A 48,351-nucleotide genomic window follows, 5' to 3' on the forward strand; every position below is an offset into this window, starting at 1 on the left:
TCTTTCCCGTAATTTTGGTTTCGGACTGAATGGGGATGCCTTTGAGACGTGGGCAAACTTGATACCTTTCCGTGCCGTCGACAAGCACCGTGATGATTTAATGCAGATAGAGGCTTTTTTCTTTGGGTTGGCAGGGCTGTTGGAGGGAGATGCTATCGATGATTATCAGATACGGATACAGAATGAATTTCGTTATTTACAATACAAATTCGAATTGCCTGCTGCAATGGATGTCACTTTGTGGCGTTTCCTGCGTATTCGTCCGGATAATTTTCCATATGTCCGTTTGGCACAGTTAGCATCGCTTTATCATAAAGAGCATTTTCTGTTTTCCCGCATTATGGAAGCGGAAACGTTGAAAGCAGTCCGGCAAATTCTGGTTGCCCGTACTTCTCCTTATTGGGAGGAGCATTTTGTTTTTGGCAAGCCGTCTGCCAAAAAGGAAAAGCCGATCGGTATAAATGCGCAGAATCTATTGATTATAAATACGGTGATTCCTTTTCTTTATGCTTATGGGTTGCATAAAGCGGATGAACGTCTTTGTGATCGTGCCGGCCGTTTTCTGGAAGAACTGAAAGCGGAAAACAATTATGTCACCCGCATGTGGAATGGTGCAGGCTTGTCTGTACATTCGGCTGCCGACAGCCAGGCTTTATTACAGCTTCAGAAAGAATATTGTGATAAAAAGAAGTGCCTGTACTGCCGTTTCGGATATGAATATTTACGGCGGAAATGATTGTTTAAGGATTTCCTACATAATATCCCTGTTCGGATTCTTTTCCATCCACCATCTCTTTCACGATTCCGTTTTTGACATTAAAGTCTTGGAACAGTTCTTCGTAATCGCGGGTGTAATCTGCATCCGGCACAACATTGACGTCGAATTTGATTTCTGCTTTTCCCGCAGGGAGAATATTTCCGTAGATCCGGATACAGTGAGTAACCAAACCGATGTTTTTTATGCTGTTATATGTTGCCCGGAACTGTTTGGTTCCGTGCTCCGGAATAATGACATGCGAACTTTTATCAATGATGATACATCCGCAAGAGGGCTGTATGTCGGTGATAAGCAGGGGAGTATTGCCCGTATTTGTTATTGTGAACATGATATCGAGCTGCTGCCCTTGTTTGATGGGGTAATAATGCCTGTCGGGGTCTTTTATCTCTATGCTGGTAGGACGCACTTCTTTTCGGCACGATGATAGTAAGAGTGCCGGTATCAGCCATAAAAAAATATAGAATACATATTTGCTCATTGTTACTGCTTTTTATTTTTGAGGTATAAATGATACCTCGTCTATTGCGATCTGGGCTTTTTTCTTATCGGCCCGTTTAATTCTCAGCGTCAGTTGTTGATTGCTTTTTAGTTCCACCGGGAGGCATGACTCTGTAATTTCTCCCTTTTCACCGGTATTGCCTGGAAGTCTTGGAAACTTTTTGTAAAATTCCCCGTCTTTTAGCAATTCAATGGATTGCGGTGTATAAATTCGATGTCTCGGCAGATTCAAAAAACGAATGCAGAGTTTTCCGGTTCTATCGGCCACTTTTTTCGGTAAATTTAATATTAAATCGCCGGATGAAGAAATAAACCAGCCGAAATGATAGCTTCCCGGTAAACCGCGTGTACCGTCGGTGAGTACGGAAAGGTCGGTGTAGTTCTCATCCAGCTTGGAACCTGCGGTTAGTTTTTCTCCTAACAGCAGGTTGGGAGAACTCATTGGTTGGGCTATATATTGTTCCCATTCTTCACAATAATTGTCGATTCCGTCGGAAGCTTCATTGTAATATCTCATTTCCGGGAATGCCTCATGTTCGTTCAGGCGGTTTAGCCAATCTCCGGTTTCCGGTATAGTCTCGATTTTTTCTCCTTTCCGGCATGCATATCCATACGGTGTGAAATTATGGATACGCCCCAGCTCCAACCGGGTGAACGAAAGGGCGGTTCTGAGCATATGGAGCTTTTTCCGTTCATCGCCTTTCGCTTCATCCGTAAGTGTGCTTAACTCATTGTAGAACTTTACAAATTCTGCTGCCGGCAAAAAAGCCTTCTCGGCTTCTTGTACTCCGGCATACATATGAAGCCTTTTACCCGGTTGAATCCGGTTTTCCAGGTTACAGTAGTAAGAGGTTAGCAGTTTTTTGGACCGAGGGTATGCTTGAGCCGTATATTTCCCGATCAACTCTTCGACTGACAGTTCCGGGTTGATGAGCAATGCTGAAAGTGCAAAGGTCTTTATATCGTCGAAACTGGAGTAGTCGTATCCGCTTCCATTGAAAAAAACACCGCTTACACCGTTCTCCCGGAAGAAAGCCAGTCTGTCACGGGCTATTCTCAATATAGGAAAGGGGGTCAGGTAATCATCGAAATTATTGATGTAGTCCCATACATAGATTTGCTTTGTTACATTTTTCCACTGCTTTAATGATTGTATGAATTGCTTCTCTTGTGTGTGTTTTTTGTTGACAAGGCGGAGAGGTAATTCGATGGCACTTATGAGGACACCGACGTTGGATGGTAATTCCATTGCCGGGACTTGCCGGGTACTCAAATAAGAAGTGGTGAAAAAAAGATGGTGGGGAAAGCGTTTGGCCAAACGGGTAATTAGTTGTGTTACAGCCGGCGTAGCGTTTCCGGAAGTGTTGCCTAATGCTTTACAGGCCGGACACATACAGGCTGAAGGGTCATCGTTCGGAGCAATGACGAAACGCGTTGTTTTCTTTTCTCCATAGTTGTCTATGATGTAATTCTCTATACGTCTGTATATGACATCGGAAGAAAAGCAAAGCTGCTCTTCGTATTTTTTCTTGTCTATTGTGGCATAGAATTCATCGAGGTCTTTTCCCAGTACTTTTCCGAGGTTGTGTCCCCAGATTCCCCAACTTTCATCGAAGTTATCCAGTCCCGTTATTCCTGGATAGTCGGGATGTAGTCCGGTCGGTGAATAAATGCTTTGGTATTTGAAGGCAAAAGAACCGCAAGTGTCATTTAGGTTGACCAAAGCTGGGGGGAGATCAGAAGACTCTATGCGTTTATCCATATCGCCGATTTTTTTCATGATCTGGTATTGGAGCCATAGCATTTTCTTGGGTCCGGAGGTTATGAGCTTTATACCGTTGGCATGGGTTTCTACCTTGAAATCATTTTTGAGTGCCGGGTCGATTTGTACGATAATGCGGAACATGTCTTTTTCCGAAACGCCGAATGCGATCATATCCTCGTCTTCTGCACGTTTTTTAAGATGATCATACAGGTATTTGGCCCAACGCGTATCCTCTTCCGTTGCGTAGTCGGATATCGAGACGAGATAGCCTTCCTTGGACAATAGTGTAGGCTCGGTATGGCCCTGTGTGCCGCAGCCTATCAGAAAATAGCATAAAATTACGATCTCTATAATAAAAGATACTTTGTTAGAATGAAATATAAACCTGTGCATAAATATTGTATAAATTCTTGTATCGCGTCGATACTTTGTCTATATAATTGTTCTGCCCTCCCGTTCTTGTATTGGTCTGATTATAATAAGTATTCCATGTGCCCATTACACCGATTGTAATATTCGGGGTTATCAGATATTGCCCTCCAAGTCCTACCATTGTATTGGTGTGTGAGAAAGAACCGGGAAGTGCATAATCCAATACGGCTGTTTCGGGAGCCGATCCCATACTTGCCGTTGCCATGATGTTTGTTTTACCATCATCCGCCGGGAAATATTTAGCCCCTATCTGAGCATTGTAGTAGATGTCCGAATTCAAGAGATACAGATCCAGTTTGGTATTTAACCAGACCTTATCAATGGTTTTGGCTACTCCCGCGCCGGCAGAGAACAGATTGGTTCGTGACTTCTCCCACGAATCGAATTCCCATATTCCATTGTGCCCTGTTTCTTCATTTAGAGCGTTTTCATTGAATCTGAAAGACTTCTTGAAAGCTGTAGTGCGCCTGTATCCGGCATGAATGTCCAGTTCCCAGTCATTTTTGAAATATTTGGTTACCGCAATATTGGCAGCTATCTGCGGGAAATATTGTGTGGCGTAGGCAACATTTGCCATGCCGGAGACTGTCGATGAGAATCGGTGCGTCCACTCACCCTGTATCTGTATGCCGACTCCTCCCGGAGTCTGTTCTTCTGCAGTCATGTCTTTATTGGCCGATCCGCTTCGTCCGGCATAATTGATCCTTCCGGTATAGGTGTTTTTACGGGCTTTCCGGGTATATTCCAAGCTGGCAACCGAGGTTATGATGTCTTCTTCTCCATAGCGTGCGCGCAGATATATCAAAGCAATCTCATTCTTGAGCATTTGGCTTTTCAAACCGTTCAGATGACGTTGGAAAGACTTGTACTCCATGAGGGACGGTTCATAATACTTCTGGTAGTAATAAGCCGAATCTGCCTGTTTATTGTTTTCGTATACCAATCCTTTGGTATATTTAAGTGATTTGTTTTGGCTGTCGAATTGGATCGCTGTATCGAGTACGGCGATGGCTTCTACGGCCTTTCTTGATTTTGATAACTGTAAAGCGCGGTATTCGCTGCTTTGTGAAAAGGCCCCTATTACCTCTTTGTTGTCCGGATACTTCTGTACGATCGGGTGCAGGAGTCCGATGGATAGATCGTACTGTTTGTCCCGGTCATAGATAGTAGCCAGTTTTGTTTGGTAAAACGGCTCATTCGGGTAATATTGAAGTCCTTGTTCCGTGTATTGCTGGAACTTATCATACTGCTTTAATAATGCCGACGTGTTGATGGCATACCGTAAACCGAGGTCGCTCGACGGGTTGAGTTGCACGAGTTTGCATGCCGTGTCATGTGCCCGTTGTGTATTTCCTGCCTCCATGCACTTTTTGATATAAGGAATTGCAAGCTCTTCGTAGCCGATAACGTAGAACATGCGCATGTCTTCGTCACTGTGCTCGATGGCTGAAAGATAGATGTCCAACGCTTCTGCGGTCTTATCCATCTTGTCGAGTATGAAGGCTCTCTTCCAGATGCCGTTTTCATATTCGGGATAGCGGGTGGTGAGCGTGTCCAGCGCTGCCAATGCCTCATTATATTTTTTCATGCTGATATAACATCCTAAGGCTCTTTCCCAGGCTATTCCGGTGATTTCACTGTCTACCTGTTTCTGAATAATAAACTGGGTGTGAGGGAGTGCTTCCGCGTGCAATCCCAATTCTATAAGCCTTTCGGCTTTTTCCATATGTTGTTCGCATATGGCCAGCAGAATGTCATAATCGTCCGGATATAACTCGTATAATTTGTTTAAAGTAGAAAAGGCACGGTCTTTTTCGTTCATCTTACGGTAAAGTAGGTACTCTTTGTAGAGAATGCCTTTGTCCGTATCGCCGTATTTCTTTTTTGCTTCCCGTAAATAGTAGAAAGCATCATCGCTATATCCCCTGGTGACAGAAGTGTTTAGCAGGTAATCCAATGCTTCTTTGTTGTTTTTTCCATTGTCGTACACAATGCCGTACAGGACGTACGGATCACGCTGCCTTTCTGCCTGTGCCGCTTCTAAAAGGATATGGTTGTATAATTGCCGTAAAGCCGCACTGTTGTTTTTTCTCATCTGATCGCGCATGAAAACCAACGCTTCCGGATAACGGGCCAGTTCGCCCAGAATTCCCACTTTTTTGCTTATTAAAGAATAACTGCCGGGTATTTCGGACAAACCGTTGGAAGCCCATCCTAAAGCTGCTTCCTGATTTCCCTCTTGCAATTGCAGATTGATAATATCCAGATAGTATTGTTCGTTTCCCGGTGCCGCCTTGATCAGTTCAGTCAAGGTGTTGATAGCCTCTTTCCGGTTACCGCCTTTTTTCATGTGCTGATATCCCAGTTCCATGCTGTAGATATAGTCTTTTCTTAAAATGGTGTCGTTGGGATAAATCTGATTGATGCGCTTTAAAAGGCGGTCGGCTTCTACATCGTTGCCCTGTTTGCGGTAAAGATCAATTTTTCGGCGCCATAAACCCCGCCAATACGGGTTTACTTCCAATAGTTCGTTTACATAGCAGATGGCGCTGGAATAATTTTGAGTGTTCTCTTCTACGTCTACCAGCAATTGTTTGGCGTTTACATTATTGTAATTATCTTCTATTGCTTTTATCAAATGATAGCGTGCCTGGTCATAGTCTTTTTTATGATGCCAGTATTTTCCCATCAACCATTGCAGATCGGAAACCTTCGGATATCTTCCGAGTCCTTCTTCCAGAAGGGTTTTTCCTTCTTCCCACTCTTCATTTGCAAAATGTTCCTGTACTATTTTTGCATAATCTTCGGGCAATAGGGGATCGTTGTTCGTACCGATTGATGAAGTTATCAAAAGGAACAAACAGCCGAGCATGATAATTTTATGATAGAGTTCTTTGTTCATAGGTTCGTAATAGCTAAGTGGCGGGACTTTGTACTGTAGAAAGTTCACTTTCCCGGACTACTTTTTTCTTCTGTTTAAATCCTTTTCGTTCCATATTCTTCCATTTGAAATTTCGCTGTGTCAGGTAGCTGAAATAACCTCTCAATGAAAAGAATGTGATGATGGGATGGTAAATAATCGGTTCCAATATGGAAGCCAGGATAATCCATAGATATTCATATCCTCTCTTATATAACATGCCCACATAGTAATCGTACGTGATTACCACAATGGATAAGAATTGGCAGAATATGTATATTGTCAGATATATCATCCAGGCTGTATTCCAGTTGACGGCTCCCGTAAAGGCCAGATACAGGAATACGGTGAATCCGACGACTTCGATAATCGGTGCTAAGAATTCGAATACAAACATATAGGGCAACGTAAGCAACCCCATCTGCTTATAGGTTTTTTTGAAGATCATTTTGTGGTGAATACTTAGTGTCTGGAAGAGTCCTCGCGCCCAACGGGTACGCTGTCTGTAAAGCATTGCCAAATTGGATGGTCCCTCTGTCCAGCAACAGGTATCGGGAATCTGCACGATCTTGTACGGCCGTGAGAAGTCACACATATATCCCACCATACGCGTAATCAAATCCATGTCTTCTGCAAAAGAAGTACCGTCATATCCTCCGGCAGCGATTGCTACAGAACGATCGAAAAGCCCGAATCCGCCGGACACGTTCGGCATACCGTTAATGGCCGACCAGCCCATTTTGCCTATCAGATAAGAACGCATATATTCTAAGTTCTGGAAGAGGGGAATGGGAGTATGGGGCGATCTTACATCTACTATCTGTCCTTCGCTGACAACGCACCCATTTGCCATGAGCATTGTACCACTGACGGCAATTACCTGTTTTTCAGAAGAAATAACCGGCAGTATGCAGCGGTGAAGTGCATATTTTTCGAGGATGCAATCCACATCGGTACAGATGAAATAGGGGTACGAAGCAACATTGATTCCCGCATTGGATGCATCGGCTTTCGTCCCTCCGTTTTCCTTATCTACCAGAATCAGCCTTTTATATTCGGGATTTGTGGATTTGAATAATCGGCGGAACGGTTTGGTTTTAATACGTTCTATATAGGCGAATGGTACTTCTACCAAATCGAAATGCTTGACCATTTTTTCTAAAGTCTTATCCGTACTACCGTCATTCACGATGATTACTTCAAAAACAGGATATTCCAGGGCGAGCATGGAACTGACATTGTCTATGATCGTTTTCTCCTCGTTGTATGCGGGGGCAATAACGGAAACCCCCGGTGTATAGGGAGATTCCTTAATCGTTTTCCGGATATAACTCTCTACGTAGTAGCTTTTTCTTCGTTTTAAGGATATAAAAGACAAGAAAGCAAACAAGATAAAACAAGTTGCGAGAGTGCTTGTATAGAAAAATACGAAATAGTTGAAAAAGTCTAATATAAATCCTCTCATATTTTGCTTAGCTTATTTGGTTAATTAATAAGTCCTTAGTATGGGCAAATAAAATAGCTGTGTGAGCATTTGCCTGGGTCTCCAGTACATCAAACATTTGTCTGCCGGCTTCATTGTATCCATAAAGGGCTTTGAGAATAGATCGCTTGGTACTCCAGTTATCTGCTTCTTCATATGCGTTCTTAAGAAAATCTACCGCATTGCCCGTTCCTAATTCTAAAACAGCAGCAATGATGTTTTGTTTTACATCTTCCGGCTGCGTGTTATACATTTCGAATAGCTTAGGTTCGATTTCTTTATATTTCAAAGTCCCTAAAGCCCGTATTATTTCACTTCGTATTTCCGGTGAACGGGCATTTATCTGTTTTGCCAGTATAGGGGCGCTCTCTATCTCGTTATAAAATCGGATTTCGTTGATAAAGAATTTCTTTACATCTTCTTCTGCCGAAGTATTTACCCATTTAATGAAACTGGGCGTTGCATATCCTGCTTTTTTGCGATGTTCCAAAATGGCATGGAGTTCCATCATGTCCCACTTTCGTAATTTCATGCCGATGTCTTCGTCGAAAAAGCGGAAAGGATTGCCTTGACTTAACCACATATAGGCATACCGGGCAGAGTTTCTTAACTCTAATTCACGATGATATAGAAACCGTACTAATACTGCTTCAGAAGCGTATCCGTTGATGGATTGGATTAGTTTCAGGGTTTGGATTTTGCTTCTTTGCGGCCCAAACTGAAGTTCCCGCTCAAAATAGCGGGTAATTTGAAATACGTTTTGTATGCCTTGGAAATTGAGTTCATTGATTTGATCTTCAAACTCTGTTTTTATCTCAGCCAATAATTGCGTGATAATGCGGATCTCGTTTGATTTTATTCTTTTTTTCTCGTTATATTCTACTATGTTTGCTATCTCTTCATCTGTTAAATGGTTTGTATTTAAAGATATCTCTTTAAGCTTTTCGTAATACCGTTTATGAATCTTGGCATACTTGCGTTTTTCTCTTTTTCTTTTGAATATACCATAAATGATATTGATGAGAAGGCAAAAGTACGCAAAGATACACAGCATTACTACAGCGGTACATATTCGTATGATCAGCGGATATCCCATGAACTTGTAATATATCCAATAGAAGTAGTATTCCAAGTAATCTATGCCGTATAAGACTTCATTCATAAGTTGTATATTCTAAAATCGAAGTTGTATATTCTGATGAAAAGTTGTATATTTGATACAAATATAACCGATTATTCATTATTCTGTTCGGGGAACATATTTGGATTAAAATGGTTCTATTACAGTGCGTACCGTTGGAATGGATAGAAATAGTCAATTCGAGTGGCTTTTTATAAGAGAAATATTAAATTAATTTAATTCTTATTAACTGTGTGCGATTCGAGAATGCTTTATGGATGGATGATTGTTCGGTGCTTTTATTTATTGCTTTATTTTCATTTTTATATGGGAAGCATTCGGATTGAAAGGTTATTTAAGAAAATATAAGTTATATTTTATTAAATAATGTTTTTTTATAAAAGGCGTTTGGTTTAATGGTAAACGATTGAAATATAGTAATTTTAAAATATGCAATGATGAAAACAAACAATTTAATGTATGTTCTTGTAGGAGCTTTTATGATCTCTTCATGTTCCGATAATGTCGAGGGAGTAAATGGCAGTAATGAGAACCAAACGGGTTCAACTGAATATACTGCATCGGCAGGGTTCGATTGGGCAACCAGTCGTAATGTTTCAGTGTCGGTCTCATCGCCGAAAACTACAGTAGTTTCTATCTATTCGGACAAGGACTGCAGTGAGGCTACTTTGCTTGTAGGTGACTTGCTTGTCTCTTCTACAACAACTTCTCTTGAATTGAATATTCCGATTCATTGCGAAACGTTGTATCTGAAGTATAACTCCGTATCGGGTAAAAAGACGATGCCAATAGCTTTGAACACCAACACAAGAAGCGAGGTTGTTGCGGCCATAGTGCCGGAAGATTGTGTGCAGCCTACAAGTGAAGAGGATGCAGGTTTCCGCTTTTATCATAATACGGGAGTGGCAATGTTTGAAGACACTTGGCCGAATGAATCGGGAAATGACAATGACATGAATGATGTGGTGTTTGAATATGATTTGAAGGTTACGGAGTGTCAGAAAGAGGACTTATTGCCGGCTCAGGGATATAAAGAAGGATTACTGATGACGTTGGATGTACGTGCAAAGGGAGGCAGATATCCTACTAAACTGGGTGTTGTATTGGGTGGTTTGGATAAAAAGTATATAAAGGAAACCACTGTCCGTATAGTGTTGAAAGGCGGACAGGGTACGGAGCAGGAATTGGCTACTGGTACGGATATGGCGGAAGTAAGAGAGGTGAATGGGCAGGCACAATATTGTAAAGTGACAATAGATACTAAGGGGGACTCTCCGGTCGTTATTTTGGACGGTTTGTCTGATCTGGGTGATAATACAAATTTCTTCCAGGTAACTCCCGGTTATGTAGAGGAAGGACGTCCGATGTTGAGAGCGGAAGTTAAATTGACGGGAGTAAATCGTTCAGATGCAGGGGTAACAAAGGCCGAAAGCGATGCGCAACTTGCTGCTTATCGTGAACTGATCACAGATACGAAGAAACAGAACTTCTTTATTGTTACTCATGATAATAAGGAAATCCATATGAAAGGTTATAAACCGACTTATTCATATACAAATTATGATACCGATTCAAAGGGATTGATGATGGATAATGTACCTTATTGTAATAAGAATGGTTTTGTCTGGGGGATCAAAGTTCCTGTAGGTATAGCACACGCTTCTGAAAAAGTTTTATTTTCGACAGCATACCCGAAATTTAAAGAATGGGTGGAAAGTGATGGTGCCAAGAATAAAGATTGGTATTTGCATCCGGCTGCCGGTAAGGTGATCCGTTATTGGTAAGTGTATTCCGAACGGGTAAATAGATTCGTTCCAACGATATGCTCCGGTGAAGTAAAGACTTGGTCTTTACTTCACCGGAGTTTTTTATTGGAGAAAATGAAAGGGCAATATATATTTTCTTGTTCTTTTTTGCTGGATCGGGATTTTCTTGATAACTTGCATTACTTTTTAGAAGTGAGAGAAAGAGAGTTGAATATTCAAACATTAGACAGTTTTTTATGAGAATCAAGAAATTTGTATCCGGATTATTTGCTTGCATTGTGTTTGCAGGCATACTATTGATCTCCTGTGCCAATCATTCGAAAGCGAAAGGGGAAAACGTAGGAACGGAAATTGAGGATTTTGAGTCTTTTCTGGAGAAGTTTACTTCCAGTGCGGCTTTTCAGTATACAAGAATAAAATTTCCGATGAAAACTCCCATTACATTGATGACCGATGATGGAAATAGTGAGAAAACATTTCCTTTTACTAAAGATAAATGGCCTCTGCTGGATAGTGAGACTTTGAAAGAGGAACGCATCACTCAGGAAGAAGGAGGGATTTATGTTTCAAAGTTTACGCTAAATGAGCCTGGTCATAAAGTTTTTGAAGCCGGTTATGAAGAATCGGAGGTAGATCTTCGCGTAGAATTCGAATGTATTGACGGTAAATGGTACGTGACCGATTGCTATACAGGATGGTATGGGTTTGATTTGCCTATAAGCGAGTTGAAAGAGACTATACTGCAGATTCAGGAGGACAATAAGGCTTTCAAGGAAATACATCCTTGATGTGAGGTGCTGTTCTGAATTATACACGATGGGATATTTTGAATAATTATTGTAATATTCTGTACGATTTGAACCCTGCTTTTTTCAAAAAGTGGGGTTTCTTTGTAACCGGTAGTGATCTTTAAAACTAATACATATATTCATGAGACGAACTTTGATCCGATATTCAGTTTTATTAATTGGGAGTTGCCTGTTGGTTGCTTGCTTTTCTTCTAATAAAAAAAGTAATCCGATTCTTGAAAAATGGGTTGCGGAAGATGAGTCTGCGGCAATGCAACTGTCATTGATATCCGATACGATGGAACTCGTTGTACCCGCTGGGCTGACTTTGTGGTATAATGAATTTTTGACGGGCGATTATGAGATTAGTTATCAGGTTGCCATGCTGATGGAAGGCGGTGAATTCGATCGTTTGAGCGATCTTAACTGCTTCTGGGCAGCTAATGATCCGTTGTATCCTGATCATATTTTTGCCCGTAGCGAATGGCGGAACGGAGTTTTTAAGAATTATAATACATTGAATCTTTTCTATGTGGGTTATGGCGGAAATGAAAATACCACCACTCGTTTTCGTCGCTATTATGCCGAATACAATGGTGTGGATGACGCTCGCGTAAAGCCATTGATAGCGGAATATACGGATCCGGAGCACCTGTTGGTACCGGGTAAATGGTATCATATTGTGATTCGTGTAGAGAAAGAATATACTACTTATTCTGTGAATGGCGAGGAATTATTCCGTGCTTCATTGAAACCCGGAGAAGGTGACGGTTATTTTGGCCTGCGCTTGCTTCAGAATCATGTATTGGTGACGGGTTTTGAAGTACAATCGATTTAATAACTGACATTTAATACTTTGAATAATGAAGCTGCTTTTTATCAGATTGGAAATAGTACTTTTTCTCTCTTTCGGAGGTTCTTTTTCTTTATTTGCCCAGTTCGTCCGGAATGATCGTATGTTCTCTTTTGAGGAGTCGGAAGTACCGGCATGCATGAGTAGTGAAAACTCAAAATTATCCATTTCAACGGAGCATTATAAGGATGGAAAACATTCTTTGGCATGGTCGTTTGAATCGGGCGGAATACTTTCTTTAAAGAAAGACCTGAAGTTTGAAAAGAAAGATCCCACCGGAAAAGATTTATTTCTTTCCGCGTTTATCGTATGGGTATATAACGAACAGCCGCAGGATAAAAAAATAGAATTTCAGTTCTTGAAGGACGGAAAAATATGTACCTCTTTTCCGTTCGGTATCAATTTCAAGGGTTGGCGTGCCGCATGGGTTTGTTATGAACGGGATATGCAAGGTGTTCCCGAAGAGGGGATGAATGAACTGCGCATGGTTGCGCCGGATGTAAAAGGAGAACTTTTTATTGATCATTTGATTACCGCAACAAAGGTCGATGCCCGCCAGCAGACAGCTGATCTGCAGGTTCCTTTTGTGAATGCGGCTACGACAAATCACTGGCTTGTGGTTTATAAACATTCGTTGCTGAAACCTGATATCGAGCTGACTCCTGTAAGTGAAAGGCAAAGACAGGAAATGCAATTGATAGAGAGTCGTTTCCGGGATATGGTGTATACTCCTTCTGCGTTGACACAGAAAGAGATTGAGACGATTCGTAAAAAGTATGAGTTTTATGATATTTCTTATAAAGACGGTCAGGTATCCGGAGTACCTGTTTTTATGGTACGTGCTTCAGAAGCTTATGAACGGATGATACCCGATTGGGATAAGGATATGCTGACTAAGTTGGGAGTCGAGATGAAAGCTTATTTTGATTTGATGAAACGGATAGCTGTTGCCTATAACAATGCTGAAGATGCTGTTGTCAAGGCAGAAATGAAAGATAAATTCCTCGCGATGTACGATCATATTACCGATCAGGGAGTTGCTTATGGCAGTTGTTGGGGAAATATTCATCATTACGGTTATAGTGTCCGGGGACTTTATCTGGCCTATTTTCTGATGAAAGACGTACTCCGTGAAGCCGGCAAACTGAATGAAGCGGAGGCTACTCTGCGTTGGTATGCCATTACGAATGAGGTTTATCCGAAACCGGAGGTGGATGGTATCGATATGGACTCTTTTAATACTCAGACTACGGGGCGTATTGCAAGTATATTGATGATGGAAGATACACCGGAAAAACTTCAATATTTGAAGTCTTTCTCCCGGTGGATTGATTATGGTTGCCGCCCGGCTTTGGGACTTGCCGGTTCGTTCAAGAAAGACGGAGGTGCTTTTCATCATCGTAATAATTATCCGGCCTATGCAGTTGGCGGACTGGAAGGGGCTACGAATATGATCTATCTGTTGAATCACACAGGATTTGCTATTTCTGAGTTGGCTCATCAAACTGTAAAGACGGTTCTGCTTACCATGCGTTTTTATTGTAATAAACTCCACTTTCCGCTCTCTATGTCCGGCCGGCATCCGGATGGAAAAGGAAAGCTGGTTCCTATGCAGTATGCCATGATGGCTATTGCCGGTACTCCCGATGGAAAGGAGGATTTTGATCCTGATATGGCTGCCGCTTACCTTCGGTTGGTTTCTGCTTCAACAGTTACTTCGGGCGAGGAACCGGAATATGTACCTCAATTTACCAATGCAGAGGAACAGCAGATGGCAACTTTTCTTTCTAATAAAGGATTCCGTCCTGAGGCTGATCCGCAGGGAAATCTTGCTTTGGGATACGGATGTATTTCTGTACAGCGTCGTGGCAGTTGGGCGGCAATCGTACGCGGGCATTCCCGTTATTTCTGGGCTGCCGAGCATTATCTGGGTGCTAATCTTTATGGACGTTATCTGGCACACGGAAGTATGCAGTTGCTTACTGCTGCTCCGGGGGGTACAGTGACACCTGCCACAAGCGGATGGCAAGAGGAGGGGTTCGACTGGAATCGTATTCCGGGAGTTACCTCTATTCATTTGCCTTTTGACGATTTACAGGCAAAAATCTATAATGTCGATACTTACTCCGGTATGGAGGAGATGCTTTATTCGGACGAAGCCTTTGCCGGTGGTTTATCTCAGCAGCATATGAATGGAAATTTTGGAATGAAACTTCATGAGCATGACAAATACAATGGTTCCCATCGCGCCCGTAAATCATTCCATTTCTTCGACGAAACAATCGTATGCCTCGGTTCGGATATCGAGAATACAAACAGTGAGTATCCTACGGAAACCACCATTTTCCAGCTTGCCATAAGGGACAATACCGACCGCAACTTCTGGAAGGATTATAAAGAAAATGGGAAGTATTGGGTGGACCCTGTCGGAACAGGCTATTACACTCCCGTAACAACTAAATTCGAGAAGAATTTTCCACAGTATTCGCGTGCTCAAAAAGCGAACAAGGAGACAAAAGGAGATTGGGTCTCTTTGATTATTGATCACGGAAAAGCACCTGAGGGGGCTGCATATGAATATGCCGTACTTCCACAAACGACTGTTGCTGCCATGAAAACTTTTGCAAGGAAACCAACTTACAAGGTGTTGCAAAAAGACCGTAATGCCCATATTGTAAAATCATTGCCGGATCATACCACTTCGTATGTTCTGTTTGAAACGCCTTCTACCGTTCTGCCCCAAGGATTATTAGCGAAAGCGGATACTTCTTGCCTGGTGATGATACGTGAGGAAAAAGAGAAGGCGTTGCTGACTGTTGCTCAGCCGGATCTCGCGCTGTATCGGGGCCCTTCAGACGATATATACGATGAAAAGGGAAAACGTATCGAGCGTAGTATCTATTCTCGTCCTTGGATTGATAATGATAGTGGCGAAATTCCTGTAACAATTACTTTGAGAGGACGTTGGGCTATTAGAGAGACGCCTGCTTGCCAGGTTGTATCATCGGATAAGAAGTATACGGTTCTTCGTTTTATTTGTAAGGATGGCAAAAGTCAAGATGTGGAAATATTCCCTTATTGATACCCCGTTTTTTTTGTATTGTAAGAAAAAAAGGATGGGTTATGTTGTTTTTAATTTTTGGAAGTATGGATTTTGATGTTGAAAATATTATACAATTGTCTGCTTTGTTAATTGCTTGGTTATCAGCATTCTGCTTTTGCTATTTTTTTCTCTACGAGGAACGACTTGAAACTCTACGAGGAATGATCGTTTCTTCGTAGAGAAACTGGGTATATCTCGTAGAGAAATTCATTGAAGTTTTATAAGATGTGACATTTTGAGTGCGCTATGAAAAATTGCACTATAATATATTGTAAATAAAAATGAGGTGTATTTATCATATAAGTCCTATTGCCACATTGTATTTTGTCAGATTTGTGCTTTTATGAATTGCTTTCCAAGCTTTGTGTCCGATTTGTGGCTCAAGATATTCCCAAAAGGTTTTCATTTTATTGAGCAACTGATCTTCTCCTCCTTGCAAACGTTTTTCATAACCGGACAATACGATTTTGTGTGCTGCAAACAGCTTCTCTTTCATATCTTCAGCAGAGAGGTGTTTCTTCTCTTTATATTCTATCGCCAGAGCGGGGTTGGCCAATAATCCTCTTCCTATCATAATTCCGGCTAAAGAAGGAAATCGGGAATGGATGCGTTCTATGTCTTCTGCGTTTTTTATATCTCCATTATAGATCAGTGGATGCCGGCATGCCTTTGCGAAAGCTGCAAATCCCTCCATATCGGCGTTTCCTTTATATTGCTGCTTCCCTAATCGCGGATGCATTGTGATGTGTTTGAGTGGGAGTGCATTCATTATCGGAAGTAGATTCAGGCATTCTTTTGTGTTTTCCCATCCCAGACGCATTTTAACTGAGAAGTTTATTTCCGGATATTTATGTATTATTTCTAATAATTTCTCCACTTCTTCCGGAAAGGGTAATATACCGGAACCATTATGCCGTTTGGCCAACATCGGAAACGGGCATCCCATATTGATATCCACTTCTTTATATCCTTTCTCGATGAAAAGGGATAAAATTGCTTCCGCTTTATTGGTATCTGCTCCGATAAGTTGTGGGATCAGATGGGAGACGGTATTATTGCCCGGTTCGATATCCCGGATATCCCTGCTGCGGAATGTTTCCTTTTCAAGCCGTACGAAAGGAGTATAATATGTCTCTACTCCGCCAAAAACGGTAGCATGTGCATTTCGGTAAATAGCTTCGGTGTAGCCTTGTAAAGGAGCGAAGTGGATAGGAAGCGTTTCAACAAGCATAAGCATTTCTTTTTTGCATGCAAAAGTAGAGGGAATATTCTTTATTGCCAATAATAAAATGAAAAAAGCCTCATTCTTTATTGGGGGGAAGAACGAGGCTTGGAGATATTCAAATTGATTAAGGTAGAAGTAGCGTGTTTATTTGAAGACTTGCTTCATCGGCCGGCCAATCCATACTTGAGGTTGTTGTAATTTAAAGATATATGCAATTGTGGAAGCCACATCAAATTGCATCATACTTTCCGTAAAGTTATATCCTTTTTTGATACCTTTTCCCGAAATGATGAACGGAGTCTGCATTTCTTGCATTGTTTTGCCTCCATGTCCTTTATTGATGCCACCGTGATCTGCTGTTAATATAAAGATTGTGTCGTCCCACATGCCGGCCTCCTTTACAGCATTTACTATTTCAGCAATGTATCCGTCTAATTCTTCTAATTTTTGATAATAGGCTTCTGTGTCGTGTCCGATTTGGTGTCCTAAATGGTCGGGTTCATCGAAAAATATACCGATAAGGTCAGGTCTTTTTTCTTTAATATAAGCGCAAGAGTGAGTCGCTACCGCTCTATCGGCTTTTCCGGAAGGATCGTCTTCGGCTTTTACATGCATCTCCTTGCTCATAGCCTTCATCTCTGCCAGATATTCCAGTCCGTTCCATTGACAGAAAAAACCGATTTCTGCTTGCGGATTGGCGTCTCTGAATAATCCCCAGATGCTTGGAAAGATACCATAATGGCTAAGTACTCGCGAGGGGAGTTCCGGTGTTTTTGAACCCCATTCGGTGTATCCGTGTAGTTCCGGACCTGCCCCCATGAACATAGAAGCCCAGTTTACGGCACTTGAGGAAGGTAATACCGATCGTTTCTCCAAGGTGTATGAACCGTCTTTCATTAATTGTTTTACAGTAGGCATATTTGCTTTTTCCATGCTATAGGCACCCCATCCGTCTAATCCGATAAATACCACATGTTTAGCTCTCCATTTAGCCCCGAATGAAGGAGTACACAATAATAATAAAGTAAAGCAAATGATAAGCTTAAAAATTTTGTTGTTCATGATTGTTAAAAATTAGATTAAGTATTGTTCAGTTCACAAAGATACCCTCTCCTCATTATAGCTCTCTACCTATAACGGAGCTATTTATTACAATATAGTACATGATACGGCCTGTTTTTGGCTCTTGAAATATTAAAAAAAGGTTTGTACAATTTTGGAGCATTGATGAACAAAAATGTGTATTGAATATAGTCTTTATTCATACTTTTGTTGCAGAAAAACAAGCCTAATAGTAACTTTAATACAATAAAAACTATCGCTTATGAAAAATGTGATTATTACTTCAGTCTTAGCTCTAATGCTTGCGACGGGTGCGAATGCGAAAAACATCTATGTTAGCCCGGATGGCTCTACCTCTAATAATGGTAATTCTTGGGATTCTCCAATCAGTGATCTTGGAACAGCTTATTCAAAAGCATCCAAAGGGGATGTAATTCTCATGGCAGCCGGCACTTATACGGTTACTGCTACTATTAATATGATAGAAGGAGTACATGTCTATGGTGGATTTGCCAAAGGAGAGACTTCTATTGAGAATCGTGTACGCCCGAATGCTGCTACAGAACCTTGGAAATTTACAAATGAAACGATAATTACCAGTGGAAATCAGACTTTCCGTTTGGTAGACCGTGTTGATAAAGATACATTTTGGGAAAATACTATTATAGATGGTATTACTTTTAAAAACAATGTTTCAACAGACAGTCGGGTTCTCTACTTAAGAAATTCTGTAACTCTTCAAAATTGCCAGATTCTAAATAATGCGTGTAAGGGTACAGTTGTTTATGGTGAAGAAAACATGATAGTCCGTAATTGTTATTTCTCAGGTAATAATACTTCTGACGCTACTTACGAAGCTACAGTGACTCTTCAGTTGAGAGGTTGTCATTCTGAATATTTTCCAGGTAATCAGTTGTATGACTGCGTATTTGAAGGTAATAAAGTCCCTAGTTTATCCATTTATAATACGGAAGAACAGTTGAGTGACCAAGATGGTACATCTGTGACGAATTGTATTTTCAGAAATAATGAATCTTCTTGTATTCAGATAAATAATCAATGGGCTAAACGTTATTTGAAAATAACTCATTGCTTGTTTGAAGGGAATGTATCTAGTAATATAGGTACTGTACTTTCTGGTAATTCGGAAGTGTATTATGATTTTGCGTTTAACATAATCCGTAATAATACAAATACGAGTGTAGCTGGTGGTGACTCTTGGAGAAACTCGATAATAGCAACAAAGAAAAATGCACAAATAGAGAATTGTTTGATAGTTAATAACTCTTCAGATAATTTGTTAATAGATTTGCAAGGCAGTACCATATTTAATAATACAATTGCAAATAATAAGGGAACTATTTATGTCGGTGAGAACTATTCGCAAGTAGTGAATTCAATTATGGTAAATAATCAACCTACTCATAATGATAAAGCTGTTTTTACTACTGAAAATTCAGCAGTTCAATACAGTGCTTCTGATATAGAAATTACAGATAATTCTTCTACAAACTCAGTAACTCTTCTGAATAATATTGTAGAAGCTAATCCTTTTGTTCAGACAACTACTTTTGTCGGTTCTACTACGGATGAGACTGATATTCAGGCATTACAAAATGCGGATTTCTCCTTGACCAGCACTTCGCTCTGTAATAATGCCGGTTCTGTAGAATTTATAGATGAATTTTTTATGACAGAAGAATGGATGGATGAATTTATGAGTAAAGATATTGCAGATAATGATCGAATAGTAGATGGCAAAATAAATATGGGTGCTTACCAAGGTGGAAAAGGTACTGGTCTCAATAGTGAAAAAGAAACAGTGAATTGCGATGTGATTGTTGAAGACGGTATCATTTATGTTTTGTCGGAAAAAGATGGTTATGCTACTCTTTATAATATAAATGGTGCGATGCTTGAGTCTAAAGAAATTAGAGCAGGTAGTAACTCCTCTATGATTGTATCTGAAAAAGGACTGTATCTGGTTAGAGTAGTGGCTGGTAATCAAGTTAAGGCATTTAAAGTTATTATCAAATAATAACCTTCTATCTATAACAAAGAACGGTAATGATGCAATACCGTTCTTTGTATTTCCTTTTAATAATTTAAAATTATAACACTATGAAGAAAGTTATTTTATTGTCGATGCAGTTTGTCTGTTTTTTTGTTGTCAGTTTTCTATTGACACAAACTACGTTGGCACAAGGGAACTCTACTGTGACAGGTAAGGTTCTTGATAGTCTCGGAGAAAGTGTAATCGGGGCGTCCGTTTTGGTAAAAGGGACTACAAGTGGTACGATTACGGATATTGATGGAAATTTCAAGTTGGATAATGTACCTTCTAATGCTACATTGGTAATTTCTTATATTGGTTTTAAAACTCAGGAAGTGAATGTTGCAGGTAAGAAGAGTTTTACCATACAATTGGTTGACGATACACAAGCTTTAGAGGAAGTTGTGGTTGTCGGATATGGTGTACAACGTAAATCAGACTTAACTGGTGCTGTTGCATCTGTAAAAGGTAGCGAGGTTCTGAAAAATGCTCCTGCTGCTGATATAACTTCTTCATTGCAGGGGCGTTTGGCGGGTGTAAGTATTGTTTCTTCTTCTGGACAACCGGGATCTTCTTCTACTATTCGTGTACGTGGTATGAATTCCGTGCAGGCAGATAGCGGTCCGTTAGTAGTAATCGATGGTTTTATTGGAGGTTCATTAAGTTCATTGAATCCTTCGGATATTGCTTCTATTGAGGTTTTGAAGGATGCTTCTGCTACAGCTATATATGGTTCTCGGGGTGCTAACGGTGTAATATTGGTAACAACCCGTAATCCGGAAGCAGGAAAAGTAAGAGTAGAGTACAGTGGTTATGTGAATTTTAAGACCCCTTATAGTCTTCCTGATGTTATGGCTCCCGGTGATTTTGCAAGAGTGGCAAATGAATATGGAGCGGCACTTTATCCGGCTACTGATACAGGGGAGCCGTATCGCTTTTATTCTGATGAGCAAATTGCCGCTTTTGATAGAGGTGAAAATGTATATGATTACGTAGGGAATGTTTTCCGTGATGTTGCTATTGAGAATAACCATGAACTCTCCATCTCTGGCGGTAGTGAAAAAACTAAATTTTTATTTTCTGGAAGTTATAATAACAATCAAGGTACTGCTAAAAGTTCAAGTGCAGATACCTATAATTATCGTTTAAAGGTTGATACTGAGATTAAATCATGGCTAAAGTTTGGTGCTAATCTTTGGGGTAATTATTCAAAAAGCCAAGGTCCTCGTTTCAGTCAGTATCGTGGAGTATTGATAGAATCTTTAATATTCCCCAATACTATTTTGCCTAAAGATGAAGATGGAAATTATAATAATGCAAATTTGACGGGTCCCCAATATAATCCAATGGGACATATTTGGGAAATAGATACTGATGGTTATAAATATACTTCTCGTATACAAGGTTATGTTGATGTAACCCTTTTGAAAGGTTTGACTTTCAGAATGACGCAAGGTTTTACTTTTGGAGATAATGTATCTCGGTCAACTTATGGAAGAGATAGTTATACTACTGTGATGGCAAATGGAGATAAAACAAGTGCTACTGCTACTAGTACACATAATTATAGTTGGACCAATCAGAATATTTTATCTTATGTGAAAGAATTTAATAGAAATCATAGAATTAATGCTACGGCTGTGTTTGAGCAAATGTATTCTGATGACTTTATTCATAAAACTGAAGCTAAAGGCGGGTTAGTATCAACGATAATAGGTGCTAATAATACAGCTTTAGGTGATGTGATGTATGCTTCCGGTGAAAGAACGAAAACAGCAATGATGTCTTGGATGGGGCGTGTGAACTATGTACTTATGGACCGATATATGTTGACGGCTTCTTGGCGTTATGATGGTTCTTCTCGTTTGGATAAAGATAATAGATGGGAACAATTCCCTTCTGTTGCTTTGGCGTGGAATGTAAAACAAGAAAGATTCTTGCGTGATGTCAATTTTTTGAGTCAGTTGAAACTTCGTGTTGGCTATGGTGAAACTGGTAATCAGGCAGTAGAACCATATTCGGCATATACAGAATTAGAAGCTACTAGAGATGCTCAGAATCATTTAGCTTTATCTACTAAACGCATCGGAACTCCTAATCTGAGATGGGAAAGAACGCAACAATGGAATGGAGGTATTGATTTCGGTGCATTTAATAATCGTTTGACTGTATCATTGGACGTATATCATAAGTTGAGTAAGGATGTACTTTTAGAGGTAGATGCTCCACATTATACAGGTTTTTCCAGTAGATTGGAGAATGCTGCCCATATCCTGAATAAAGGTTTTGAAATAACGATTGGAGCTGATCCTATTGTATCTAAAGATTTTAATTGGAATACAAATATTACTTTGTCTCATAATGAAGGCACTATTGAGGAACTTTATAGTGATAAATCTTATATGGTTATTAGTGGAAATTATGAAAATAAATATTTCCGTAATGTAAAAGGGAAAAAACTGGCTACAATGTGGGGATATGTAAGTGATGGTGTATGGAAATCTTGGGAATTGGCGGATGCTCCTGCCGGAACAGAAGCCGGATCGTATAAGTTTAAAGATATTGATGGGGTTGAAGGTATTACAGAAGATGATCAAACAGCTATTGGTAATGGCCAGCCGTCTTTCCAATGGGGATGGAATAATACATTGACTTATAAAAATTTTGATCTGGGTATATTTATTATGGGAGTACACGGGTTTGATATTTATAATTATACACGGGAAGCTCGTTTTGCTACTAATGGACTTATTAATTTAGGTCCTAATCCGGAATGGGCTAATCGTTGGACTCCTGAGAATGAAAATACGGATATTGTAGGGTTTGTGAAGGGAATTAATGCTTTGACTCCTTCCTCTCAGTTTGTGGAAAAAGGTGATTTTGTAAAGGTGAAAAGTATAACATTGGGATATTCTTTGTCGAATGCAAACCTAAGTAAGGCAGGCATTAGTAAACTTAGAATTTATGCATCTATCCAGAATCCATTCTTGTTTACGGGATATTCTGGAATTGATCCGGAGGTAACATTGAAAAGTCCACTGACTTCTGGTATCGATTGGGGATATTATCCTAATGGACGCAACTATTTGATAGGGCTTAATTTCGCATTCTAAAATTAAAATTACAAAGTATGAAAAAACTAATTATAACATTTGGGATTAGTGGTATATTGCTTACCGGATGTGTTGATTTGCTTCAGGAGCCTTTAAGTTTTCCTACACCTGAGAATATTGAATATACAGAAGAAAATGTGACAAGTTTGGCAAATGGTTTATATACTTCTCTTTGGGGAGGTAACTATGCATACAATTGTCGTACGATATTAATGGGGTTGGGAGCTGATGATGTTTCTTGTGGTTCTTATACTAAACGTGGTGTTCATTGGGATCAACTGCATGTCGATATGGCGAGTATGGAAAATGACTTCATGACAATGTGGGACAATATGTATAAGTTGATACAAGGAAGTAATCAGTTGATTGAGGGTCTGACGGCAACATCTTCAATGACAGAGGAAGAAAAGAAACAATATTTGGGTGAGGCTTACTTCATGAGAGCATTTGCTCATTTTAATTTAGTTCGTTGGTTTGGTGACGTACCAGCGTTTACCGATTCACAATGTGCTACAGATTTTTTGGGTAATTCAACAATTACTCGAAATAGTGTAGAAGATATTTATAAGAAATTGATTGTTCCTGATTTACAATTAGCAGAAACGTTGTTGCCTAACCGAGGTCGTGTTTCTGATGCTCCTAATTCTACGGTATCTAAATGGGCGGCTAAAGCTTGTCTGGCAGAAGTTTATTTGACAATGGCGGGTTGGCCGTTGAAACAAACTCAGTATTATGCAGATGCAAGAGATAAAGCTTTTGAAATAATAGAAGATGGTGGTTATGATCTTGTTGATCACTATGAGGATTTATGGAAAGAAGCTACTAAAAGTGATGATAAAGAACATATCTTTGCATTGAATCATTCTACGGACATGTACAGTAATTATGGTAAATCTTATTATATTACAGAAGAATCTACGTCGGCTTGGTCTGATTATGTAGCTGATTCCTGTTTCTATGAAAGATATCCGGAGGACGAGCGTAAAGAGTTTAACTTTATAGATGAATTTATTATTAATAGAAGGAAAGTTAGCTTTAAAAATACGACAATGAGATCTCCTGCTATTAATAAATATCGTGATTATGGAGGCGTTAATTCTGCTCAGTCGTTGGGTATAACACCTATTTATCGTTATGCTGATGTTTTGTTAATGTACGCCGAGGCTCAGAACAAGGCGGATCATGGACCCAATACATTTGCTTATGAGCAGATCAATAAAGTTCGTAAACGTGCTATGGGTGGTATTGATAATCCCTTAACTCCGAATTTGGATGAAGAAGAGTTTGATAAAGCGGTATTTGACGAAAGAGGTTGGGAATTCTTTTGTGAATTTAAACGTTGGTTCCAACTCGTCAGAACGGAAAAGGTTTGGGATGCCAATCAGTTCACTCCAAGAATAAAGGAAGGGATTGATAGCTATGGTGTGACTAAAGATAATAGAAATGTTTATTTGATGCCTCTTCCTTCTGAGGAAGTACAATCTTGTGGATTTACCCAAAATCCTCGTTAACGATTCTTACGTTTTTTAGAAAATAATTCGAAGAAGTTATCCTTTAATGAAGGGTAACTTCTTCACAAAATCAATAAAATTTATGAAAAACATTTTCTTAACACTGTCCTTTTTGGGCTGTGCCGGATTAGCCTCGGCATGGTTTGCTCCTAATGCGGTAATGTGGTATGAAGAGATGGTACAGACCTCACAAACTTCAACTACAACTGTAAATCTGATAAAGGATTCTGGCTTTGATAATGCTGATTTTACGAAAGTATTCGATGCGGAACCTTATTTATATGGTGAATGGTTAACTTATAAAGATGCCAAAGAAACGAATGTTACTTCTTATGATATAGTAGATGATCAGGAGAGAGGTAAAGTTGGATCTTTTACAGGCAAACCTTATTCTTGGTATACTTCATTTTTTGCGCAGAGGATTGAAACCGTTGCTAAAAAAGGAATCTATAAACTCTCTTTTTGGGGAAAATCGACAGATGGAGGTAAAGCTAAAGTTTTTATTCGTTTGACTGACGCAAATGGGAAAGATGTGCAGAAATTCTTTATTAAAGAAACCGGTAAACCGGCTGATCCTTCATCTAAATGGTATGGTTCTTACTACAATACTTCACTTACTTCTACATGGGCAGAATATTCTGTAGAATTTGATTTTACCAAGACGATAGGTAGTATGTACAGCGTGCCGTTGAGTGATGCTGTTGATGCGGATGAGACTGATCTGACTAATTTTAGTATTTGTTTTCAAGGTGATGTTGCTGATAAAACGATTTTGATTGATGATGTACAATTGGAATTAGTGGAGGATTTATCAGAACCGGATCCGGAGACTCCAACTGAGTTGATTAAAGATTCTGATTTTGAAAATGCAGATTTTACTAAGACATTTGATGCGACCCCAGTTGTTTTCGGCGAATGGGTAACGTATACAGATGCTAAAAATGAGAAAAATAATATCAGTTATATTGTTGCTGATGATGCAGTTAGGGGTAAAGTCGGTTCTTATACAGGCAAACCTTATTCTTGGTATACCTCATTTTTTGCACAAAGAATTGAAACTACTGCTAAAAAGGGAATTTATAAACTTTCTTTCTGGGGTAAATCAACAGATGGAGGTAAGGCCAAGGTTTATATTCGTACCACGGATGCCGGTGGTAAAGATGTACAAAAATTCTTTATTAAGGAAACTGGAAAACCTTCTGATCCTTCATCAAAATGGTATGGTTCTTTTTATAGTACAGCTTTGACTGCGGAATGGGTTGAATATTCTGTTGAATTTGACTTTACAAAAACGATTAATAGTATGTACAGTGCACCTTTGAGTGACGCTATTGATGCCGATGATATTGACTTGACTGATTTTAGTATTTGTTTTCAAGGTGATATCGCAGATAAGACAATATTAATTGATGGTGTTTCGCTTACTCTTGTCAAAGATATGTCTGATCCGGAAGACCCTGACCAACCAGGTGAAAACTTGGTAAAGGATGCAGATTTTGAATCTAATCCAGATTTAACTTTACAGTTGGAAGAACCTACTGTTTGTGGACAATGGGTTGCTTATAAAGATCAATATGAAACAAATGTTGTAACTATTGGTGTGAGTGACGATACAACACAAGGTAAGGTGGCTGCTATTACTGGAAAAACTTCTTCTTGGTATACGACAGTTTTATCTCAGCGTATTGATGGTACTGTTCCCCTTGGGATTTACCGCTTTTCATTTTTGGGACGTTCGGATGACGGTGGCCAATTAAGAGTTTATACACGTGCTACGGATGAAAATAATAGTAATGTAAATAAGTTCTTTATCAAGGAAACTGGGAAACCGAGTGATCCAACTCAAAGTTGGTACGGATGCTGGCAAAGTTTTACTTTAACAGATACATGGAAAGAATACTATGTGGACTTTAACTTGTCAAAGACTGCTAATAGTATGTACCAGTGGACATTTGATCAAGGGATTGTGAAGAATGCAACAGATATTGATTTGACTAATTTGAATATTTGTTTTTTAGGTAATAAGGAAAATGCCACAGTTTATATTGATAATGTAAGTTTTGCGAAAATTGCTGATATTGATGATGAAGATCAGAAGTTGATTATTCAATATGACTTTGAGGAAACGGTAGTTCCTACGGAATGGAAAGCTGTAGGAAGTGAACTTAGTCTAACTAAAGAGCATTTTAAGAAAGGAGTGCAGTCTTTATGTTGGGACGCTGCTGATAAAGCAACAGTGGAGATTGGGTTTAGTGATAATTTGACCGTTAGTGATCAAAATGCAGCATTCTTTAATATCTATAGTATGAATGCTAATAATGATACTATTTATACAGAGTTTCTGGATGCTGACGATGAAGTTGTGAAGAGAGCTACGATTCTCGTAAACTTTAAGGGATGGCGTGAATTTAGTCGCCCATATAATGAATATGAGAATAAAGCTAATGGAAAAGTGAAAAAAGTAAGATTTACTTATGCTGCAAAAGAGGGCGATGGGCAAAAGATATTTTTTGACAATGTAGATTTTAATGCTGTAGTGGATAGTAAACGTCAATATCCGGACATGATGGTATTGGATGCAGCCTATCTCAGTGAAGATAATTCACGTTTGTTGAAGGTGTATGCTTTTGGCGCAGATATAATCCCGGAAAAGGCAACTGATATGGAAATAAGTGATTTCAATACATTGAAATTGGGCTTTGGTAGAACCCCAACTGGTAATACCGGTAAGATCAGGGAGTTGCTTAGTAAAGTTTCTGCAATGAATATTGTGAGAAATAGTGATGGTACTGTGTCTGGTGATGTGATGCCTACTCCTAAAGAGTTGACTTTGGATTATTTAAATGAGTTATCTTCTGATGTTGAAATTTTAGCTGCATCTATTAGTAACCAACAGGTAAAAACTGCATTTAATAATCTGGTTGATCATATAATAGATCAAGGACTCTTATATAATTTCAGTGGACTTACTTATAGTGATTATACAAATGTAAAAGCAATTCCTGCAGGTTTCCTTAATGCGATGAATGCTTATACGGAAGCACAGAAAGTTGAAATTATCAAAGCAGTGAAGTGGATTGTGGAATTTAATTTGGCTTATGCACCATTAGAATACACGCTCCCTAACCAGAGTTCAGATTATATTTATAATTTCTTGCCACATTTGTATGGATGTGCTGCCAATTATCCGGATCAAGATGTAGCAATTGAAAATATGAAAGCATTAACGAGATTGTTAGAAAATGCTAGTGAATACTCTCCGGGGTCGAATGATATTTTGAAGCCGGATGGAACGGGATTCCATCACAACACCCATTATAATAATTATATGTATGCATATAGAAGTTGGGTAGAATATATAGGAAAACTTAAAGGTACTTGCTTCAGAATCAACCAGGATGCATATGAACGTATTAAAAAAGCGGTAGTATCAATGTATATCATGTCTACAAAATCTGAAGATGGCAAGATACAACTTTCTGCCAATAGTTTGGCTGGACGCCATCCATTGGTAGGTGGTACAGAAATGACTTTTACAAAAGACTTGTTCAAGACACTGGTAGAAGTTGGTGGCGATATTATGGGTACTGGTATTGATTCAGAGTTAGCTTCTCAATACAATTATTTCTTTATGGAAGATTTCTATTCTGGAGTCAACAAGGCAGATATGGATGGTTTCTATCAATTTAATTATAGTCCGGCCGGTATTTACCGTCAGGATAATTGGGTGGCTACCATGCGTTGTCCGACTACAAAATTCTGGGGAGGTGAGATTTATAGTAAAACGAATCGTTTTGGTCGTTATCAGGCTCATGGAACTCTTGAGATAATGTATGACGGGGCTATGGAGAATTCCGGTTTCCCGAAAAAAGACAATGATAACAGTACAACTAAAGAAACTGGTGGATGGGATTGGAATGTAGAAGCCGGTTCAACTACCGTACATTATACTTCGTGGAAAGAAATGATGCCGAATAAGAATGTAACCGATCGTTTCGACCAATATTCCAAAACGACGAACTTTGCCGGTGCATTGGCTTGGAAAGATTGTGGTATGTTCGGAGCAGAATTTGATCAGGATGATTCTTGGGGAAGCCAGCGTTTCACTCCGACTAATCTGACCTTTAAAAAGTCTGTATATGCATTTGATGGAATGTTGATCAGCTTAGGTAGCAATATCTCTGCATCCGGTTCGTATAGTGATGATATGATTACTGCAACTAACTTATTCCAGGGTATTGATTCTGATGTTAGTGGTGATCTGATAATAAATGGTGAGACAATGCCGGCCGGTGCGGAAGCTAAAACAAATGATTCGTCTGCTGATTTATGGATGGTAACACCTCAAGGTACCGGTTATTTCGTGCCGAAAGGAAACGATCCGATCGTTATTAAGCATGGTGAACAAGAGTCTCCGAACGAGACAGGTGACAATGTGGATAGTCCTGTTACTGTAACTGCTGCTAAAGCTTATATTGATCATGGTGTAAAGACTTCCGATAAAAAATATGTATTTGTGGCTGTTCCGGCAACGAATACTACGGATATGACTCAATTGGCTGCTAAGATGGCTAATAATGGCGGGGAAATTTTTGAGATAAAAGCTCAAAATGAGAAATTGCATGCTCTGACTTACAAGCCTGCTAATGTTACAGCTTATTCTATCTTTACTGCTATGAGTGATTTGAATTTCGGTTGTGTGAAATCTACCGGTTCAGAGATGCTGTTGATGGAAAAACTGGATACTGAAAAGAAAACGCTTTCATTAGCAGTGGCGAATCCTAATTTACGTCCGAAGGATGATGAAACTTATGGTTGGGTAGCTACTCCTACAGAGACAAATATCGTTGTCGATGGAGAATGGGTATTGAGTCAGGATGTCGATGGAATTGTAGTTACTCCTCAGAGTGATAATACGACAATGATAACCTTGACCCTTGCCGAAGGTGAACCGGTGTACATTGAACTGATTGATAAAGACGCCGTGGGTATAGGAAATGTAGAGCAATCTGTACAGACCAAAGTTTATACGGCAGGAAACGATGTTTTCGTTGTGAATGCTGTAGGAACGGCAGTTGTGTATGATGTTGCCGGACAAGCCGTTAAAACGGTTGATGTAGATGGTACGGCACGTTTCACTCTTGAACAACAGGGATGCTATATCGTGAAAATCAATGATAAAACGGAAAAGGTTATGATTCGATAACCTTTCGATTTCGTAATTCTTCTAACCTATGATTGAAACCGGCCCGAGGGTCGGTTTTTGTTTTTATATAACCTTGTTATTGTTATTACAGATATGTTTTTAATTTGATATTGGATACGTGTTTTTATCATATTTCTCTTTCTAAATATCCCCGATGAGAATGAAATGGTTAGTTGTTAGGTGTCAAATTTTACAATTGGATACAATGATAGATGAATATAAGATGAAATTTATTTGTTTTTCATCTATATTTTATAATATGTTATTGTTTTAACTATCTTTGTAAAAAGATATTGGATTTGAATGTTTGTAGTGTTTTTATATAATAATAAAATGTATAAAAACAATGATGCTGATTTAATTTTTTGAAACATTTTACAATGAAGAAGGTTTTCATTACATATGGTGATCAGAAGTATAAAGATTCCTTGCAACGGATAAAAAAAGAAGCGGAGGCATTGGAGATTTTTGATGAAATTCATCTTTACAACGATAAATTACTTCCGGATTTGTTTCAAGAATATGTAAGACAATACGAAAGGGGAGGCGGGTATTGGTTATGGAAACCGTATGTTCTTTTTGATGCTTTGAGCAAGGTTGATGAGGGGGATATCATTGTGTATGCTGATGCCGGATGTACTTTGTTGAGGCATACGGATTGGAAAGACTATTTTCGAATACTTAAAAGAAAAGAGGCCATTTTCTTTATAACGAAGGGCAAGAACAAGAAATGGTGTAAAAAGGAAGTATTTACTTTTTTCAATCCGAATAATAGTCTGTGGAGAAATGCCTATCAGATACAAGCTACTTTTTTCATGATAAAAAAGACAAAAAGTAATGAAGTGATAAAGCGATGGTATCAATTGGCAACAACCCATCCTCACCTGTTTATTGATATTCATCAAGACGAGCGCTTTAAGGAAAATCCTTCTGTTAAAGAACATAGGCACGACCAGGCAGTGTTGACCGGTTGTATTTGCATGTCGAAAGATTTGCGACGATATTATCTGATACCGGAAAGGATGGAAAAAAGACTTTCGGGTGGGCAGGCAGTATTGGCATCCCGAATTTCAGCAGAAGGTATCCGTGGGGCAGACATGAGCAGCCCTGTGGAGAACCCATTTGTAACTTATATCAATAAACTGACGGAAAATCCATTGCGGAAATTCAGAACATTGCTGTTTTTCTATTTAAGCCGTATTTCCGTATAGACGGCTTCTTGTCACGGAATTAAAGCCGGCTAAGTTTTTTTTCCTGTATTTCTTTCGGATAGAGCTGATTATATATTTCACGTGTACGTTTCCAGCGTTTATGCGACCAAAGCCAATATGGCGGTTCGCGTTGAATTGTTTTTTCCAATAAACGGAAATATTGTTCAGTTACCTGAAATTGGGGCAGGTTTTTCGTTGAGTCGGCTATTTTTAGAAAGCGAGCCTTGTAATATCCTCTTTGAGGACGGTATACGTCCAGATAAAAGATTACACAATCTGCTATTCTGGAGATTCGCTCAGCACCGGTAAACACCGGTGTGTCATGATTAAGGAAATCTGTCCAATAATGGATGTTATTGTATCCGGGAACTTGGTCTGATATGTAACCTACGATACTTTTTTGCCCCCTTTTTTTCCAGCCTAAAATGGTTCGGAAAGTGTCGTCCATTTGTATGGATGTAGCCCCGAAACGTCCGCGCATGTATAGGAAAAGCTGGTCAAAAGCCTTATTCTCCAATGGATGATAAATTTGTGCGCTAATCCCTGCATTGCCCAAATGCATAGGAAGCGAACTGATCCATTCCCAATTACAATAATGCCCTAAGTATACCGAACAAGAACGACCTGCTTGGAAAGCTTCTGTAATCTGCTCGATTCCTTCGAAATGCATTCGTTTTTGCATCTGTTTTTTACTCATGGAGAATAATTTCACCGTTTCCATCAGATAATCACAGAAATAAGAATAAAATCTTTTTTCAATGCATAAAATCTCATTTAAGCTTTTCTCCGGGAATGAAGAGATTAAGTTTTGCCGAACGACTTTCCGCCGGTAACGGATGCAATAATAAAGGGGAAAATAAAGCAAATCAGAGAATATATAAAGCAATCTCAATGGCAATAAAGAGATGATATACCAAAAGGCAAAAATCAAGTAATATAGAGAAGATTTCATACAGCCGAATTGATCCATAAGATTCTATACTTCCGCTTGAATTGGTTCAACAGAACCAAACAAGTATAACCGAAATTTGAAATATCGGACAAAACTAAAGAATATTTCTTATACGGACAACCCTTTGGTGTTTTTATTTGGCTTTAATTGAATGAAAACTTAACATTGTATCTTCGATCTCATTTTTCGAAAGAAGTGTATATCTTCTGATTTTATGTTGATATAGCTCGTTTCTTACTGCCTTTTTGTAGAGAAATAAAGGTAACCCAAAAAGATCTTATGACTCTCTTTCTGGGTACGAGGTGAATTCGTTTTTTTGTCTTGCTATTTTGCAATCGGAATTACCATGTTCCATGACCGTGTTGCATTATCAAATCCTCCGGGACCATCCATTGTTGCGAAAAATATATAGGCAGGTTTGTCATTTTCAAACAAGATGAACGGGCGTTCTAATTGTCCTTGAGTTGTAACTGTGCCATCTTCCCATTCCACGGTTTTGGAGTAAGCTTGTGCATCCTTATCTACTGTCCAGCGAATAGCATCTTTGGAGTGTGCCATTGCTCCGGCTTTGGATTCAACCGTATATTTTCCTACATGGTCTTTGAAGATGATATGATATCCTTCTTTATCTTTCCATAGGAACGGATCTTCGGCTTCTCCCTGGCCGTTTACTTGAAAGATGGGCTGATTGTTGTTCTGCACTTCATAAGGGCCTTCTATGTGTTTTGCTTTAGCGATTCCTAATGCCATATCAGAGTATTTGTCATTACCGATATATTCTCTTCCTTTAAATATCATTGTTACCGATCCGTCTTCTTCTACAATAGGAGAGGGGTTTGATGTCAGAAAACTATAAAAGGTGTTGGGCTTGGTCTTCAATATGGGTTCATCCAGACGTGTCCATGGGCCGTAGAGTGATTTTGATTTGGCGATACCTACTCTTTTATTGCTACGGGCCACGATGCACCACGGGCTTTCCAATGTAAGTTGTTCGGCTGTAGGAGTGTCAAAAGGGTGGGTAGATCCCATATAGATCAAATAATAAGTATCTCCGCTTTTTAAAATTCGGGGATTGTGAGCAGAACGTCCGTCCCAATATTGGGCACCTCTTTCTTTTAATGCAATGTCCGAGAGCTGGTAAGGTCCTTGTGGAACATCGCTGGTTGCATGTACGATTTCCGAAGCTACCATCCATCCCGGATGGAAAGGAAGAGACTTAGGAAAGCGGGATACGAACATATGGTATTTGCCATCTTCTCCTTTGATGACAGAACTTCCCCATACCCACCAGCCTTCACATTCGAAGGCTGGTGTTTTGTAGGCTTTCCCGAGTTTATGAAACAACGGGTTTTGTGATTCTGCTTTTTTTTGTTGTACCTCTTGCAAGGTTTGGGCATATAGGGCAGTTCCTATCAAAAGATATGCGATAAATAAGATTTGGCTTTTCATGTTTTACTTTGTTTGATTTTATTTTTTGTGAAGCTTTATTTCCAAACTTGCTGCATCCGTACAAGTGAATTCCAATACGGTTTTTTTGTTATCCGAAGAGAGGATTTTGCAGTAAGGAGTTTTGTCCATTTCCCACTTTCCTTTCAGTTCGATATGTACTGGTATGGGTTGGCTCGGGTTTCCTATCCAGGGACGGGAATAAATGCTGCGCTCGATACGTTTTCCCTTTTCATCGTATATATCGTCTGAAGGGCCCCGATACAGTGCGAGGTCCGGTTGGCATACGGTGAGCACTGCTTCTTTTTTATTCTCACGTAATAAGATGAGACAGGAAGTATCTGCTTTCTGTATGAGTCCTTTTGGCAGTGCGTCCGGAGTTTCGAATAAAACATAAGAGGTCGTATTACTTTTCAAATCGCGTACGATGTGTGCATTACGGTCTTTTTGCAGTACTTTGTACGACGGCTTTTTGGCAAATGCACTCATCTCAGCCTGGTTGGTGCAGGGAAGGATGGCGTATTCATAAGAAGCGTTTTGGGGAGCTTTCCCATGGTCAATGGTTAGCGAAACCCAATCTCCTTGAGTCTTTTCGCCGGTGTTTTGCATACGGGAGTATTGCGGGAAATTTTTTTCGAATTGGGTTGTTACAGGAGTGTAGTAGCCTGTTCCGACAGGGTCTATCCAGTATTTTTCATTTTCTTTATAGTTCTTCCAGAAATTGCGGTCGGCATCGCTTTTTACGGCAAGCTGGAAGATGGTTGTTTCCGTAGGGTATTCACTGTTTGTATTTTCGATATCCGAACCAAGACATACGATTGTTCCGTCGAAGAAATGGAATGATTTACGGGCACGATGGGAACCGTTGTATTTATCATGTTCGTGAAGTTTCATCCCGAATGCTCCGTTGCGGTGTTCTTGTGAAATCCCTCCTGCGAATGCTTCGTCTGAGTACAGCATTTCTTCATATCCTGAGAAAATATCTACATTGAGGATGTTGGCTTCCAATTGGTCTACCGGGAGATGGATGGCTGTTGTGCCCGGTATGCGTCCCCAGTCGAATCCTTCTTCCTGCCATCCTCCACTGGTAGAGGATACCTCTTCTCCTTGGGGAGCTGTCATGATTTGCAAGCTGCCATGAGCCAGGTAGCGTCCGAAAAGGTTTGCACCCCGGTAATGTTCGGCAGCCCATAAATAGCGGGAATGTCCGCGGGCTACTGCAGACCAGTTGTTGCGGCGTTGTACCGATACACAGGCATATCCCATCGCCTTATTTCCTTCGGGAGTTTGTTCCGGGGTGAATCCTTTAGCGGACAGCAAGTCCGTAAATAGTTCTTCCTGTTTACTGCGTTTATAGGGCTTCTCTGTCAGGCGCAAATAAGCACCGGCCATGGCGGTATCTATTTCTTGGTGTCGGTCAGGAGAACCGGCGAGAGCCATAATGGCATAATGGCTGGGAATTAATTCTCCTTTTCCATTTGGATGCCGGCCGGACATGGAGAGAGGAAAACTCCGTTTGTTGCAATAGAAACGCATGGTGAGAAGTACTTCTTTGACCGTTTGGTGGGCCAATTCAGAAACGGCGAATCCTGTGTGACTCAATAGATAAATCATATTTGTAGCTCCTGTTAGTCCACCTGTGGCATATGCCGGATAATTGTTGCAATGATGATAGGCAGAGCCGTCTGCTTTAAAGGCATCATTCAAACCTTCTGCCGGTAAACAGCCGTTATCGATCCAACGTGAAAAAGATTTTAGATATTGTACTTTTTCCGGTGTGTCTTCCATAAACAGGATGCTGGCGATACGTCCGGTACTGAGGGTATTGAAGAAGTCGATATCAATCCCTGCTGTTTGGGGTTTATTGTATACGTCGTTCACTGTCGAGTACCAGAGCATTGCTTTTTCCGCTTCTTCCTGTTTACCTATCTCTTTGAATACTTCTTTCATCAGGAAATAGGCGGTGAAGAAAGTACGGAAACTATAACCGTAGTGAGTGATATTGCCCAAACAACTGCCATAAGCTACTCCCTGATCTGTGATATGGTCGTACATGGCTATGAACATTTGTTTAAGCACTGCTTTATCTTGAGGATTTGTTGTATTGTTATAGGCTACGGCTATTCTGTTCATCAGATTGAAAAAACTGCTTACATCCATATTGTTGGCAGCCATTAAGTTGCCTTTCCAATTCGGGAGGATACGTTCGTAGGCTTCGGCTGCCCGCCCATAAAAGAGAGGGAGTCCGGCAACTTTTCCGTCTTTGTATACGATGCCATAATGTTCGTAAGCTTTGCGTAAGTTGGCTATTGTTTGTGAGGTAACTTCGCCCGGAGGACAGATTATTTCTCTTAAGCGTTTTTCTATGATTTCAATTTCTTGTTTCTGAGTGTTGCTGACGGTTGCTTCCAATGGAATATCCGGAGTTAGTCTGGAATATTTCAGAGCGAACAACCAGTGATTACCGGTCTCTTTGTTCACGAATGGAACTTGCAAGTCGGCTGTCTGGTAGCGATGATCCATTTTGGCAGCGGTGAGCAGATGGTCGATATAAATCTCCCCTGCCACATCGGGAGCTGTGATCCGTATTTCGTTCATACCTTCTTCCGGAGTGCCTTTCATGTCTCTTTCGTAAGAAACCCAGGCAGCACGCCATCCATGAAAGTTCAATCCGAAAGGAAATGAGCTACAGGTCTTTCCGTCTTTTTGAAATTCGAATTGAAGCGTTTTGTCTATCGGTTTTTCGTTATATATCCATACCACAAAGACTGACAGATATTTGTCCGTTCCTGTCGGATCTTTCTTTTCAAATTTCAAATCCTTATGGATAATAATGCTTCCTCCCGGCTGGAATTTCCATTGGAGCGATTGTGTACCGTCTTTATAATGTTGACCGGAGATAGATAAATCAGAATGAATACCGGCGACGAATGAAGGTACTTCTGTTGATTCGAAGGACAACAGTCTGTCATGTTTCACTAATTGGGCTGATAGTAAAATCGGGCTGATGGCCATAATGGTGGCGCAAAGGCCATTTTTGAATGATTGATATTTTGTCATATGAATAGGGCTTTAGTGATAAAATAATTATTGTGTTTTGTAGATTAATTCTATTTTCATGATTCGTATATTATTTTCACTTTCACCTTGAAGGTCTTCTCCAAAATGACCGAGCCGGGTGAATGTTCCGATTTTGTCGATAGAAAGTTCTATTTTCTGCGTACCTTCTTTGGGGAATGTAACAGTACCGATGGTACTCCAAGTTTCCGGATAAGAGTTCTGGCGTACATTGGCCAGTTCGCCGTCTTTTTTAAGCAGGCGGTTACTGAGAATATTGTCTCCTGTTTTTAAGGTAACAAATGTTCCTTCTGCAAATGATTTTCTCCAGTGGCGACTGGTATATAGCTTTACTTCATACTCTCCGGGAATGTCTATTTCACATTCTAACAATAGGCTGCCGGTTTGCGGGTTGAAATTTTCGGTCGTTCCTCCTTCTGCGAAAGTTATTTTTCCCTTTTGGCCGGCCTTAACTGTTCCTGATGCTGCCGGAATGGAGATAATTCCTTCATTCATTAAGTTTCTGGTATCTGTTTTTATTGGAGTTTCGCAGACAAGTTTGATAACCGGAATTTTTTCATAGTCCAGTCCATCAGGGATTGTGATTGTTTTGACGGATTGCCGGTTAGCAACGGTTAATGGTTGTTGAGTTGCCAGTATCATCGCTTGCCGGATGTCTGAATGTAAGCCTTTTAGCAATATACAATTGTTTTGCGGACATTGTGTCAGGTGCAGGTATAGATTATTTTCTTTACGGGTGACATAGCCCCAAGGGAAATTATCATTGAATGGATTACCTTCTGTACCATAAATGGATTCGGAGTTTACTGCCATCCAGTTACCTACAAATTTTAGAATATCCACACTTGGCGTAGGTATTGTACCGTCTGCCATCGGACCGATATTAACCATATAATTAATATTGCGGCTTGCAGATTCGATCAAGGAACAGAGAATCTCTTTTTTCCCTTTCCAATGGTTGTCGTTCTTTTTATATCCCCAAGTATGATTTAAGGTTGCCACCATTTCCAGATCGGTTGTTGCTTTGCTACAAGGCATTTCATTGTCTCCCAATGGTCCATAATCTCCCAGGTTGTATCCTACACGCCCATTGATAATACAGTTTGGCTGTAACTCCCGTATCACATTGACAAATATCTGGCTTTGTTCAAGGGTCAGATCGAAAGGGGTATCGTACCATATTAAGTCAATATTGCCATATCGTGTCAGCAGTTCACGTATCTGTGGGAGCGCTTTATGTCGAATGTACCTGTCGAGGTTGGGTTTGACTTCTGATTTCGGTTTTCCATAGTGTCCATCGTATTCATTAGACATAACGGCTGCATCCTCTTCGTGCCAGTCCTGACGATGTGAATAGTAAATTCCGACTTTAATTCCGGCCTTTCGACAAGCTGTAATCAATTGTTTTAACGGGTCTTCTTGATATGGTGTCATTCTTATATTGAACTCACTGGCATCACTTGGATAAAGAGCGAATCCATCGTGATGCTTTGCTGTGAAAACGATATATTTGGTACCAGCTTGTTTGGCTAATGCGACCCATTCTTCCGGATGATAGTTCAGAAGTGTGAAATCTTTGGTTAGCTTATTGTATTCACTGTTAGGTATTTTGGCAAAGTTCTGTATCCATTCACCGATACCATCTATGTCTTTGCCGTTCCATTGGCCGGCAGCTACAGAATATAATCCCCAATGAATGAATAAACCGAATCGGGCTTCACGCCACCAGTTTAGTCGCGTTTCTGTTGTAGTATGGGTTGGTTGTGCAAGGATGAATTGATTGGAAGTACAACTCAGGACAACCAAGAGTATAAACAGTTTTTTCTTTAATAGCAGATTCATTTTTTTTAGAATTAAGAGTGAATGTAATAGAGGAATTCTATTTTTTTACTTCTTCCAATAAGGTGGATAATTGCTTCACAATTTCCGGGTACTCATCGGCTACGTTCTGTTTTTCTGCAGGATCAGATGATAAATTGTATAGTTGTGGCTGTTTGTCGTTACCCAGTTCTATTTTTGTCCAATATTCAATGGCTGGTCCGTCACTGGGTTCAATATATTTCCATTGTCCTTTTACGATGGCAAGGGTGTTGTTCAGGTTTTGTTGTACCACATAATCGCGATTACCGGCTTCTTTGCCAAGCAATACCCTTAGGTGTTCTTGGCTGTCGGGCGCTGCCCCTTTCCGTAAAGGTTGTTTCAGTAAGGCGGCAAGAGAGGCATAAACGTCAATTTGTGAAAAAAGGGCCTGTTGTTTGCTTGGTTTGATACCCGCAGGCCAACGGATAATAAATGGAATACGCGTGCCGGCTTCATAGGCACTATATTTGCCTCCTCTGTAGATACCCATCGGGGTATGTCCGTTCAGCATTTCGAGGGCTTGGTCTTGATATCCGTCGTCAATAACCGGACCGTTGTCACTTGTAAAAATCAACATTGTATTGTCTGCCAGGTTCAGACTGTCCAGTGTATTCATGATTTCTCCAATAGTCCAGTCTAACTGTAAGATGACATCGCCACGAGTACCTAAGCCACTTTTTCCTGCAAAACGAGGGTGGGGTACTCGGGGGACATGTACATCCTGGGTACCCATGTATAAGAAGAAAGGTTCGTTTTTATGCTTAGAAATGAATTGTTTGGTTTTGTTGGTGATGATATCGGCAATATCTTCGTCTTTCCAGAGGGCGGATTTTCCTCCTGTCATCCATCCGATACGTGGGATACCGTTAATAATGGTGTTATTGTGTCCTTGGCTGGGTTTAAGAGTAACCAGTTCCGGATTTTCTTCACCTGTGGGCCAATTCCCTACTTTATGCTGATAATTTACCGTTATCGGATCGTTAGGATCGAGCCCCACTACGCGTCCGTTCTCTACAAATACACAGGGGACACGGTCTACCGTGGCAGGAATCACGAATTCGTAGTCGAAACCGATATCTTGTGCATTGGGAGAAATTTGTTTGTTGAAGTCGGTACCTCCTTTAGGCCCTAAACCGAGATGCCATTTGCCTACTACTCCGGTAGTATAGCCTGCATCTTTCATCATATCGGCCATGGTGACACAGGCTGTATCGATAATCAGCTCTGAATTTCCCGGGGCGATACCGGTGTTTTCCTGTCGCCAGGGATACATTCCGGTTAATAGGCCGAAGCGTGAAGGGGTACTGGTGGCTGATGTAGCGTAAGCATTGGTGAACTGGACACCTTGTCCGGCCAAACGGTCGATATTTGGAGTACTGATTTGGGTTGCTCCATAACAACTAAGATCACCGATACCGAGATCGTCGGCGAAAATGTAGATGATATTAGGTTTTTGTTGTTTGTGATTTCTTGTTTCTTTGCTGGTTGCATTTCCGCAGCTACTTATTAGAGCAACACCGGGTAATAAGGATAAAGTATACAAGATTTGTTTCATGATCTTTTCTTATCTAAGGATTTCTTTGTTCTTTTAATATATGCAAAGATACCCCCAAATAAGGAAGAATATAGGCTAATGAAGTCCGAATTATAGGCAAGAAAAGTACATAATAAAGGGAGAAAGGAGATTTGAGAGGGGAGAAGTAGGCTGCGCTATCATGCTGCACAATAGTACTTCTCCCTTCTCAAATCTCCCCTCTTCCTTTATTCCTCATCTTCGTTTTCTTTTCCTTTTCGATAGCTCATCGGGCTAACATGGTATACATCTTTGAAACATTTACTGAAATATCGAGAGGAAGAGAAACCTACTCTGTCAGAGATTTCCGTAATATTCAGTTCCGGATTGCTTCGTAACATGATAGCTCCTTTTTTCAGACGAATGGTCAGAATAAAGTCGTTTGGCGTTTGTCCGGTTACAGCTTTTAGCTTGCTAAACAGGTTGGTACGGGCCATACCCATTTCCCGGGCAAAGGTGTTGACATTGAACTCCGAATCATCCAAATATTTCTCTATAATTTCCATGGCACGGTCCAGCATTTCTTTATCCATTGGATTAGTAGCCAGGATTTGTGCAAAGGCTTGCGGTTGTCTGGTGAATTTTTCCTGTAACTGGATGCGGGAGTTAACTAAATTGTTACAGCGTGACACCAGTATATTGATGTTGAAAGGCTTCGTAATGTAGTCGTCTGCACCGATTCGAAGGCCTTCTACAGTGTGCTCTACCGCAGTTCGTGCTGTAAGCAAAACAACAGGGATGTGACATGTGTTGAACTCTTTTTTTATTTGTTTGCACAACTCAGTACCAGACATACGTGGCATTACTACATCACTCAATACGATGCTCGGCATCTCTTTCTCCACCAATTCCATGGCTTCTACACCATCCGAAGCGGTGATAACTTGGTAGAATGTCCGGAATATGTCGGCTAACATCTCACGGATAGAAGCGTCGTCTTCAACAATAAGCATTTTTGCATCTGAGGGCTGTGAAGGGATGATGTCATTATCGAGGGCAGCTTCGGCCATTATAGCGGAGACACCGGGGTGCAGAGGCTCTTGTTGTTGCACGATTTCTTCTTTCAGAGAAATTTGATCCGGTTCGAAATGTCCGTTGCCCAACTTTAACGTGATGATGAAATTACTGCCTTTTCCGAGTTCACTTTCCACGGAAATTGTTCCGTGGTGCAATTCGATGATGCCTTTTGTTAATGCCAGGCCAATTCCGGTTCCTGCACCTACAGCTAATGAATCGAGTTGTTCGGTTTGATAGAAACGATCGAATATTTTATCTATTTCGGTAGCGTCGATACCCGATCCTGTATCCTGTATTTCAATAATTGCATTTCCTTTTTGCTTTTTCACACTGATCGAGATGGTGTCTTCTGCCTTGGTATGTTTCAAAGCATTGGAGAGCAGGTTATTGATAACTTTTTGTATTTGTTTCTGGTCATACCATACTTCAATATCCTCTGCTTCCTTCTTAAAGTTAAAGTTTATCTTTTTGCTGCTGGCATATTCCAGAAAAAGCAGGTAGTTTTCATAAAGGAATGTTACCAGGTTATGTTTGCTTACCTTAATTTTCATATGCCCCTGTTCCTGTTTCCGGAAATCCAAAAGTTCGCTTATCAATTCCCGCAACTGTAAACTACTTTTGTAAATTCTTAGTATTTTATTGTATACGTTAGGGGTGAAAGTTTGCACTTGTAACAGGGTTTCTATCTGGCCTACGATCAGTGTGAGCGGAGTACGGAACTCATGGGAAATATTGGTAAAGAAGCGCAATTTGGATTGATTGAGTGCTTCCAGATCTTCAATATGCTTTTTTTCGTATTTGAGAGATTCGCGTAGACGGATTCTGGAGTTGTAGGCATGAATAAGATACAGCAATAAACTTCCTACCGATATTATATAGATGAGATAAGCCCACCAGGTTTCATACCAGGGAGGCAGTATCCGTATTTTTAATCTGGTTTCTTTGATTTCATCCCGGTGTGTTTTGACTACGAATGTATAGTTTCCCGGGTTTAGGTTTGTATATGTGATGATATTTTGTCCGCGTTGCACGCTGCTCCATTCGTTAGAGAATCCTTCAAGGCGGTAAAGTATTTTATCTCGGTTGGCCGAAATATAATTGGAGGTGGTATAGCCTATGCTGAAGATATTCTGGTCGGCTTCTAAGGTGATTTCTTGCGTATATGAGAGGGCATATTGTAGAATCCCTGTTTCGTCATCCGGAGTAACCTCTTTTCCGTTAACAATCAGGCGTGATAGAAGAATATTATATGATTTAGGTGTAAAATAGAGTTTTTTCTCGTGAAAAGATATCATTCCCTGTACCCCACCCAAAAACACGTCACCGTCACGGGTTATATAGAGTGCGTTTTCATTGACGGCTGTTAGCGGGAATCCGTTTTCAATACTGTAATTATGAAATGTCTTGTTAGGAACATCAAATTTGGAGAATCCTTGATTGGTAATGAGCAGCAAACTGTTTTGTTCAAAAGAGGATTCGCACACTTCATAAACACAATCACTGGAGAGCCCGTTTTTCTGCATGTCGAAGTTCTCGAAACTGTTGTTTTCCTTATGATACAAATCAAGTCCGCTACCGGAGGTGGAAAACCACAGACGGCCTCGGCTGTCTTGCATAATGCTGTTTACATTGTTGTTGCTGAGACTACCGGATATTTCCGGGTCGTGACGATAGTTGGTTAACAGGTCGGTATCGAAACGGTAGCTGTATACACCTTCGCCCGTCGCGGCAATCCATAACGTGCTGTCTTTATCCATAAAAAGATCTGCTACCATCCTTATGGCTTGTCCCTCTTTGGTATCCTTAAATAGTTGCCGGCAGATACCTGTTGCCGGATCGAAAAGGCATACTCCGTTTTGGGTACCTATAATCAGTTGGTCGCGATAGGGGGTTATGTCCCGGATAATGTCCGAAGGTAATGAATTCGGATCGTCTTCTTTCATCCGGTAATGGGTGAAGGTATTGGTGCGCAAATCCAGCTTGTTGAGTCCGCCCAAGTGAGTGCCTATCCACATCTTTTCTGCCTTTTCATCATAATAGATCGCTTTGACGTTGTTGTGTGAGATACTATTTTTTCTTTCTTCATGGCGGAACCATTGAAAAATTCCTTTTTTTCTGTCATAAACGTTCACGCCGCCTCCTTCTGTGCATATCCACAAGTTTCCGTTCTTGTCTTCTGTCATACGGCCGATGATGGGGCTGCTCAATCCTTCTTGTTCTGTATCGGTTGCCTTGTATCGGGTATAAATTTCGTATTCCGGATTAAAGTAATTGACACCTCCGAAATAAGTACCCAACCATAAAGTTCCTTGGGCATCTTTTACAATACACCAGATAGAGGAGTGTGTAAGGCTTTCCGTATCATTGTTTGCTACATAATTGTCGAAGCGCCCGATACTTTTCTGATAACGGTTCAGCCCTTTGAAGGTACCTATCCATATGTTACCGTTATTATCTTCACAGCAATCTCTTACAAAATCGGATGCAACACTGTTGGGATTTTGCGGGTCGTGGCGCATGTTGTGTATAACACCGTCTTTGTCCACATGGTATAATCCGTATTCCCAGCTCCCTATCCATAATTCGCCTGAGGAATCCTGATAGATACTCGTTGTATTCCCTTTTTCAATGGGATGAGTGAGTACTTTTTCTTTGTCTAATTTGTAGACCCCACTGTTATCGGTTCCCATCCACAGACTACCTTCATCGTCGAGGTGAAGGCAGGAAATAGAGATGTCTTTGCCCGCCAGATGATAGGAAAGGTCGAAATTCCGTGTCTCTTTGTTGTATACGTATACTTCGTCTTTTTTTCCGATAAAGAGACGTTTATTGAAGTAAATACTGGTGACGTTCCCTTGCAGAAGTGTTGTAAATTTCTGCGTGATTAGATCGAATTCGGCAACACCTTCCGTACACAACAGAAAGACCTTTCCTTGCTGATCGCCCGTAATACGAAGTACTGTATTGCAGAACAGACTGTTCGGATTGTTTTTCTGTAGCTTGAAAGTTTTAATATCGCTACCGTTGTAACGATTTAATCCTTCACGCGTACCGATCCAAAGTACCCCTTGCTCGTCCACGTAAAGACTGTTCACAGAGAATTGTGATAAACCGTCATCGGTGGTCAAATGGTTGAAAGTGATGTTTTGTTTTTGAGCAAGAACCGTGGCTATGTTCAGTATAATTAAAAATAAAAGAATTAATTTTTTCACTTTTTATCGGGTTTAAGGTGAAACTAATCACAAATATATTACTTTTGTTTGACTTATAGAAATACAAGAAGCCATGAAAGTAAAAAAAATTAGTGTAGCTAATGTGGAAGTCAGTTCACTTCCCAAATTGCTGGATGAAGAAAAGATCGGTTTCCAGCCTGTCAGCAAAGTGAATTGGAACGAATATCCTTATTGCCCGAAAGTCGAATTCCGGGTTGCTCATACGGAGGATGCCATTTTACTGCATTTCAAGGTAACGGAAGCCAGTGTGCGTGCCCGTTATGGCGAAGATAATGGATCGGTGTGGACGGATTCCTGTGTGGAGTTCTTCTCTATTCCGGCCGGCGACGGAATCTACTATAACATTGAATGCAATTGTATCGGTACTGTTCTTGTGGGAGTGGGACCTCAACGGAGCAATCGCGAACATGCTCCTGCGGATGTTACAGCGCAGATACAGCGTTGGTCAAGTCTCGGACGTACCCCCTTTGAAGAGCGTGTAGAGGAGGTGACCTGGGAGGTCGCTTTGGTTGTTCCTTATACTGTGTTCTTTAAACATCAGATAACTTCGTTGGATGGAAAGGAGATCAAAGCTAATTTCTATAAATGCGGCGATGAACTTCAAACTCCGCATTTTCTTTCTTGGAATCCGATAGAGATAGAACAACCGGATTTTCACCGTCCGGACTTCTTCGGTACGTTGGAAATGGAATAAACTTTTGCACAGGATTTCTTCCTTTCTTTTTTTACACTCTAAAAACATCCCCATGTTGTCATACAGAACATGGGGATGTTGTGCATGAATACATCCCCATGTTTTATATAAGAACATCCGGATGTTGTTGTAGTAAGAGTTTAATGTTCGTTTTAAATGAAAGCTACTGCTTATCTGTATAAAGATCTATTGTTGTTGATAAGAATAGTATAACTTTTAAGGTCGTGTTAAAGGTTTGTTTTTAAGTTCTCTTCTCAAAATAATGCCGGGCAAAGTTTAAATAAGTTTTAAGAATCGGAATTATAATTCTCAAAACGGTTTTAAAAGACCTTCGTATCAAGTCTCTTTTTATAAATGTTTTATGTAAATTACCAAATAGAGTGGGCATGTCAAATACTTGAGATGAAGAGTATAAAGAAAATGGTCCCACTCTTTTGGTAATCCTTTTTGATCAGAAAAGGCGAATAACTGTGATTATGCCTCTTTCCTTCAGTTCCATGAGGATTCTTTCCTCTTTTCTGCTACGGGCCTTTGATCTATGTGCCAAATTGTAAACCCGCCATGGGGTAGAATTGTACTCAAACGCAATTCTAATGTACTCATTTCTGTTTTCTGAAAATAAAAAATTACCAAACCATTTTGTCATAAACCACTTGTTTTGTTTTTCTGTATTGATAATGTATTTTGGGCTGTGCTCTTCTGTTACTTTGTAGGTAACAGAGTTTATTTTTGTCACAAAGATCAATATATTTTTCGTAAAAGCAAAATAAACATCACATTTTTTTATCAATGCGAGGAAACACTATTCAAATATCAATTATTTAACAATATTCTCCCCAAAAATTAAGTGGAGTTTTTCTGCAAAAGCAAAAAAGAGTTCTCTCCATATTCATTCCGATAAATATGGATCACATCGCTATGACATTTACTCTACATCAAACAATAAATCAATTGAAACAGTAGTCTCTCTAAACGCTTTCAGAGGTGTATTTTATCATTATTCCGTTACCTACAAAGTAATGTGTCATAATTAATTCATCAAACGATGCTGTGCTATTGATGAAATGACTTTCCTGTTGGCATCATCTATTTTCGTTGCATTGAAGGGTTTTAGATAGGTTTCCGTGACTGTTATGGATGAGTGTCCCATTGCTTCCGAGATGATTCCCGGATGGATTTCATTGTAATAGGCCAAGGTAGCCCATGTATGGCGGGCCGTATAAGAGCTTAAATGAGTTTTCAAATGCAGTATTCCTTTGAGTTGATTGAGCTGCTGATTGAAAGTACGTAAGGCCCATTGGTATTCACGGTAGGACTCTATACTGCCCTCTTTACCCGTCAGAAATGGAAATAGGTAGGGAGAGTGAGGATCGGTATCCATGTATTCATTTAAAATAGCCCATGCTTCCCGGGGGATGTCAATGGTTAGCTGCCTGCCGGTTTTGCGACGCCGGTAAGAGATTGTATTTCCGTTTAGGTCTTTCTTATGCAAGTTTACCAGGTCTGCGAAAGGTAAACCACGAAGTAGGAACATGAGGATAAACAGACCGTGCGTGCGAGAGTGTGTCTCCGATATATCCCGGTTTTTCCAACTCTGAAATATTTGCGCCATTTCCTTGGCGTTCAGTGCCTTTTTCCGATCTGCACGTGTACCTGTATATACTTGTTTGAATAATCGCGGGATATAGGGTGCCAAGTGCCTGTCGACAGCCCGATTATAAGTTGCCCGGATTGTGCGCAAGTAAGTGGAGACGGTATTCCAACTGAGCTGCTTCTGTCTTAAGTAGAACTCGAATCCTTTCAGTAACTCCGGAGTTATTTTCTTAAATGGTATCCTGTCGGTACGATAAAATGCAATAAGATTGCTCAGGCTATTTTTGTATATATGCGCTGTTCCATAGCTATTGCTTTGTTCAAACTTACAAATAGTTGCACGCATGAAGTTCACGAAATCATCTTGTCTCATATTTTCTAATTTTAGTTTATGAATAATGGATAAAAATCTTTTGTTCTTCCATTTTTATGGATAATGGTATATATCATTACAATTTATGGGGATGGAAGATGATAAAGAACAAATTTAGAGGAAAGTTATCTTAATTTTTCAGACTACTTAGCTTATAGAGGAGACTATTAACTTTCATTTTTGAAATTGGGGAAGATGCACTTCTTTGGCGAAGGATTATTGTCGTGTGTGTAGGATAGATTGTGGGTACGTTGGGGTATCGGCTATTTTCAAGGTTGCCGGTCTCTCTTATTTTGGAAATAAAAAAAACTCCATTATTCTAAAAAAGAACAATGGAGTTTTTTATACTAAATGTAGATTTTAATCTGTAGTTATTTTACAATTCCTCGTTCGGATCCTTTCACGAAGTTAACTATATTCTCGATCTCTTCGCTCATAGGAACCTGGTCTACGATTTTCTGTACAGCATCTGTAATACTGAAGTTACCTTGATAGATCAAACGGTAGGCATTGGCAATATGACGTAAGATGCGTTCTGATGTATTGTGATGCTGGGTAAGTACTACGGCATTCACTCCGTGATAGGTGGTGGGATTGCCGGACATAATCACATATGGGGGGACATCCTTGGAAATACGACATCCGCTCTGAACTAATGACCAGCTACCCACGCGACAATACTGATGCAAGATTACATTACCGCTCAGGATGACACAATCATCGAGTTTGCATTCACCGGCAATGGTTGTCTCGATACCGGCTACGCAGTGATTGCCAATCTGAACATCGTGGCAGATATGTACTTTGTCCATCAGGAAGTTTTCATTACCGATGCGGGTTGCATTACCGGAAAATGTGGCACGACTGATCACTACATTCTCACGGATATGATTATTGTCACCGATAATCAGGCTACTGTCTTCACCTGTATAATGAAAATCCTGAGGCTCGGAACCTAACACTGCATGGTGGTGTATCTTATTGCCTTTTCCCATACGGGTACCATTCAGAACACTGGCATAAGCCATGATTATACAGTCGTCCCCGATTTCGACATCTTTTTCGATATAGGCAAACGGTTGGATAGTGACATTCTTTCCAATTTTTGCTCCGGGATCTACATAAGCTAACGGACTAATCATGATATTTACGATTTACAATTAATACCTTTTAATTTTCTCTTCCGCCACCTAATGCTTGGTAGAGACTGACTACGGCTTGCATGCTGTCGAAATGGTCGGATACTTGTGACAGACGCGCACTCAGCAGTGACTGTTCGGCCGAGAGAACTTCCAAATAGGTTGACGTGCCTAAATTAAACAATTCTTTTGTATATTCGGCGCCTTTTTCGGCAGATTCTACTTGAAGTTGACGTGCAGAGGTCTTTTCGGCGGTAGTCTGGTATAAAGAGAGCGCGTTGCTTACTTCACTGCCGGCATTTAATACGGTCTGTTGGAAAGCGAGTTTAGCTTCTTCCTGCTGTGCCTTGGCTATCTTTAAACGGGCGATGTTGCTGCCGCGATAAAAGAGAGGTTGGGTCAGTGAACCGACAACAGAGGCAAGGAGTTTACCTGGGTTAACGATAACACTACCGGCACTGTTTGTCCAGCCGGCTGAACCGCTA

The 48,351-nt window shown here is 40.2% G+C and carries 27 protein-coding genes; 11 read left to right on the forward strand and 16 right to left on the reverse strand.

The genetic code is table 11. The features are described 5' to 3' along the window. Nucleotides 1-736: DUF2851 family protein (locus tag QVP90_RS08110; protein WP_288204088.1), on the forward strand; the 736-nt coding region annotated here is incomplete at its 5' end. Between the two features lie 4 nt (nucleotides 737-740). Here QVP90_RS08110 and QVP90_RS08115 read toward each other — a convergent pair. From QVP90_RS08115 to QVP90_RS08135, 5 genes are read right to left on the reverse strand one after another with little or no spacing between them, the layout of a single operon-like run. After that, on the reverse strand, nucleotides 741-1,256 hold the full coding sequence (locus QVP90_RS08115) for a DUF1573 domain-containing protein (RefSeq protein WP_005927703.1): 516 nt from the start codon (nucleotides 1,254-1,256) through the stop codon (nucleotides 741-743). Between the two features lie 12 nt (nucleotides 1,257-1,268). Then, entirely contained in the window at nucleotides 1,269-3,434 is a 2,166-nt protein-coding gene (locus QVP90_RS08120) for a DUF4838 domain-containing protein (protein ID WP_021936134.1), read from the reverse strand. Next, nucleotides 3,409-6,375: a tetratricopeptide repeat protein gene (locus QVP90_RS08125; protein ID WP_172680650.1), complete on the reverse strand. Its 2,967-nt coding sequence runs from the start codon at nucleotides 6,373-6,375 to the stop codon at nucleotides 3,409-3,411. Before QVP90_RS08125 ends, QVP90_RS08120 begins: the two co-directional genes overlap by 26 nt. Before the next feature lie 13 nt (nucleotides 6,376-6,388). Beyond that, nucleotides 6,389-7,858, reverse strand: coding sequence for a glycosyltransferase family 2 protein (locus QVP90_RS08130; RefSeq protein WP_005927694.1), 1,470 nt, complete (start codon nucleotides 7,856-7,858; stop codon nucleotides 6,389-6,391). Between the two features lie 7 nt (nucleotides 7,859-7,865). Next, entirely contained in the window at nucleotides 7,866-9,038 is a 1,173-nt protein-coding gene (locus QVP90_RS08135; protein WP_021936136.1) for a HEAT repeat domain-containing protein, read from the reverse strand. Between the two features lie 416 nt (nucleotides 9,039-9,454). Between QVP90_RS08135 and QVP90_RS08140 the strand changes: the two genes are divergently transcribed. From QVP90_RS08140 to QVP90_RS08155, 4 genes are all read left to right on the forward strand, one after another. After that, nucleotides 9,455-10,801, forward strand: a complete 1,347-nt coding sequence (locus QVP90_RS08140; protein ID WP_021936137.1) for a DUF4842 domain-containing protein — start codon at nucleotides 9,455-9,457, stop codon at nucleotides 10,799-10,801. Between the two features lie 218 nt (nucleotides 10,802-11,019). Continuing rightward, nucleotides 11,020-11,571 carry a hypothetical protein gene (locus QVP90_RS08145; protein ID WP_005927688.1) on the forward strand — a complete coding sequence of 184 codons (552 nt, stop codon included), beginning with the start codon at nucleotides 11,020-11,022 and terminating at the stop codon, nucleotides 11,569-11,571. 142 nt (nucleotides 11,572-11,713) lie between these two features. Beyond that, nucleotides 11,714-12,409 carry a DUF6250 domain-containing protein gene (locus QVP90_RS08150; RefSeq protein WP_007479419.1) on the forward strand — a complete coding sequence of 232 codons (696 nt, stop codon included), beginning with the start codon at nucleotides 11,714-11,716 and terminating at the stop codon, nucleotides 12,407-12,409. Nucleotides 12,410-12,434: 25 nt separating this feature from the next. Then, nucleotides 12,435-15,506: a chondroitinase family polysaccharide lyase gene (locus QVP90_RS08155; protein WP_021936138.1), complete on the forward strand. Its 3,072-nt coding sequence runs from the start codon at nucleotides 12,435-12,437 to the stop codon at nucleotides 15,504-15,506. Between the two features lie 316 nt (nucleotides 15,507-15,822). Here QVP90_RS08155 and QVP90_RS08160 read toward each other — a convergent pair whose 3' ends face one another. Together QVP90_RS08160 and QVP90_RS08165 are read right to left on the reverse strand one after the other, a co-directional pair. Beyond that, a complete protein-coding gene (locus tag QVP90_RS08160; protein WP_021936139.1) occupies nucleotides 15,823-16,758 on the reverse strand; it encodes a tRNA-dihydrouridine synthase family protein in 936 nt (311 codons plus the stop codon). A gap of 138 nt (nucleotides 16,759-16,896) precedes the next feature. Beyond that, entirely contained in the window at nucleotides 16,897-17,814 is a 918-nt protein-coding gene (locus QVP90_RS08165) for an alkaline phosphatase (RefSeq protein WP_005927678.1), read from the reverse strand. Between the two features lie 262 nt (nucleotides 17,815-18,076). On the opposite strand from QVP90_RS08165, the gene QVP90_RS08170 reads away from it, so the two are divergent. From QVP90_RS08170 to QVP90_RS08190, 5 genes are all read left to right on the forward strand, one after another. Continuing rightward, the gene (locus tag QVP90_RS08170) at nucleotides 18,077-19,852 is read left to right on the forward strand and encodes a right-handed parallel beta-helix repeat-containing protein (RefSeq protein ID WP_021936140.1); all 1,776 of its coding nucleotides are present in this window, start codon (nucleotides 18,077-18,079) and stop codon (nucleotides 19,850-19,852) included. An 83-nt stretch (nucleotides 19,853-19,935) separates the two neighbouring features. Beyond that, nucleotides 19,936-22,980, forward strand: coding sequence for a SusC/RagA family TonB-linked outer membrane protein (locus QVP90_RS08175; protein ID WP_021936141.1), 3,045 nt, complete (start codon nucleotides 19,936-19,938; stop codon nucleotides 22,978-22,980). 17 nt (nucleotides 22,981-22,997) lie between these two features. Next, the gene (locus tag QVP90_RS08180) at nucleotides 22,998-24,491 is read left to right on the forward strand and encodes a RagB/SusD family nutrient uptake outer membrane protein (protein ID WP_005927669.1); all 1,494 of its coding nucleotides are present in this window, start codon (nucleotides 22,998-23,000) and stop codon (nucleotides 24,489-24,491) included. Nucleotides 24,492-24,573: 82 nt separating this feature from the next. Then, nucleotides 24,574-29,697: a DUF4627 domain-containing protein gene (locus tag QVP90_RS08185; RefSeq protein ID WP_021936142.1), complete on the forward strand. Its 5,124-nt coding sequence runs from the start codon at nucleotides 24,574-24,576 to the stop codon at nucleotides 29,695-29,697. 380 nt (nucleotides 29,698-30,077) lie between these two features. Next, on the forward strand, nucleotides 30,078-30,908 hold the full coding sequence (locus QVP90_RS08190; RefSeq protein ID WP_005927663.1) for a hypothetical protein: 831 nt from the start codon (nucleotides 30,078-30,080) through the stop codon (nucleotides 30,906-30,908). A gap of 19 nt (nucleotides 30,909-30,927) precedes the next feature. On the opposite strand, the gene QVP90_RS08195 is transcribed toward QVP90_RS08190, so the two are convergent. The 6 genes from QVP90_RS08195 to QVP90_RS08220 form a co-directional block, all read right to left on the reverse strand. Continuing rightward, entirely contained in the window at nucleotides 30,928-31,860 is a 933-nt protein-coding gene (locus QVP90_RS08195) for a lysophospholipid acyltransferase family protein (RefSeq protein ID WP_044093850.1), read from the reverse strand. Nucleotides 31,861-32,184: 324 nt separating this feature from the next. Beyond that, nucleotides 32,185-33,309, reverse strand: a complete 1,125-nt coding sequence (locus QVP90_RS08200; RefSeq protein ID WP_007479399.1) for a glycoside hydrolase family protein — start codon at nucleotides 33,307-33,309, stop codon at nucleotides 32,185-32,187. 18 nt (nucleotides 33,310-33,327) lie between these two features. Beyond that, a complete protein-coding gene (locus tag QVP90_RS08205) occupies nucleotides 33,328-36,366 on the reverse strand; it encodes a chondroitinase family polysaccharide lyase (protein ID WP_021936143.1) in 3,039 nt (1,012 codons plus the stop codon). A gap of 27 nt (nucleotides 36,367-36,393) precedes the next feature. Beyond that, nucleotides 36,394-38,226, reverse strand: coding sequence for an alpha-L-fucosidase (locus QVP90_RS08210; protein WP_005927651.1), 1,833 nt, complete (start codon nucleotides 38,224-38,226; stop codon nucleotides 36,394-36,396). 37 nt (nucleotides 38,227-38,263) lie between these two features. Continuing rightward, on the reverse strand, nucleotides 38,264-39,799 hold the full coding sequence (locus tag QVP90_RS08215) for a sulfatase family protein (protein WP_021936144.1): 1,536 nt from the start codon (nucleotides 39,797-39,799) through the stop codon (nucleotides 38,264-38,266). A gap of 206 nt (nucleotides 39,800-40,005) precedes the next feature. Continuing rightward, nucleotides 40,006-44,046: a hybrid sensor histidine kinase/response regulator transcription factor gene (locus QVP90_RS08220; protein ID WP_021936145.1), complete on the reverse strand. Its 4,041-nt coding sequence runs from the start codon at nucleotides 44,044-44,046 to the stop codon at nucleotides 40,006-40,008. A 73-nt stretch (nucleotides 44,047-44,119) separates the two neighbouring features. Between QVP90_RS08220 and QVP90_RS08225 the strand changes: the two genes are divergently transcribed. Further along, nucleotides 44,120-44,761, forward strand: coding sequence for a carbohydrate-binding family 9-like protein (locus tag QVP90_RS08225; RefSeq protein WP_021936146.1), 642 nt, complete (start codon nucleotides 44,120-44,122; stop codon nucleotides 44,759-44,761). 1,030 nt (nucleotides 44,762-45,791) lie between these two features. Here the strand turns inward: QVP90_RS08225 and QVP90_RS08230 are convergent. From QVP90_RS08230 to QVP90_RS08240, 3 genes are all read right to left on the reverse strand, one after another. Next, nucleotides 45,792-46,727: a tyrosine-type recombinase/integrase gene (locus tag QVP90_RS08230; protein ID WP_021936147.1), complete on the reverse strand. Its 936-nt coding sequence runs from the start codon at nucleotides 46,725-46,727 to the stop codon at nucleotides 45,792-45,794. Between the two features lie 371 nt (nucleotides 46,728-47,098). Beyond that, nucleotides 47,099-47,869 carry an acyl-ACP--UDP-N-acetylglucosamine O-acyltransferase gene (lpxA, locus tag QVP90_RS08235; RefSeq protein WP_021936148.1) on the reverse strand — a complete coding sequence of 257 codons (771 nt, stop codon included), beginning with the start codon at nucleotides 47,867-47,869 and terminating at the stop codon, nucleotides 47,099-47,101. A gap of 28 nt (nucleotides 47,870-47,897) precedes the next feature. Beyond that, nucleotides 47,898-48,351: TolC family protein (locus QVP90_RS08240; RefSeq protein WP_288204096.1), on the reverse strand; the 454-nt coding region annotated here is incomplete at its 5' end.

This window comes from Bacteroides sp. CAG:189, assembly GCF_000432295.1.
Lineage (GTDB): Bacteria > Bacteroidota > Bacteroidia > Bacteroidales > Bacteroidaceae > Bacteroides > Bacteroides salyersiae.

What these genes read in the sequence shown, in the direction of transcription:
- QVP90_RS08115 (WP_005927703.1), bottom strand. Translation starts at nt 1,256, where the DNA reads ATGAGCAAATATGTATTCTATATTTTTTTATGGCTGATACCGGCACTC.
- QVP90_RS08120 (WP_021936134.1), bottom strand. Translation starts at nt 3,434, where the DNA reads ATGCACAGGTTTATATTTCATTCTAACAAAGTATCTTTTATTATAGAG.
- QVP90_RS08125 (WP_172680650.1), bottom strand. Translation starts at nt 6,375, where the DNA reads ATGAACAAAGAACTCTATCATAAAATTATCATGCTCGGCTGTTTGTTC.
- QVP90_RS08130 (WP_005927694.1), bottom strand. Translation starts at nt 7,858, where the DNA reads ATGAGAGGATTTATATTAGACTTTTTCAACTATTTCGTATTTTTCTAT.
- QVP90_RS08135 (WP_021936136.1), bottom strand. Translation starts at nt 9,038, where the DNA reads ATGAATGAAGTCTTATACGGCATAGATTACTTGGAATACTACTTCTAT.
- QVP90_RS08140 (WP_021936137.1), top strand. Translation starts at nt 9,455, where the DNA reads ATGAAAACAAACAATTTAATGTATGTTCTTGTAGGAGCTTTTATGATC.
- QVP90_RS08145 (WP_005927688.1), top strand. Translation starts at nt 11,020, where the DNA reads ATGAGAATCAAGAAATTTGTATCCGGATTATTTGCTTGCATTGTGTTT.
- QVP90_RS08150 (WP_007479419.1), top strand. Translation starts at nt 11,714, where the DNA reads ATGAGACGAACTTTGATCCGATATTCAGTTTTATTAATTGGGAGTTGC.
- QVP90_RS08155 (WP_021936138.1), top strand. Translation starts at nt 12,435, where the DNA reads ATGAAGCTGCTTTTTATCAGATTGGAAATAGTACTTTTTCTCTCTTTC.
- QVP90_RS08160 (WP_021936139.1), bottom strand. Translation starts at nt 16,758, where the DNA reads ATGCTTGTTGAAACGCTTCCTATCCACTTCGCTCCTTTACAAGGCTAC.
- QVP90_RS08165 (WP_005927678.1), bottom strand. Translation starts at nt 17,814, where the DNA reads ATGAACAACAAAATTTTTAAGCTTATCATTTGCTTTACTTTATTATTA.
- QVP90_RS08170 (WP_021936140.1), top strand. Translation starts at nt 18,077, where the DNA reads ATGAAAAATGTGATTATTACTTCAGTCTTAGCTCTAATGCTTGCGACG.
- QVP90_RS08175 (WP_021936141.1), top strand. Translation starts at nt 19,936, where the DNA reads ATGAAGAAAGTTATTTTATTGTCGATGCAGTTTGTCTGTTTTTTTGTT.
- QVP90_RS08180 (WP_005927669.1), top strand. Translation starts at nt 22,998, where the DNA reads ATGAAAAAACTAATTATAACATTTGGGATTAGTGGTATATTGCTTACC.
- QVP90_RS08185 (WP_021936142.1), top strand. Translation starts at nt 24,574, where the DNA reads ATGAAAAACATTTTCTTAACACTGTCCTTTTTGGGCTGTGCCGGATTA.
- QVP90_RS08190 (WP_005927663.1), top strand. Translation starts at nt 30,078, where the DNA reads ATGAAGAAGGTTTTCATTACATATGGTGATCAGAAGTATAAAGATTCC.
- QVP90_RS08195 (WP_044093850.1), bottom strand. Translation starts at nt 31,860, where the DNA reads ATGAAATCTTCTCTATATTACTTGATTTTTGCCTTTTGGTATATCATC.
- QVP90_RS08200 (WP_007479399.1), bottom strand. Translation starts at nt 33,309, where the DNA reads ATGAAAAGCCAAATCTTATTTATCGCATATCTTTTGATAGGAACTGCC.
- QVP90_RS08205 (WP_021936143.1), bottom strand. Translation starts at nt 36,366, where the DNA reads ATGACAAAATATCAATCATTCAAAAATGGCCTTTGCGCCACCATTATG.
- QVP90_RS08210 (WP_005927651.1), bottom strand. Translation starts at nt 38,226, where the DNA reads ATGAATCTGCTATTAAAGAAAAAACTGTTTATACTCTTGGTTGTCCTG.
- QVP90_RS08215 (WP_021936144.1), bottom strand. Translation starts at nt 39,799, where the DNA reads ATGAAACAAATCTTGTATACTTTATCCTTATTACCCGGTGTTGCTCTA.
- QVP90_RS08225 (WP_021936146.1), top strand. Translation starts at nt 44,120, where the DNA reads ATGAAAGTAAAAAAAATTAGTGTAGCTAATGTGGAAGTCAGTTCACTT.
- QVP90_RS08230 (WP_021936147.1), bottom strand. Translation starts at nt 46,727, where the DNA reads ATGAGACAAGATGATTTCGTGAACTTCATGCGTGCAACTATTTGTAAG.
- lpxA (WP_021936148.1), bottom strand. Translation starts at nt 47,869, where the DNA reads ATGATTAGTCCGTTAGCTTATGTAGATCCCGGAGCAAAAATTGGAAAG.